Raw genomic sequence first — 57671 nt, forward strand, 5'->3', positions numbered from 1 at the left:
ATTTGCCGATTCAGCGACGCTGAGGGGAACCCGCAGTTTGCGATTTACGAGGGTTCACGGATCTGTCCCCTCTCGACGCTGACCGATACTCCGGTGACCCAAGCGGAAGTATTGGCCGGAGGTGCAAAATGGCTCGCGGAACTGCCCAAACCGACCGAGTCCCAGTGGCAACCGGTGCCCGACAAACTGCTGCCTCCGATTGACACCCCCGAAAAGTTGATTTGCATCGGCTTGAATTACCGTGACCACGCAATTGAAACGGGATCTGAAATCCCCTCGGAACCAGTCGTGTTCAGCAAGTTCAACACAGCACTGGTGGGGCATGGCGACGAAATTCGCTTGCCGCGTGTTTCAAACGAAGTCGATTACGAAGCGGAATTGGTGGTCGTGATCGGAAAAACGGCCAAGCATGTTTCCCAAGAGGACGCGATGAATTACGTCTACGGGTACACGTGCGGCCACGATGTCTCGGCTCGCGATTGGCAAAAAGGACGCCCCGCCGGCCAATGGTTGCTCGGCAAAAGCTTTGACACGTTCGCCCCCGTGGGGCCCTGCATCGTCACCACAGGTGAATTGGCGGACTCAAGCGACGTGCGAGTGAAAATGCATCTCAATGGCGAGGTGGTTCAAAACAGTACCACCGCTCAGCTGATTTTTAATATCGGCGAATTGATCGCACATCTGACGAAAATCATGACGCTCCACCCCGGCGACCTGATTTTCACAGGCACTCCGCCCGGCGTGGGTGCCGCCCGGAAGCCGCCTGTGTTCTTGAAACCTGGCGATGTCTGCAAAGTGGAAATTGATGGCATCGGCACGTTGAGCAATCCCTGTGTCGCGGAATAAACCAGACGGTGATTCGAGGGGAATGCTAGATCTATAAAAGCTAGCAACCACGATCCGTCTTCTTTCGCTAATCCTCAAGGTCGACCTGACCGATACAATCCCATAAGCGGTGATGGTGGATGCGCGATTCGAGTGATTGCGTGGTAGAGCAGTGTGACTCGTCGCAGTCGCTGTGATCCTGACACCCACCGCCAGACGATTCGCAATTCGCGTCATTTCGGCAAGGGAGGTAAGCAAACGTGGTTGAGCAGGGTACCGCTGCACTGCCGTCGCCACATCGAGGCGGGGCAATGGATGATCCCACGCCAAGTGAAGGCCCCTTCGTCCGCTGGGTGATGGAATGGGGATCGGCAGTGGTCGATGGCGTGACGACAGTGGGTGACATCGCCATCTTCGCATGGAAGATGTTTGTTTGGTTGTTCACCCGAATGCCTCGTCGCGGCACAATTTTGCCGAATTTTTATCAAGTCGGCGTGCTCAGTTTGCCCGTCGTCGCGTTGACTGGCACATTCATCGGCATGGTGTTAGCCGTCAACAGCTATTACCAATTTCATGCCTTCGGGCTCGAAAACCGGCTGGGGGTCGTCATCAACACCTCGTTGGTCCGCGAGCTTGGTCCGGTCCTTGCCGCCACGATGCTAGCAGGCCGTGTGGGCAGCGCCATGGCAGCGGTCTTGGGGACGATGCGGGTGACCGAACAAATCGATGCACTCACCACGATGGGTGCCGATCCGATTCATTACTTGGTTGTGCCCCGATTCTTGGCCTGCATTTTGCTAATTCCTGCGCTGACGATCATGGCCGATTTCATGGGCATTGTCGGTGGCTATTTTTACAGCGTCGTGATCCTCGGAATTGATCACGCCGCCTACCTGAACCATTCGCGTGAAGGCGTACGCGGCTTTGATCTGTTCAACGGCATCTTCAAGAGTTTCTTCTTTGGCGGCGTGATTGCGATTGTCAGTTGTTACCGAGGCTTTAACTGCCAAGCGGGTGCCGAAGGGGTTGGCAAAGCAGCCACCGCGGCGTTTGTTTACTCGTTTGTGTTGATCTTGGCGATCGACTTGGCGCTCAACATTTTCTTGGATGCGTTGTACTTCAAACTCTATCCCGAAGGAGCGTCGATCCTGTGACCTCCGATAACGATTACGAATACGAACTTGATCCCGAACCGAACGCGGGCGATACCTCCGAGTCATTGATCGAGGTCGACGATCTGAGCGTGGTGTTTGAAAAGCAAACGATTTTGCAAGACATCAACGTCTCGATCTTGCGTGGCCAAACGATTGCAGTGATTGGCGAAAGCGGCTGTGGCAAAACGGTCTTCATGAAAACGTTGGTCGGTTTGATCCAACCGACACAGGGCTCGATCTCGTTTGACGGTCGCCGTTTCGATGAAATGGGGATGGCCGAGCTGACGCAAACTCGCAAGCGGTTCGGATTTGTTTTTCAGAACGCAGCGTTGTTCGACAGCATGTCGATCTTCGAGAACGTGGCGTTTCCGTTGCGGCAGAACGAAGTCGTGGCGGAAACCGAAGTCCGCGACCGCGTGATGCAGCATCTGATGGAAGTCGGATTGCCAAATGAAGTCGCGCGGAAGTATCCGGCCGAATTGTCCGGTGGGATGCGAAAACGGGTCGGACTCGCGCGAGCATTGATATTGGAACCGGAATTGGTCGTGTACGACGAACCGACCACGGGACTCGATCCGATCATGAGCGACGTGATCAACGAATTGATCCTCGAAACGCGGCGGCGGTATCCGGTGACCAGCATCGTGGTCACGCACGACATGCACACCGCTCGCAAAGTCTCGGACCGCGTGCTGATGTTTTATCCTCGACGCCGACTCGGGCCTGGTGAGTCGCAAGTGTTATTTGACGGATCGCCCAGTGATCTTGAACACGCTGACGATCGACGCGTTCGACAATTTGTTCGTGGCGAAGCGGGTGAACGGTTGAAGGAGATGTCGCTGCAAAGCGAAGGCTAAGAAAATATCATGGACGATAATAAACTACGGTTTGGCGTTGGGGTGTTGGTCGTTTCGTCGATCGGCATCGGCATCATTTTGACATTCTTGTTCGGTGCGTTCCCCAACGTCCTGAATCAAGACTACACGTTGTTGGTCGAGTTCCCTTCGGCCGAAGGGGTCAGCCCGAACACCGCCGTGCTGCGCGATGGCGTGCGGATTGGCCGCGTCGATGAGATATCGCTACTTCCCGAAGGCGGTGTCTTGGTGTCGTTGGCAATGGACAGCTCCAAACCGATCGACCGCCACTACATTCCCACGATCGGAAATAGCTCGCTTGTGACGGGCGATGCCGCGATTGAATTCGTGCGAGCGACGGAGCAGGAGCTAGAAAAAGCGTTAGGGGGCAAGATGGAATTAGTGAACACTCGCTTCGCCCATGAAGACTACTTGGACTACGGCAAAAAATCAAAAAACCCACTCAACACACTCTACAGCATGGAAGGTCAGATGTTGGAGACGATGGAATCGATCCGCAAAGCGGGCGATTCGATTGCCTTGGCGGGCGACAACGTCAACCAGCTTGCCGTCGAAGTCAAAAACACGGTGGGCGGGGCCGACCAAAACATGGATCGTTTGGCTCAAGAAGCGGTCGAGACGCTCGAAGAATTCCAAGGAGCGATTCGAGATGTGCGAAAAACCGTGGGCAACCCTCTAATCCAAGATGGACTCGAACGATCGATGGCCCAGCTGCCTGAACTGCTGATGAATGCTCAAAAAACACTCGATAGCACTCGAGAAACCTTCGAAAGTTTCCGCCGCGTCGGCGACCGATTCGAACGCGTCGGTGCAACGGCGGAAGAAACGATTGCGACGGCGCAGCGATCGGTGGCTAGCTTTGATCGCACAATGATGAATGTCGAAAAATTCACGCAGCCGCTCGGGGAACGTAGTGGCGAATTGATTGAGCAAGTGTTGCGAACGCTTGCGAGTGCCGACGTAGCACTCGCGGAACTCGAGACGCTGGGCCGCGCGGTCAACAACAGCGACGGATCCTTTAAACGATTCCTCGAAGACGACGAAATCTATTGGCAGGTTCGCCGCACGATTGAGAACATCGAACAGGCTTCTGCACGTATTCGCCCAATCATGGATGACGTTCGCATCTTTAGCGACAAAATTGCACGTGACCCTCGCGAGCTTGGTGTCCGTGGCGCACTGTCCAAACGCCCCTCCGGTGCAGGGTTTAAATAAGCGGGTGTGAAACGATCCGTCACCTCTCCCGGCGCAGCTGGGAGAGGTGACAGCAGGCTGCTGTGAATATAACGTTCGAGGAACACCGGGTGGCTTACGCTGCACCGCCAAAAAAGATGCACACCATTGCGCCACGAGAACCCCTATCTGGACTTGTGTTGGCGGGGCAACTTCAATTTGCAGGGCAGGGTGGGGCAGGGGAGCGTTATCGCTTTAACGCTTCGCTCAAAAACTTGTGTAGCGCCGCGGCTGGCTGGTAGCCCGTGCGATGCCCCACAATCTTGCCTTCGGGAACGCCGATCAGCGTGGTGGGATACGCCGCCACGTCGATACGTCCCAGTGTCGCTTCGTTCTCTTGAGGCGTCAACAGAATTGCGACGAAGTCTTGCGAGACACGTTGTTCGACCGTTTCATTGCTCCACGTATCACGTTTCATCGCGTCACAATAAACGCAGTGATCGGTCGAGATATAGATCACCATCGGTACATTGCGTCGACGTGCTTCTTGCCAACCCGAACGCAGCGTTCGGTGCCATGTCACGCGAGGTTTTGCCGCGTGGCTTAAAGGGGCCACCTCGGTATAGGTCGGCATCTCGGCAACGACGTTACCGGCATGCCCACAGACTGTCATGATTGCAACCAATGCAACTGCTAAACCCATCATAGGCTTGGTACAAACCATGATTCGTTTCATGGCGTTTTCTCCGAAAAGAAATGGGAAGATTCTGAAAAGCAACCTCTATTAGGCGAGGCAGACTAAATACCCCAATCCTCAAAGGCAACACTCATCCCCCAATAGAGCGTCAAAAACGGCCCAAATTCACCAGCTCAGCGAACGCCAAAGCTGGTTGCCCCCAGCAAAAACCGAGAAATTTTGCTTTTCGCAAGCTTGTTCCTCAATCGGCTGCCTTGGAAGCCCCGGGCAAAGCGGCAGCGGCTCGCGTTTTCGATGTGTCTGCAGGCGGGAGCCCAATGCCATCTACTTTCACACTAACCGGGTGGTTTTGTAACGGTGCGGCGTGAGCACTCAATCGGACGTTAGAAATCCGTAGAAACACTCTCGCGCGAGGCACGTGTGCCGAGAGCTCCCCATAAACCGTAGGGACTTTTCGATCCCGCCGGGACCGCGCTATTGGTTCCCGCACTCAGTGCGTTGCAGTAGACGCAGGGCGAGTTTGAATTGCCCGCCTCGATCGAATCGGTAATGAACTTTACCGCACCATCGGCCATCAAAATGTGCACACCGCCTTGATGCCGACTGCTTGCCGGCGCGATCCCGTAGGTGTCGGATTGCCCGACCAGACAGACCTCGGAATTAGGCGAGAGGATCGTATTGAATTGCGATTGCAACGTATGGAAATCGGCCCATCGGAACCCACGCTGAGAAACCGCTCCATACACCTTCGCACCGCTCGTCCAAAACTGCGGCCGAGCGGTATCGATATAGCCAAGATCAAAACATCGCTTGGGATTATTAGCCACTTTCAAAAAGCCACCCTTGGCATTCGAGAATCCTACGGATCGATTATCGCGATCACCCAAGCCCGTCATGATTTCGCCCACCGCGATCGTATTGGACAAACCATCAATGAAGTCACGGAACTTGATACTCTTGCGTGGCACAAACGCACCACGCAAACCACAGCGAGCACGTTTCTTGGCGGTCGGGTCACGGTTGTACAACCAACGCGTTCCACTCCAAACCGTGACCCCATGTTCGGCATCATAGAAACCGTCGCCGGTACAGGCGGCATAATTCGTTCGCCCCAACGCGGGCACCCCACGGCCTGGATCGCTAGGGCAGCGAAACGTTGAAATCTCGGTTGCCCAAGGGGGATAATTGCCGTTCCAAGGGCGAGGACCAAAGGCAGGCCAAATGTCGCCATCGGACTCCAACATCGGCTCGCTCAACTGTTCCCACAACGCCTGCTGTTCGACAAACGGCAACAGCCCCACCAAATAGGTCAGCTCGATTCGTGTAAACGCGGAACCATCTTTTTTGTCGGCAAGCGACGTGCTGTTGGTATTTTCGTTGGTGGGCCCCACTCCGTGAATCGGCAGCTGATGGTGGGCGGAATGATAGTTGTGCAGCCCCAGCCCAATTTGCTTGACATTGTTACTGCAACTCATCCGCCGCGCCGCTTCGCGAGCCGCTTGGACCGCAGGCAATAACAATCCAACTAACACGCCGATGATAGCGATTACGACCAGCAGTTCGACCAAAGTAAAGGCGAGTGAAACGCGAGAAGAGACTCGTGTCGTCATGGCGGATCTTTCAATACGATCCCGCTCAATTCCAACCTCGCGATGCTTTTCAATCTCGCGATGCTTGACCGACCATGCTGCCTGTTCGAATGCGTCGGAACAGTCAAAGCCGATCGGGCAAAAGGAGTGTTGCAACAAGCCGCAACGTCGTGGTGGTTTCCTTACTCTTCTCGTTCTGCCTCGGACGCCGATTCTTCTTCAGCCGCCTGAGCCATGATCTCGTCGTAAGAATACTCGTCACTTTCTTTGACCAAGCTTTCACGCGGTTCCCCACAGCCTGTCACGAGACAGAGCGTGACGGGAATCGCCAGCAAGAAAAGCCCGATACGAAGGACCGCTAATGAAGCCCCATGATCTGGCTTAACGAAAGAAGCGTGCGAGAGTGAAACACGTCGCAGAAGACTCATCCGCTGCCCCCGGGGTTGCAAGCTGAGTGAGTAGGGTGATTAGAAACTAGAACAAGTAGTCCCCTTGTTCTAACGCGATCGACGCTGCATTACCAGTTTTTAGTCGCCAAGTTTTCAACAAAACCATGCTGCGGAGTTACGATAAACGAAGTTCGATTCGCAGTGAATCTCGCTAACGATCCTTTTTAAGCAGCGTTCCCAACCATGGTCGACCAGTTTCTTCGAGCGGGAACCCGTCGCGGCGAACATGCAGTGTAGCGAGCGTGGCGACATTCGCCTGCACGATTAAACACGAGGAACGCTAAACACGAGGCACGCTAAACACGAGGCACGCTAACGGCTTGGTAAGCCGCGTGACAATGCGCTACGACAAAACCTAGATTCCCAACGCTTGAGTGACCAAGGTTTGGATCGGCGAAATCTCGGACTTCGTTACGTAGAGACGGTCACCGGTTTTAAGCGCGTAGTCCGATTCGGGCAGGACCACCGTGTGACTTTCGTTCATGCGAACTTCCATACGGATACCTCCGATGGCTTGCGGCGAACTGCGATACAGAACCGCGTTGACCGATCCGAGTTTCTGCAACACCCCGGTCTGTTTTAGTAGATCGCTCACAAAGACCGATCGGCCACTCGATTCGGGCGGCAATGGCAGCACACGAACGGGTTCATCCTTGTCGACCGCAACTTGCAGGACGATGGAGTTTTCCGCCTGAGCTTGGCGAACTTTCTGATACACCACTGCGTCCATCGTCTCGTCGAGCCCACGATGGCCTCCTGCGACTCCGGAGGCGACGTAATTCGTCCCCGGCTCGGCTGGATTGAATCCTGGCAAATTGAAGGCGGAACATCCCACGCTCGATCCAACCACCAAAACGGAAAGAACGAGAGCCGAGGCCAGACTTGCCGAAGAAGGGAAGACCAAGCCCACGCAGCGGTCGCCTTTGAGGGATGGGCACATGTGATGTCTCGATAAATGGATGGTCGGTGTTAAACTTTGCCGGTTAGGTCAGATAAACCATCCAATCGACATTTCGGGGCCAAATCATCACTAAAAACCGAAAAGTCATAAAATTCGCTGAAGAACCGGTCAAGAAATGCTGTTTCCTGCTTCACGTGGGAAGCATCGATCGCTATAGTGCCGGGCTTCCCAGAACTTGAAATTTTGCTTTTTACCACGCTAAGTGGCGGAGAAGATCGATGGCACGGCAATGTGAAACGTGCGGTAAGAGCGTCCAAATGGGCAACCGAATCGAAACACGTGGTAAGGCCAAATACCTTGGTGGTGTTGGTACGAAGATCACCGGATGTACACGCCGGAAATTCGTCCCTAACCTCCAGAAAGTGCATGTCACCATGCCTAATGGCCAAAACAAGACAATGCGAATTTGCGTTCAATGCATCCGCAGTGGCGCAGTCCGCAAGACGGTGAAAACCAAACCGTTTGACGTTAGTGGCGCCAAGAAATAGTGCGTTATTAGCGTGTGACGGGCGTTTAAACCCAATCACGAGGAAAAATCGATGGCCCTCTCTGCGGATGATGTTCGGCGACTAGCGATGCTGGCTCGTCTTGAGCTTTCCGACGATGAAGTCAATGCGATCGGCCCCCAGATCACCAAGATCCTGGGGTTCGTTGAGCAATTGTCTGAACTCGACACCGAGGACATCGAACCGATGACAACGGCGCTGGACGTCGACAATCGCTGGCGCGCCGACGAATTGCAGCCAAGCTTGACCAATGATCAAGCCCTGCAAAACGCTCCGGCACGTGACGATGACTGCTTTCTTGTTCCTCCCGTTCTTGGCACTGCCGGAGCGAAGAGCTAGGAATGCTGGCCTTGGCTGATCCGGTTCAACACGGATTTGAGAGCCTAGTGCCGCCATTGGTCGCAATCTTCCTTGCAATTGCGACGCGTCGAGTTGTCCTCCCCCTCGCAGCGGGTGTGTTTGCCGGTGCGGTGCTGCTTGCGCGCGCCGACCCAGAAAAATCGCTCCTCGATTCGTTTTTCATCTTTGCCGGCGCGATCGACGCCAGCCTTCGCAACTTTGATCATCTGCAAACGCTCGCCTTCACGCTTTTACTCGGTGCGATGGTAGGAGTGATGGAAATCGGCGGAGGGATCGAGGCGCTGATCGCGAAGCTTTCTCGCTGGATTCGCTCGCGACGAAGCGCCCAAGCGATGATTTCTGTCAGCGGATTGGCCATCTTTTTTGACGACTACGCCAACACGCTACTGATTGGCGGAACGATGCGTTCCACGGCCGACCGCTTCGGACTCTCACGCTCGAAATTGGCCTACCTTGTCGACAGCACGGCGGCTCCCGTCGCAGGCCTTTCCCTAGTCAGCACCTGGGCGGCAATCGAAATCAGCTACATGAGCGAGGGACTCGCTGACGCAGGGGTCACCGCCCCGTCCGCGGGGTTCGCGTTATTTATCCAGTCGATTCCGTATCGTTTCTATCCGATCCTGGCGATCGTGATGGTGTTTTTGGTCTCGATCACGGGACGCGATTTTGGAGCGATGAAACGAGCCGAAGAAGCGTCAATAGACCGCTCGCCCCACAACCCAACCGCGGATCGGGAAACAACAACACTCCCTCGTCCGCCACTCCTTTGGCTCGCGGCGGTCTTACCGATCGTGGCGTGCATCACGGCGCTAGTAGCGACGTTGGTGGTGACGGGCTGGCAACCCGGCGCCAGCGCCGCGTCGGCCAGCGTGTTGCAGGATACGATTGAAATTCTCGGCAACGGGAAATCGTATCTTGCCCTGATCATCGGCGGTGCGGTGGGACTTGCTACCGCCTGGCTGACCCATGCAAAGTTTGGCAAATGCGAACTCGAGACCCTCGTCATGGGAACCCTGCGAGGCGCCTGGCAAATGATGCCGGCGATGATCATCCTCTGGCTCGCCTGGGCACTGAGCGGAATGACCGGCGAGGATGCACTGCAAACCGGCGACTACCTATCAAGTCTGCTTTCCGATCGACTCGACCCGCGTGCCCTTCCCACAGTGGTGTTTGCCCTCGCTGGCTTTGTCGCCTTTTCAACCGGCACCAGCTGGGGCACGATGGCTATCCTGACCCCGCTCTCTGTCACACTGTCACTCGACCTTGATCCAAGCGGTGGCCCTGGCGGCGCGATCTGTCTGGCAACCACCGGGTCGGTCTTGGCGGGTGCGATTTTCGGCGACCACTGCTCTCCGATCTCCGATACCACCGTCCTGTCGAGCCGAGCTTGCGGATGTGATCACCTGCAACACGTCCGCACGCAGATGCCTTACGCACTGGTGGTCGCAGTGGCCTGTGTCCTCCTTGGATCGATCCCCGCAGTGTTGGGGGTTTCGCCCTGGATCTGCCTGATCATGGGGACGATCACCCTGACGCTGATCGTGCGTTTTCTTGGCAAGCATCCAACGACGTGAATGATTTCCCAGTAATTACCTTCGCCAGAAGGTAGTGATTCGCATTTGCGCGTCAACAATCCACGCTCTGGCGAGCGTCGCTACGAAACGCAAATACTGTAATTTGCAGCCTAAAAATCGCTCACGGCGTAAGCCACCCCGATAGCAGAACGAGTTTTTAACGCCTCGTCAGCTTCGTTCTCAAGGCAGCAAGAAACGCTACGGCGCTCGATTGTGAGGCAAACCGCCGAAAGTCTTGGCGACTTTCGCGACGTCCTTCCATTGACTGAGAGGGATGACAGGCTGGAAGCCTAGCCCAGATTGATTTTGAACTTCCTACAGTGCGATTGTAAAAACGAGGGGCGTTCACAGACCGGATGAGTCATTTTTGCCGCATTTCAGCAAAATTCTCATAACGGCATCAGTCTTGCATTGAACGAGAGAAAAAGAATAACAATCAAGCGTCAACGATGATGCTAACTCTGGACAAGGTACACGGATGCTTCGACACACATTATTGATGCTCGTCCCAGTGGCGATCACCGCCACTCAACCAGCGAGTGTCGAGGGGCAAGGCTTTTCACGCCAAAGCCAAGTCACTGCATCCATCGATACGCCGCAAACTCGTCTTCGTCCGATTGGCTCCGCCAGTGCGGTCGATCGCTATCGGTCCAGCGACCCCAGCACTTCGTTTCGTGAAACTGCGTATCAAGCAAGCGGAAACGCGTTCCAATCGTCGCGAGTTTCACACAACGCGACGAGCAACTCGGACTACGAACGCTCTCAAATTCGCCAAGCAATGATGCAGCAATCGGTGACCGCTCCGCAATTGCCCCCGGATGCTGCGCCAGGCGGTGCGGGGATGGGACTGCCGCCCAACAGCTTTGCTGTCCCCTCTACGGCGCCAAGTAGCAGCGGTCCAAGCAACAGTGCTCCGCCGACGAGCTTTACGCCGCCACCCAACACTCAGCCCGCGGCACCGCCGCTGCCGCCATCGTCGCCTCCCGTTGCGGCATCTCCATTCAATCAGGGCGGAGCTAGTTCAGGGGGTGGTGCGATGGCCCCGAGAACCACGTTGCCCGCCAGCCCGAATGCATTTTCGCCAGCGCCGCCCCCACTGGCCTCGGGGTCCAGCGGACAAAACTCGCTTCCCTACTCGCCGACAAGCAGCAGTGACCTGACGCCGCTTGCCCAGCCTGAATTGCAAACCGAGTTTGCGACGATGGGCAATTCGCCATGCGTTACCGCTCCGAGCACCTACACCGCTGCCTGCGCATCGCCGTATATGCCAGTCAGCTACTACGCATCGGACCCCTGTGCGGTACCGGCGACGCTGCCACCTACCTACGCCCCCGCCCCTACTTTCGCCCCCGCCCCGGCCGTGGCGGTCGCTCCACCTGCGGTCTACGGTACCCCCATCACTCCCGGCACCGCGGCGCCGATCGGTTCGCTGTTCACGCTTGGCCAGGAACGAAACCTCGTCCAAGTTGGGCAAGGATTGTGGGGCCAACCGGTCGCTTACGTACCCGGCCAAGGGGTACGAAACTGGATCCGCTACTTCTTTCCCTGATCAGACAAGCGAGCGTTTTGTCCAGATTAGAAATCGGGGTTTGACCGTAGCGGAAGTCGTCAAGACTTTCGATGTCATCTAAATTGGCACTTTACGGGTGTTTTTTGTAGCGGAGCGGCGCAAGCCGCCCAGTCTAGATCGAACGTTTTTTCACGCCGCAACCGGACGGCTCGCGGCGCACCGCTACCAAAGTAGATGCCATTGGCTAGCCGCCCCCAATTTCACGCGGAGGCCGATGCAACTAGACTGATGGTGCGCTGCATGTTCTTAACACGCAGCTTACGAAGCAGCTAGACAGCAGTCTTTTAGTAAATTGGCCGTTTTGGCGCTAGCCCCGGTTCCGGCGTTGAACCGGGACTAGCGCCCAAGCGGCTAACGGGACTTCACCCAACGATGCCTGCTTACTACGTAGCGATCGGCCCTTTGGCAACGGCCTTTGCCAAAGGGTGTCATCCCGTCTTGTAGCCAATCCAGCGAGTCATGAATTCCAGCGAGAAAATTACCGAGATCTTTGCTGCTGTTTTCCAGGACCTCAACGACGAACGGCCTGCGGAACAGCAACTGGAATTTGATGCCAGCACGCCGCTGGTGGGTTCACGAAGCTCACTCGATTCGATCGAGATGGTCACGCTGCTGGTGAATTTGGAAACCTCACTCTCCGAATCGTTCGGGCGTCCGATTCGCTTGTCCGACGAGAAGGCGATGTCCGAAACTCGCAGCCCCTTCAAAAACATCGCCAGCCTCGTGACGTTTGCGACCAAGGTAGTCGACACATCGACCGATGAGTAACGCTGTGCCCGAGCGGAACGAACGCATCCTGCTGATCACCGGAACCAGCCGAGGTATCGGACGTCATCTCGCCGAACGATTCCTGTCCGCGGGCGAGACCGTGATTGGCTGCAGTCGCAGTGCCGCCACTCCCGATGGACTGAGTCCCGAATCGCTCCGTCGCTACTCGCACCACTGCTTGGATGTGTCCGACGAAACGGCAGTACGCCAATTATTCCACGAAATTAAACAGCGGCACGGACGGTTAGATGTCTTGATCAACAACGCGGGTATCGCGTCGATGAACCACAGCCTGCTAACACCGATTGAAACCGTGCGATCGGTTTTTGAAACCAACGTGATCGGGACCTTCCTGTTTTGCCAAGAAGCCGCCAAACTAATGCTCGCCAATCGCACTGGCCGCATCATCAACATGGCGAGTATCGCGACACCGCTAAAACTCGAAGGTGAGTCTGCCTACGCGGCATCAAAAGCCGCAGTGGTCAGTCTGACCGAAATCCTCTCTCGCGAATTTGCCAAGTCTGGAATCACGGTCAACGCCGTGGGCCCATCGCCGATCGCGACGGATTTGATCGGTGGTATCCCCGCGAAGAAATTAGAACAACTGGTTGACCGCCAAGCAATCAAGCGACTCGGAACCGCTGAGGATGTTTATAACGTCATCGACTTTTTCATCCGACCGGAAAGCGATTTCGTTACCGGACAAGTCATCTACTTGGGCGGCGTTTAGTCCGCCACCGAACTGATGCCGACACGTTTTCTACAAGACCGATTTCGCGACGTCACGCAGCATGACGCGATTGTCTGGCAAGCACGAACGTTCTCGTATCGCTGGCTGCTTGATGCAATCCAGCAGTGGGAAGTTCGGCTCGATGAACATGAAATTCACGCGGGCAGCGTGACCACACTGCTTGCCGACCTTTCACCACAAAGCGTTGCCGCCCTCGTCGCTCTGACCCAACGCGGTGCGATCATCGTTCCGATGACTGGATCGATGCGAAAGAATCAACCAGTCTACGAAGCGATCGCGCAGTGCGAGATTGCAATCGAAATCTCCGGCGACGACGAGACCATCTCGATCAGCCACACGCAAAACGACTCTCCCGCGACACATGAACTGTATGCGAAGTTAAGAGCTGCCGCTCACCCAGGACTTGTGCTGTTTTCTTCCGGATCCACCGGCACGCCCAAAGCTGCGGTCCACGACTTCACTCGACTGCTCGACAAATTCCGCCCATCGCGGCCAGCAATGCGAACGCTTGCCTTTTTGCTTTTTGATCACATTGGTGGCCTCAACACGATCTTGCACACGCTGGCCACGGGCGGATGCATCGTCGTGCCATCGGACCGGTCGCCCGAATCGGTACTCGCCGCGATCCAAAACTTCGCCGTGCAGCTGCTACCCACGTCACCCACATTTCTAAAACTGTTGCTGATCAGCGGTGCTTGGGAAGACTATGACCTGCAATCGCTGCAAATGATCACTTACGGCACCGAACCGATGTCGGCGAACATCCTCGCAGCACTGAACGAAAAACTTCCGCACGTCACATTCAAGCAAACCTATGGACTGTCAGAAGTCGGCATCTTGAGATCCAAGTCCAAAGACTCGTCGTCATTGTGGATGCAACTCGGCGGCGATGGTGTCCAGACACGCGTGGTGGACAACATCTTGCAAATCAAATCGCACTCAACGATGCTCGGTTACCTGAACGCTGCATCCCCGTTCAGCGAAGATGGTTGGTTTATCACCGGCGACGTGGTCCAGGTCGATGGCGAGTACTTTAAAGTGCTCGGACGAGGTGGCGAGATTATCAACGTCGGCGGTGAGAAAGTTTATCCAGCCGAAGTCGAAGCGGTGATCGAAACGATGCCCCAGGTCCACACCGCGGCCGTCTATGGCGAAGCCAATGCGATCATGGGGATGATCGTCTGCGCTCGCGTAAGACTGATTCCAGGAGTCGAGCTGTCGGCAAAAGAAGTGACACAAGCAGTCCGCCAACACTGCCGAAACCATTTGTCACCCAAACAAGTCCCGATTCGAGTGACGATCGACTCGCAATTATCGCATGACGAACGCTTCAAAAAGCAACGCACCCCACGACCATAACCGTGTCGTTCCAATGCGAACCGTTCTCAATGGCGTTTGCAAAGCCATGATTTTACTTTCCCTACGGAGTAAAAGGTCCGGATGAGGGGAGGTTCAGTTCGTTTGCTCGTACACCTAAGCAGCTAGTCAGGAGTCTTTCCGTGTATTAGCCGCTTTGGCGCTAGCCACGGTTCCGACATTCAACCGGGGCTAGCGCCCAAACGGCTAACGGGATTTCACCCAATGATTCCTGCTTAGCCCTCGAGTTCTTCCCAACGCTCGAACGCAGTAGAAAGCTGCTGTTCCAGTTCAGCTAGTTCGTTGCTGACCTTTGCAATCTCGGCTCCACCTTTTTGGTAGAACGCGGGATCCGACATTCGATCGTGAAGTTTTGCAATCTCGACTTCAAGTTTTTCGATCCGGGCGGGCAACTTTTCGAGCTCGTGCTTGTCTTTGAACGACAATTTTTTAGACGCGGGCTTGGCTGGTTTCGCGGCGACCGGCTCCTTCTTCGTCTCGCTCTTTGCGGAATCAGCAAGCTGCTTCTCGCTTTCGCGGCGACGCTCGACGGCTGCTTGCCAGTCGTCATAACCACCGACGTACTCGTTCACGCCATCGTCTTCGAACACAATCGTGCTGGTCACGACGTTGTTCAAGAACGTTCGATCGTGGCTGACCATTAACACGGTCCCAGCAAACTCGACAAGCTGTTCCTCGAGCATCTCGAGTGTTTCCGAATCCAGGTCATTCGTCGGTTCGTCCAAGACGATGACGTTAGCGGGCTGGGTCATCAATCGAGCTAACAGGGCACGATTGCGTTCCCCTCCCGACAAAAACTTGATCTGGGTACGAGCACGCTCGGGGGTAAACAGAAAGTCTTGCAAGTAGCCGACGATATGTTTGGTTTTGTCGCCGATCTGAATCTGATTCCCACCGTCACCGACACATTCCTGCACCGTCTTTTCAGGATCAAGCGTGTCACGCAATTGATCGAAATAGGCAATTTTCAGATTGGTTCCTAATCGCACGTTGCCTTGCTGGGGATCGAGTTGGCCGAGCAGCAGTTTTAGGAGCGTTGTTTTGCCAGCTCCGTTGCGACCGATAATCCCCAGCTTGTCACCACGCATGATCGTCGTCGAAAAATCGCTCAAGATGGTTTTGTCTTCATACGAAAACGAAACATCCTTCAGCTGTGCCACCAGTGCCCCGCTGCGCTGGGCCTCTTGCAGATTCAGCTTCGCCTTGCCTTCACTGCTGCGTCGCTCGCTTCGATTTTCTCGCATGGCCTTCAGCGCACGCACGCGACCTTCGTTTCGCGTGCGACGCGCCTTGATGCCCTGGCGAATCCAAACTTCTTCCTCGGCCAGTTTTTTATCGAACAATGCGTTTTGTTTTTCTTCCGCCGCCAGTGCCTGTTCTTTTCGCTGCAGGAAGGTTTGGTAGTCGCAGGACCAATCGAACAGCCGCCCGCGGTCAATCTCCCAAATTCGCGTGGCTAGGTTTTGCAGGAACGAGCGATCGTGCGTGACGAAAATTAGCGTCTTTTCCCAGCGGCTCAGAAAGTTTTCGAGCCATAGAATCGAGGCGATATCCAAATGGTTCGTCGGCTCGTCCAGCAGCAACACGTCGGGACTCCGCGAGATGGCGCGTGCTAGCAACACACGACGCTTCAGGCCGCTGGACAGAGTCTGGAAGTCGGCGTCCGGATCTAACTGCATGCGTGAGAGCGTGGAATCCGCGGCATGCTCGATCTTCCACGCCTCTTCGTAGTCTGGATCGTCATCGTGGGCTTCGCTTTCGCCCAGCACGATCGACTTGATGGTTCCTTTCCAATCGCGGGGCACCTCTTGGGACAGCCTTGCCACGCGAGCGCCCGAACGGAGCGTAACCGAGCCACTGTCGGGCACGACGTCGCCGGTCAGGATCCGCATTAGCGTGGTTTTCCCAGCGCCGTTTCGTCCCAGAAGTCCAATACGTTGCCCCATCTCGATCTTGGCCGAAACCGAATCAAGCAGTGAAGGGCCGCGAAAGCCAATAGTCAGGTTATCAATCGATATAAGCGTCATGCCAAGAGTGGAACGAACGCGAGCGAAATCGTCCAGAGGAAGTCAATTCAAGATTTTTTGCGGCCGCAAACACCACGGTCGACAGCAAGCCCCCCAGCAGTATCGCTTTCTCGCCAAATTCAGCCCTCCGCTTTCCGTATCAAAGCGGCACCGCCCATCCATCCCTAGGGAAACAGAGATCTCAATATACAACTCCGTGTACAATGTGGACGGGACAATGCGGACGCTGCCCGAGCGGAGATTTCGGGTGAAGATCCTTGATCCGATTGCTTTTCAACACTCGATTAGCCCAACCCCTCATCAACAATCATGCAGTAGACTCGCGTTCAAGTTTCCGCGGGTTAGTCGAAATGAATATTTATTTGGCTTGAATAGCGAGACTTATGAGCAAACAAGACGATGTCCCGGCGGGGTCTCCGGGTGAACGACGATCCGCAGCGAAGCACGGATCACGGGAGAGTTCACTCAGGCCGAAACGGATCTGATCTCGCCTTGATTCGAAGGGGAACGGATTCGAAGGGGAGTGGCCAAAAGTCTTGGCGACTTTCGCTACTTGACCTGGGGTTCGGCTGCATGTGCGGTGGCCGGGGCGAGGGTGGGGGCCAAGCTTTCGACCGGCGCCAAGAACTGACTTGAATCGCGGCCGAGTCGCTCGAACACGCCGAGGGTTTCATTGAAGTCCAACTCGGTGGCGAACACGCGTGACTCGGGAACCAACACGACCGAACCAATCCAAGTATCGGGGGCTCCGGGGAAGTAGACGACCACTAAACCGCCCGGCAAGCGGTCCGCTTCCATCGCAATGCGGTAACCTTCGGGACAACAGACCAGTACCGGTGACAAACTTGGCCCGTCGCTGTCATGTTTCAAATTCCCCGCCAACAAGTCTTTGTAGATCGCATATTTTGGAAATACGGTGATCAATTGCTTCTCGACGGTGGATGAAAATTTCTTGCCGATCGCTCGCCTTGCGATCACGCCCGCCGCAAAACACATCATGATCAAAATCGCCACCGCCGCCGAAAACAGGATCGCAATACTGAACGGCTGATTTCCAGGAATCCACTGCTGCAGCGGCACCGCGACCGCAGAAACGATCCCGTAGACCTGACCTAAAAGGCCACCGATCACCGCCAAGGGCAATAAGAAAAAGATCCCCCCAATTGCCGTGGATCGCAGGAAGCCGACCGATTCATTGATTTTCTTTCGCATTCTGTCTCTCTGTCTTTCCGCAAAAAAAGGGGATGTCGCACGCTCGCGTCATGCTGTCGCGGCAAGTCCCCCCGTCCGAACCATGCACAGCATACCGCACCCAGGTTACTGATTGCGGTGCGGCAGTCTCGCTGAGCCATTTTTAGGGCCGCGAGATTCTAGGGGCCCCAAACGCGGCGGGATCAGGCGGTAAAAAAAACGTCGGGACGTCGATTCAATTTCGGAGGTAGCGGAACTCGCGTCTGAGTTTCGGTCATCCCAGAAAACGAAAGTATTGACGACTTCCGCTACGGCCCCCCCTAATTCTTGGCTGTGACAAAGCACTAGCACCTTTTCCCTCGGGCTTTTAAATTACTCGGCTCGTTCCGCGTGAACCTCACTCGCACGACAAGGGTCACATCGATGACCGCCGCTGCTCACCGCCACACGCTTGCCCTCAAAAACCGACTCGCCCGCTATGTCACATCGACTCAAAACTGGTATTCCCGAACTCGACGAACTGCTCGGCGGTGGATTGATCCCAGGCACGCTGACCGTTGTGATGGGAGCTTCGGGGATTGGCAAAACTCAGTTGGGAGTTGGTTTTGCGAACGCGGGAATCGAACAAGAGGGCCAGTCGGGTATCCTGTTCGATTTGACTTCGCGTGGCGATTCTCAAAATCACACGGATTATGCCGAGCGACTCTTTGATTGGCGGTTGAGCGAGTTTGAGGCGAATGGCCGATGGGACGCCGCCAATATCTGGGACGCCGCCCACTCGCGACGCGATTACATGCACATCTTCCAGCACTCGGGACGTCGTGTCACCGCCAGCGATCTCGATTCGGACAGTTGGCGTGAATGGAAATACGAGCAGTCCAAGAAATTGGATCAAGCCATCGCATTTTTCTACGGCAACTTTGCTCACGGCGTCCGCCGCTGTGTGATCGACGGAGTGGAACCGACCGACAAGGCCGCCGACTCGATCCAGTTCGAAATGTTTGAATACATCTATCACCAAATCTTGAGAAAAGAGCACGATTGGGTCGCCCGCGACCTATTCCGCGTGGCATTCCGCAAGAATGAGGAAGCGATTCAGGCTCACGCCTACGACCATCGTGACATCGGATGCACGCTGCTGTACACCAGTCACGAAGTGATGCTGGATGATTTGTTAGTGCGTCCGATTCAAAGCGGCGATGTGCTGTCCAACGCCAACACAATCATCTTGATGGGCAAAACTCGTGACGGAAACAAGATGGGACGCGCTTTGCATGTTGCGAAACATCGCGGTAGTGCCTGTGACGAATCAATCGTGCCTTACACGATTACCGAAGCGGGCTTGAAGCTGATGCGATAATCACCCTCGCTATTTCCCCTCGCTATTTATTTGTCACGTCTTTGCGGAACTGAGTGGGGGTTTGCTTGGTTTCGCGTTTGAACGCCACGGTCAAGTATTCGGTATGCTCAAATCCGGTCCGTGTCGCGATTTGGCGAAGTGTCATATCGGTTTCGGCAAGCAGTTTTTTGACTCGCGTGATCCGTTGCCGCAAGATCTCTTCGTGCGGAGTTCGGCCGATCACGTTTCGGAAACGCGTTTCAAGCACACGACGCGAAATATTTACATGCCGAACGATATCGTTGACATTGATACCGGCAAACGCATGCTGACGAATGAACTGCAGCGCCGCAGCAACATCGGTATCATCGATGGCAAGAATGTCGGTGGATTGACGTGTTTCAACCCCCAGCGGTTCGATCAATAATCCTTCCTTAGACACCTCCTCTCCCTTCATCATCTGGTCGAGTAACCGCGCCGCTTCGAATCCGGTTTTACGCGAATTAGGTACGACGCTGGAAAGGGGCGGATCCGCCAGACTGCAAAGTAATTCGTCGTTATCGACTCCCAACACCGCGATCTCTTCGGGCACCGCAATTTCGAGTTCGCGGCAAACATCCAGAACCAGCTGCGCCTTGATGTCATAGGAGGCAAGCAAACCAATCGGTCGCGGTAGATTTTTGAGCCACTGGGCAATCCGTTTGCGTTCATTTTCAAGCGATGACGGATTCATCTCGTTCACTGCCGTCTCATAGAAGTGAAAATCACATCCCGCCTTTTCCACCTCGTCGCGAAAATAATTTCGCCGCCATTTTGCCCAATTGAAATCTGCATCGCCACAGAAACCGAGATGCTTGAACCCACGCTGCAGCAGATGCTCTGCGGCAAGCGTTGCGATGACGGCGTCATTGGTTTCCACCCATGGAACGCCGGGATAGTGACGCGCCGCGCTGACGTCCACAACCGGTATCCCAGTCTTCTGGATCGACTCGGCGATCTCTTTGGTTTCAATCCGAGCAATGATCCCATCCCCCTTCCAACGCCGAATCCATTCCGGCGGCGGGGCAGCCCGCTCTTGTTCGGGCAAATAAATCGACCAAGCATCATGCGAATGAATGTAGTCGACGATTCCCGACAACAATCCTCGCGCATACGCGTTGGAGGTTTCAATCAAGAGCGCGACGGAACGACGTCGAATCATCGCAAAAACTCTACTAAAGGCATCAAGAAAAAGGGAGCGAGCTAGATATTATACGAGGATCTGTCTAACAAAACCGCAAAAAAACGCCGTGAAATATCTCAGCCTTTTCGCGTAGCATCTCATCGACGCAAGCTCACCGCTGACCGACAATGCAGGAACAAATCAGCTTGGGTGCCTCGGCGGCTCAGACCATCGTTGCCTCGGCTTGCAGGCACGCTCCCCCGTTTTCCAGTGATTTTCATTAGTCCTCCTCAATCGACGGCCCGCCCACTCCGCTGGCTGCCAGTCCCTTAAACTTAACCCCTAATCACACTACAAAATCCTTCACAGAGAGAACCGATCGTGTCAGAAACCTCAAAGAAATTGCGTTTAGGGATGGTGGGACTTGGTTTTGGAGCCGAGTTTATCCCTATTTATCAAGCTCACCCAAACGCGGAAGTGGTCGCGATTTGCCGCCGCGACCAAGCGGGACTCGATGAGTGTGGCAACCAATTCGAAATCAGCGGTCGCTACACGTCGTTCGATGATCTGCTTGCCGACCCCGATGTGGATGCGGTCCATATCAACTCGCCAATTCCCGATCACGCTTGGATGTCCTTACAGGCGCTCGACGCGGGCAAGCATGTGATGTGCACGGTACCGATGGCAACCACCATCGAAGACTGCCAAAAAATCGTGCAGAAGGTACAGGATACCGGACTGCACTACATGATGGCTGAAACGGTGGTCTATAGCCGCGAATATCTGTTCATCAAACAACTCTACGAAAGTGGCGAGCTGGGCAAGATCCAGTACCTAGCCGCCTCACATCCGCAAGACATGGATGGCTGGCCTGCGTACTGGGAAAAAATGATTCCGATGCACTACGCAACGCACGTCGTCAGCCCCTGTTTGGGTCTTGTCGGCGGGTTGGCCGAATACGTCAGCTGTTTTGGATCGGGCACTGTCCGCGAGGACATTGCTAAGAAATCGGGTAATCCGTTCGCCGTGGAAACATGTCACATCAAAATCCAAGATACCGATCTGACCGCCCATATCTGGCGATTCTTGTATGACGTCGCTCGTCAGTATCGCGAGAGCTTTGATGTGTACGGAACGGAGAAAAGTTTTGAATGGACGCTCGTTGAAAACGAACCTCACGTGATCCATACGGCGAAGAAGCCAGAGCACGAGATTGCCGAGAAGGTCGACGTTCCCGACTTTGCCCACCGACTGCCCGAGCCGATTCGTCGTTTCACGTTGCCCCAAGAAATCCACGACGCCGATCACTTGTCGTTCCTACAAGGCGGCGGCCACGGTGGATCGCATCCTCACCTCGTCCACGAGTTCGTCAGCAGTGTGCTCGAGAATCGACGTCCGCTTCCCGACGCGGTGACCAGCGCCAACTGGACCTGCGTTGGCATCTGTGCTCACGAATCGGCAATGAACGGTGGCAAAGTGGTTCATCTGCCTGAATTCACATTGTCACGCGAACAGTCGACATGCTTGACGGATTAATGCGCCCGTCCCCGCATCTCCGTCCTCGCATCTTAGTCCCCGATATCTCGATCGTTCCGCGGGCCCTGTTATTGGCTTATTGGCCTGTTTCAGGCCCTGGTATTAGCCCGTTTCTGGCGACCTCGGTCGCCCCCGCTCTCCCTCCCCCCCTTTTTTTGCGTCTCCCACGACTATGAAACACTCGTTTTCCGTCTCCGCACTGCTGTTACTTGTGATCGCATCGATCATTTCAGGATCCGCAAGTGCGGCAGATCCATTAAAAGTCCTGTTTCTCGGCGACCAAGGGCACCATCAACCCAAACCACGGTTTGATGAGCTTGCCCCTGTGTTGAAGGCACGGGGAATTGAGATGACCTACAGCGAAGATTTGGCAATGCTGAATCCACAATCGCTCGGGCAATATGATGCGGTGGCGCTGTACGCGAACATCGACCATATTGAAAAATCGCAAGCCGATGCGTTGTTGCAATACGTCACGCAAGGCGGCGGTTTTGTACCGCTGCACTGTGCCACGTATTGCTTTCGCAACGACGACCGGATCGTAGCGTTGATGGGAGCCCAGTTTCAGCGTCATGGCACCGGCGTGTTCCGCACCGACATCGCCAACGCCGAGCATCCACTGATGCAAGGATTTGATGGATTTGAAAGTTGGGACGAAACTTACGTGCATCACATGCACAACGAGAAAAACCGCACGGTGCTCGAGTATCGTGTCGACGCCGAAGGCCGCGAACCATGGACATGGATTCGCAGCGAAGGCGAGGGGCGTGTTTTCTACACCGCCTGGGGGCATGATTCTCGGACTTGGACCAATCCTGGCTTTCAAAACCTCGTTGAACGCGGCATCCGCTGGGCAGCCAAAGGGGATCCGCAACAAGCTGGCGATTTCCTACAAGACCAAGCGTTTCCGGTTCCCGAGATGACGAAGATTGCGGCAGACGTCAAACCGTTTGAATACCAAGATGTCGGTAGCGAAATCCCGAACTACACTCCCTCGGACAAATGGGGAGTGCAGGGGAAACCGATGAACATGATGCAAAAACCACTCGAACCCGCTGAGTCGATGAAGCATCTCGTCGTCCCCAAGGGATTTCATGTCGAACTGTTTGCATCGGAGCCGGAATTGAAGGGCAAGCCGATCTGTATGGCATGGGACGAGCGAGGCCGATTGTGGGTCGCGGAGACCTACGACTACCCCAACGAATTGCAACCGACTGGCAAGGGACGTGATCGCATTCGCATCTGTGAAGACACCGACGGCGATTGGAAAGCGGACAAGTTCACCGTGTTTGCCGAAGAACTGAGTATCCCGACCAGCATCACATTCCATGACGGCGGGGCGATCGTTCAAAACGCTACCGAGACACTGTACTTAAAAGACACCGACGGTGACGACAAAGCCGACGTACGCAAGGTGTTGATCAAGAACTGGACCCTCGGCGACACCCACGGTGGCGTCAGCAATTTCCAGTATGGATTGGACAACTGGATTTGGGCGATGCAGGGTTACAACCAATCCAAACCCGTTGCCGACGGAAAGCCCCAACAGGCATTTCGAATGGGCTTCTTTCGTATGCGTCCCGATGGATCCGAGGTGGAATTCATCCGCTCGACCAATAACAACACCTGGGGACTCGGCATCAGCGAAGAAGGATTGATCTTTGGCTCGACCGCCAACGGAAACCCCAGTGTCTTCATGCCGATCGCCAACCGCTATTACGAGCGAGTCCGCGGATGGACGCCGTCGTTAACTCTTTCATCGATCGCGGACAGCAACGATTTTCATCCGATCACGGACAAGGTTCGCCAAGTCGATCATCACGGCGGCTACACCGCCGCCGCAGGCCACTCGCTGTACACCGCTCGCGAATACCCTCAGGAATATTGGAATCGTGTTGCCTTTGTGAACGGACCTACGGGACACTTGACCGGTGCGTTTGTGCTGAAGCACGATGGCAGCGGATTCACGTCGACCAGTCCGTTTAACTTGCTCGCCAGCGACGATGAATGGACCGCTCCGATCATGGCTGAAATTGGTCCCGATGGACAAGTTTGGATCATTGATTGGTACAACTACATTGTCCAGCACAATCCGACGCCGCAAGGTTTTGAAACAGGCAAGGGAGCGGCTTACGAGACGAAGCTTCGTGACAAGAAACACGGACGCATCTATCGCGTGGTGTTCGATGGTTCCGATGCAAAACCGAGTCCCGATCTGTCCAAGGCGACACCAAGCGAATTAGTGGCTGCGCTGACTCATCCGACGATGTTGACCCGCAAACACGCTCAGCGTTTGTTGGTGGAACGGGGCAAAACGGATGTGACGGAAGAATTAATCGCGTTGATTCAGGACGAGTCCACCGACGCGATTGGGCTGAACGTCGGTGCAATCCATGCATTGTGGACGCTAAAGGGACTCGGTGAACTAGACGCGGATGATACCGCGGCAAGTTCGGCGGTGTTCGCGGCGCTGCATCATCCCTCGGCTGGCGTCCGTCACAATGCGGTCAAGGTGTTGCCATCGTCGACCGCGTCGGTCGATGCGTTGTTGGCCGCCGGCGTTCATCGTGATCCCAATGCCAACACTAAACTGGCTGCGATCTTGGCGTTGTCCGACTTGCCGGCAAGCACCGCCAGTGGCGAGGCCGTTGCCCAAATCCTGTCAGAGCCGGCCAACTTGGCGGATCGCTGGATTCCCGATGCCGCCACCAGTGCCGCGGCGCAAAACAGCATCGGTTTCTTGCAAGCGGTTGCCAAAAACCAAACCTCCAATCCCGCAACGAAGCTGCTCGAAATCACGCAGCGTGTTGCCGAACACTACGCTCGAGGCGATCGAGCAGGCGAGATGGAAACGTTAACTGCAAGTTTGCAAAACGCAAATCCAGCCGTCATTGACGCTGTGTTCGCTGGGATCAGCAATGGATGGCAAGGTGATCAAAAGATCGAGATGACTGCCGAACTCGAATCCAACCTGGAATCGCTTCTGGACCAGGGATCCCCGGGAACTCGAGGCGTATTGGTTCGCTTGGCCACCCAATGGGGCAGCAAAAAGTTCGAGAAGTACAGCAAAGAGATCACCGATGCGTTTGTCGAAACGCTCAGCGACGAAGACACCCCTGACGCGAAACGAATCGACGCCGCTCGTAAATTAGTCGAGTTTAATCCCGCCGATGAAGAAACGGTCACGTCACTGTTGGATCAATTGAACCCGAGAACGCCTCCGGCACTTGCCGACGGCATTCTCGATGCACTTGAGCAAAGCAGTTCGGAATCGCTGGGTCCTCAATTGATTGATCGACTTGCCACGATGACGCCATCGGTTCGGCTGGCAAGCTTGACACTTTTACTGAAACGTCCCGGATCGACAAAATCACTGTTGGAAGCAGCAAAGAATGGCGACGCCTCGCTAAACGACCTTGCTTTGGACCAAAAGCAATCGCTCGCATCGCACCCCAACAAATCGATTCGCGAAGAAGCCAAGAAACTGCTTGAAAGTGGTGGATCGCTGCCCAACGCCGACCGACAAAAGGTGCTCGAAGAGCTGTCGTTCGTTGCCCACACAAAAGGCGACGCAGTCAAAGGTAAAGAGGTTTTCAAAGTTCACTGCGGAAAATGCCATGTTCACAGTGGCGAAGGTTCGCCCGTCGGCCCTGACTTGACCGGCATGGCCGTTCATCCGAAAGAGGAGTTACTGACGCATATTCTTGATCCAAGCCGAAACGTCGAAGGTAACTTTCGTGTTTACACGGTGCTGACGCTCGACGGTCTTGTCCTGAATGGGATGTTGGCGTCAGAATCGAAGACCGCGATCGAATTATTTGACACCGAAGGCAAAAAGCACGCGGTGTTGCGTGAAGACATTGAAGAGCTTGTGGCGTCACAAAAATCGATTATGCCCGAGGGATTCGAAAAGTCGATTAACCCCAAAGAGCTCACCGATTTGCTCGAGTTCCTGACCCAACGTGGCAAACACGTCGCAATGGATCTGAGCAAGGTCATGTCGGCCGCAAGTGACCGTGGGATGTTTATCAATCCCGACGGAGAAATCGAGCGGCTTGTCTTTAGTGATTGGGCCCCCAAGACGTTCAAAGGCGTCCCGTTCCAATTGATCGATCCTCGCAATGGCAGCGTGCCCAACGTGGTCGTGCTGAACAGCAACCACAGTCCGATCGTTTCGAAAATGCCAAAGTCTGTGACATTGCCTCTGAATGGACCGGCCAAAGCGATCCATCTGCTCAGCGGTGTTTCCGGTTGGGGTTTCCCCTATAGCGACGCAAAAACGGTCAGCATGATGGTGCGAATTCACTACGCCGACGGCGAAAGCGAAGATCACGAACTGCTTAACGGAGTTCATTTCGCTGATTACATCCGACGCGTGGATGTACCGGAGTCCGAATTTGCCTTTGATTTGTCAGGACGTCAAATTCGTTATCTCGCGGTCTACCCCAAACGCGCCGAACCGATCTCGACGATCGAATTGGTCAAAGGCCCCGATCGGTCGGCTCCTGTGGTGATGGCGATGACGGTCGAGTCACCGTAATCGGCGAAAATAGAAATCGGTTTTCGAAGTGACAACACGCCTGGTGAGACCTTGGTCTTGCGAGGCGTGTTTTATCCGCGGGTCAATTGATTGGGCAGGTTCGAATCCAATTCAACGCTAGTTACATCAAGGGCTATCGGTCTTGGTTGCTACGGAGTGGATTGCCGCCGCGACACTGGGTGCGACGGTTTGATCGAGTGGGTTGGGCAGAATCATTTCGGCAGTCGGTTCATGTACACAGGCAGCCAACGCATGAGCGGCAGCGATCTTCATTTCTTCGCTGATTCGCTTGCTGCGGCTATCCAAGGCGCCGCGAAAGATCCCGGGAAAGGCTAGCACGTTGTTCACTTGATTCGGAAAATCACTGCGTCCGGTACCCACGATCGCAGCCCCGGCGGCGATCGCATCGGCGGGCATGATCTCGGGAATGGGATTGGCCATCGCGAGGATGATCGGCTGCGCGGACATCGATTGGATGTGACTTGGTTTTAGAAGGTTGCCTTTGCTGACTCCAATAAAGACGTCGGCATCGTCCATTACATCCGCGAGATTGCCGTGTCGATTTTCGCGATTCGTATAAGCCAACAGCTGTGTTTTCTCGGGTGACAATCCCTCGCGGTCCCGATGAATCGCGCCGCGTGAATCACAGACGACGACGTCAAGAACCGCTCGGCAGACGCTAGGATCATGCCCCACACAGCGCAGCAGTCGGGCGATCGCCGTTCCCGCAGCACCGGCGCCATTGATCACCACTCGCATGTCGGTCAGTTTGCGATCAATCACTTTCGCGGCATTGATCAACGCGGCTAACAGCACGATCGCCGTACCATGTTGATCATCGTGGAAAACGGGAATGCCCAAGTCTTGCAATTGTTTTTCGACTTCAAAGCACTTGGGGGCCGCGATGTCTTCGAGATTGATGCCACCGAAAACCGGAGCAATCCGGCGCACCGTATCAATGATCTCTTGAGTATCTTGGGTATCCAGGCAAATGGGCCAAGCATCGATCCCTGCGAACTCGCGAAACAGCAGTGCTTTGCCCTCCATCACCGGGATGGCCGCATGGGCACCGATGTTCCCCAGCCCCAACACTGCTGACCCGTCACTGACGATCGCGACGGAGTTATTTTTGATGGTCAAATCCCATGCTCGGGCAGGATCTTTCGCGATCACCTCACAGGGCCGTGCAACCCCCGGAGTATATGCAATCGACAAATCGTCGGCCGTTTTCACCGGCATCCGCGAATGCATTCCGATCTTGCCACGCAGTTGCTCGTGGACAATCAAACTTCGCGTAAAGAAATCAGTCATCAGGATTTCCTGAGTAAATGGAGGAATAACCCAAAACAGACCAATAGCGAGAAAGACCGACGTTAATTGGCACTGAACGAAGTCGTCGTGTTAGCGTGTTCGGTTGTCCTCAACATATCAAACTGAATTCATGCAGGTTGTACTCGCTTTCGCTGAATAAACTTCATCGTAAAACGAACGCCCAACGGAAAAACACCAAGCAGCACAAAAGCGCTGCCAATCTGCCAGAGCTGACTTGACGTAAATACCGCAGCAATGCCTTTATCCGCCAGTGTCTGCAGATCGGGAACACTCGATCCTGCGTAGACGTAAACGGCGGTCCCCGCCAGCATTCCGAGTTGGCTGACCCACCAAAACGTACGAGTGCGAATCGGCGTCAACCCCATCACGGCATTGATCACAAAAAACGGGACTGCAGGGATCAGCCGCAACGTGAACAAAAAGAAAGGCCCTTCCTGTTCGAGCGATTCATTAAAACTTTTCAGCCGCTCGCCAAATCGATTCTGGATCGCGTCGCGAAACAAGAATCGGCTCAACAGAAACGCCATCGTGGCGCCGGCGGTCGATGCGAAACTGACCAGGACCAATCCACGAACCAAACCAAAGTACCAACCATAAACCAGCGTCAACACCGCCGCCCCGGGAATCGACAACCCGGTGGCGAGTACATAAACCCCAAACGCGACACCATAGACCAATACGGGATGATCGGCTTGGAACGTACGCAGCTGAGCTTCTTGTTGGGCGAGCGACTCAAGATTCAGCAAATGACCAAACTGGATGTAGCCGATGATGGCCACGGCGACGACAAGCAAAAACAGTCCCGCTTTCTTGGCCATGTCTGGTTTCGCAGGGTTTTCGGTTTGGTGAATTTCGGCAGCCATGGTTTGACCTTCGGGTAGTGACCACGATTATATCGTTTGAATGTGCGACTTGGTTTCGCTAACAATGAGACGATCTCGTGCAAGTATCCTTACAAAAAGGCTACAAAAACCGAAGTACTTTGCCATGTCTGGCGCGACGGCCCTAGAGTTTCTCAGCGGCTGGGAAGTCCAATGCCGTGTCATTGACGTGGTTAAACAGGTTTGAATAGGTCGCCAATCCGATGTACCCCACCGCCTCGGCAATTTGACCGTCGCTATATCCGGCCGTCCGCACTTCGTTCAGTTCGTCATCTGAGACAAAACCTTTGCTCGCGATCACACGTCGGACAAACTCGAGCAACGCTGCACGCTTTTTATCCTCCGAAAAAAAGCGACGAGCTGCCAACGTTTCCTCATTCGTGAGTCCGATTTTCTTGGCGACCATCGTATGAGCCGAAACGCAGTATTCGCAGCCATTCTCTTCACTGACGGCCAGATAAATAACCTCTCGGTCCTCCGGCGCCAACTCGCCCTCGGCCAACGCTGCGGACATCGAAAGATACCCCTTCAACGCGGCTGAGCTATTTCCCATACCTTGAAAAATGTTTACGACTTTGCCCATTTGGGACGTCAGGTTGCCGTAAATATCCTTTACCGCGCCGGAAGCTTGATCGGGAGTGACTTGGTTGAGACGAGGCATTTTTAGAGTCCTGTTCTAGTGGTTGGTTAATAACGTTGATGCGATAAAGGCTTTTTAGCAAACCGACATAAAGCATCTGCCATAAAGCATCTGCGTTGAGTGTCTAGTTTGCTTGGAACCAATTCGCGACAAGCGTTGCAATGGCGAAACATGCCACCGAACCGCCAAACGAGCGAGAGCGAGCGAAAAAACGGGATTTGCTGATTCGAATCGAACGTTTTGAAGTGTGTCGCGGACAGAGCGGCGGGCAGGCCGATTCCGTCTGCCGCAACTTCAATGGTCGAGCATCGTGATCCCTTGCGATTCCGCGATTGACCACCGCATATTGGGTGTCAAATCGTCGTAGGAATCCACATTGCCGCTTGGCCAACGGATGGTCACGGAGCAATTCGAGGGCTTCGAATCCCTCAAGCCGAAACGAAGGAGACGTTCGTTGCTGCAAAGATAGCCATCACCCGAGGTGAGCGGCTTTTTCCAGACGTCGTTGCCACAACGAAGCTCGACCGTGGCTCCAATCGCGTCCCGCGAACTCGACGTTCCCACCAATTGAAATTCGATCCACGACCGTCCTGCTGTCGATTGATTCATCAGCAAGGCAACCGGCTCGGTTTGATGCGTTACGAACAGATCAGTCATCCCATCTCGATCGGCATCCACCGTCCATAACGCGCGACCGACGTGCAACGAATTCATATACGCTCCTTGCATGATTGGGGACACCAATTCGAATCGCCCTTTTGCGTTTTGCTCATAAAGTTGGAAGGGTTGTTCATAGTCGGCACGAACACCACTCGGCGACAAAATCTGAACGTGCCCGTTGGTGACGACAATCTCAAGTCGTCCATCGTTGTCAAAATCCACCATCTGCGTTCCGAATGCCACCAGCGGAAACGAGCTCGATGCGAGTCCGAAACGATTGGTATCGTCGACCCACAATTGATGGCCACGATCCCGATGCAGCAGATTAGACTCATCTGCAAAATTCGTCACGAACAAATCAAATCGCCCATCACGATCCACGTCACCCACAGCGATCCCCATGGATCCCTGTGCAGCACCTCGAGCATCGCCGGCCAAACCGCGCGTCATTGCAAAATCACGTAGCCGATCATCGGCATCGGCAACTAATGCCGTCGACCAGTAATGGTTGTTGGTCATATCATTGGCAACCAACAGATCGATTCCCGCGTCATCATCCAACGCACCGGCAACGATCCCTAAACCACGACCGATGATGTCGGGTTCCGCTGCGATGTGTTCCGATTGCGGTTGAAAATATCCGGCAGCGTCACCAATCCGAAACACATCAGAGTCTGCCGGAAATGCCATCGGCGAACAGGAGGGTGCGGCATCCAATTGCTTTGCAAAGCAGCGATGGGTCGTCAATTGCTCGCCTTTGCAATAATTCAGATACACCAAATCCGCCAACCCATCCGTATTGAGATCGACGATCGCGCCGCTTGTGGACCACGCGGCCTCGGTGCTTGTTCCGAGCCAGCGACTGGTTCCCTCTTCAAAGGTTCCATCGCCTTGATTCAGGTACAGTGCGTTGCGGCCAAAGTTGAGAACAAGGATGTCAGGAAAACCATCTTCATTGACATCCCCCACGGCAACCCCTTGTCCAAATCCGGTGTCGCCGGTGCCAGCTAACAAGGTGGTTTCGCGGAACACACCACCAAGATTCCGAAACAAAGCGTTGCTTTTAGAATCGGCGATCCGGGGCGTCCCCCCCGCCGCCGCAAAGTAAACATCGCTCCAGCCATCCAGATCGTAGTCCAACGTACCTCCGCCACAACCGAGCGTGTGGTGCAACATAAATCCGGGCTGATCGAGATGTTCGTGAGTGTAGCCAAAAAACTTGACTCCACGCTCGGTTGCCTGATCGATGAGTTTCAATTGGGAAGTGGATTGGGCATGCCTGCTCGGCTCGGTGGCACTTGTGACCAGCGTGGTGTGATCTTTCAGACTCGCGTCGCGTTCGACTGCCGGCAGTGCCAAATGGCTGAAATCAAGCGTTAGTTCGGGATGCCCTTGTAACACTTGCCATGGCATGTCGCGGCGAAGCGTGGCGACGACGGAATTGCGATACTCGGCTGCCGATTCGATCGGATCTCGCGTCAATGTTAATGCCATTGCGGCCCACGCTTCGCATTCCCAGAGACGGCCAAGCTGTTGAAGCGTTTGGGCGATTCCGATTGCCAAACGCTGTGAATCGGCTTGTGCGGATAAAAACTCGCGTCGCTGTTGGTCGAGACGGTTGAGTAACCGGGCCCGTGTTTGGATACCGCTACTTGCCGCGATCAACTCAGGCGTGAACCGCTGTTCAACCAGTCGCTGTAAACTCGTTTGCAGTTTCAACCAACACTCGCTGTGGTCTGCATCTCGGAGTGTTCCTTCCCAGTAGCACCGCGTTGCAACTTCATCGAGCATTTGATCATGGGCCCAGTCTCCCAATGCGATCCAGTAGCGGACATCCGAGTCAACGTCCTCAGGCGTTTGGGTCGCCAGCCGCATCACCGCATCAAAATCGCCAGATCGCGCAACGGTCGAAATCGCCAGCGCATGAGCGGGAACAAAGTCGACGTGACGAGCAATAATGCGAGCGAGCAGCTCAACGGCGGCTTCGTCACGACGTTGATCAAAGTGGCGTTTCGCTTTCGCTAGCAGCGGTCGCAAATCCTCGGGATTCCGATCGACTAACAACTGCAGCGAATCTTCTTCGAGCGTTCGCGGTCCGTTTGCAGCGAGATCTAGCAACAATTTGAGATCAAATTTGCGTTGTTGCACCAACACACGTCGATGGGGATCCGCTAAATCGGCCCGCTCGGCCATCGCATAGAAATCAACAAGTTGACGGCGAAAAACGTGATGCTCGGGACGTCGTTCCGTGGTGTTTTCAAGTAGTTCGATTCCGGCATAAAGCCGTCCCCGTGAAAGCAGTGCCACCACCGTCTGTTGGACGTGGTTATCGTCGGCATAGGACTCGACCGCGCAGGCCGCCAACATCAGTTCGGTCGACAACGGCAGATCGCCGTTATGGTAGGCAACCTTAGCTGCCATGAATAAGACGTCGGGATCATCAGGTCGTTCGATCAAAGCGGCGCTGGACCACTGTGACGCATCGGCCCATTTGCTTTCAGCTACCGCTTGCGAAAAACGGGTGTACGCGGATGCAGCCGCAACCGGATCGACGCCTGGCGTGTCCGCATCTGGCAGTGGCGTGCCCCCGCAGCCCCCGAACAGTGAACACAAAACCAGAAGCACCAGCCGACCGCAACGTCGCATCTTGACGTGATGAATCCCGACAGTCTGAGAATGAAGCAAGACGTTTTAGTTTTTGGGCAAAGGCTTACTTTGATCGTAATTCCCCTGCGCAAATCCTTTCTCCATCATGCGTTGTTCTTCTTCGATTGCGGCGCGGACTTTGGCGATTTCCTCTTCGTTGGCACCTTCTAGGACGCTGGCTGCCCTGGGTTCGCCACATCCAAGATTGAAGCAGAACGTACAGGACAACAGGGCAAGGCATGCAAGTCGTTTCATTGTTAGCTTTCGAGTTAATGGGGTAAAATGATCGATCATTAAAAAGAAAGGCTTCGGGCACTCGGTACACGAAGCCTGGTTGTTCGGACTTGTCAGAATCGAACCTGCGGTTAGGGAGATCCGATTCGAATCCATCTTTATTGCCGTTTAGAATTCGGCCGAAATCGTTTCCTTGGCGGCGCGACTGCCAAGTGATCCCCACAACCCATAAGGACTCTGCGCTCCCGGTTGATTCTTGTTGGTCGCGTTGCCCCACTGATGAACCATGGGAGCGGTTGAATTGCCGGATTCAATCGAGTCGGTGATGAACTTCACCGCTCCATCGGCCATCAACACGTGAACGCCACCTTGGTGACGACTCGATGGCGGCAACACGATCAAATCAACACCGCGGTCATAACCACAAACCTCTTTGTTGGGTGGCAAAATCGTGGTCACCATCGTGTACAGCGGCAATCGGCTGAACCACTGATAACCACGACCATTGGATGATCCATCGGTCGGCGTCGAGGAAGCCCAGAACTGAGGTCGCTGAGCATCCACCAAACCACCCGCACCACAATCCGAGGGATTGTCACGCGGACCAGGATAGGTCCAACTTGGACGATCGTAAGAAATCGTTCGCTTGTCTTTATCGCCGAGGTCGGTCGCGATTTCCCCCATCGCAATCGTGTTTGACAAACCATCGAGAATGTCACGAAACTTCATTTGCTTGTAACAAGCAAACACACCACGATCGGCCGCACGCTGCTCTTCGGCTTGAGCCGAGTTGAGAGGTTTCCAAGGATTGTCACTGCGATTGCCAAAGTTGATCCAGCGTCCCGAATCGCCACCACACATGGCATAGTTTGTCCGTCCCGCGGCGGGCAATCCCGTTCCCGGATCACTTGGACAACGAAGCGTCGGCATTTCAGTGCTGTAAGGCAGGTAATCGAGCCAGTTTTGTGGACTTGGGCCCATCGCTGGGAAATCAATCGTGCCGTCTTTGTTGTAATCGTTGGGGTTACTGATCACCTCCCAAATCGCTTGCTGCTCGATGAACGGTGTCAGTCCCACCAAGGCCGACAATTGGTTCTGACTCGCATTCTTGGTGTTGGACCACCAGTACGAATTGCTGAGGGTTGTATCCTCGGTACCACTTCCCTGAATCGGAAGCGCGTTGTAGGCGCTGTGATAGTTGTGCATACCGAGACCAAGTTGCTTGAAATTGTTACTGCAACTCATTCGGCGAGCCGCTTCACGGGCCGCTTGAACGGCGGGCAGTAACAAACCTACGAGCACGCCAATGATGGCGATCACCACGAGCAACTCGACTAGGGTAAACCCGTCACGCTGTGGTAAAGAACGATTCTTTTGCATCAAAAAACCTTCAAGATAAGAAAAAGGACGGACCATCGCCGATTCGTCATTTCGAGCCGGCCGATGAAGAAACTCGCTCACTTTGTTTCGTGACCCTCACCGCGGTCGACGCGACGCTGATCCCGTTGACACCGATCTTGATGACCAGTTCAAACAACCCCGAGGTCGTTCTTCGCTTCGTGCTCTGGAGATGGAGAAGCCTTGAATTAGATGAAGCAGGAGCACGTCTTTGCGAAGCACCTCAAAATCGACTTTTCAGAACCATGGCAACCAGGTTACCCATGACCTAAATTCACCAAAAAAGCAAACGAGCCCCTCAAGCAAAAACAAATGAAAGTTGCTGTTTAAGTTGACTGCAAGTTGCTCTCTGACTCTGCGAATCCTATTAACCAGTGGCGACTACGTCAAATTAAAGGGGATTTACGGCGGTTTCTCAGACGCAAAATCCTTTCGGAATCCAGAATCCCTGTTCTCGTTTTTCCGCACTCCTGAGGACCTATGAATTTTGAACACGACCGAACAACTACAAGCAGCGTCCGATTCACAACAAAATGGCACCAGGTTCCTGGTCGAAAAACGGTCAAGATTTTTTTTTAGAAATCATGACTTTTTTGGTTTACAACGATGAAAAACGGAGGCATTCGGGATCTAACCCAACGCTACATCCAAAATCATCATCAGAGTGAATCCCAGCATCAGACAAACGGTTGCCAAGTCATCATTGCCTTGTTGCTGCGTTTCGGGGATCAACTCTTCGACCACCACGTAAACCATCGCCCCGGCAGCGAAACTGAGGGCAAATGGCAACACCGGAGCAGCGAACATCACCACGGCGGCTCCGATGACGGCGGCCACGGGTTCGACCAGCGCGGATGCTTGTCCAATCATCCAGGCCTTGATGCGGCTGAGCCCTTCGCCGCGTAGCGGAACGGCAACTGCGATCCCTTCGGGAACGTTTTGCAATCCGATACCAATGGCCAATGCGGTGGCACTGCCCAGGCTGGCCGTTTCCAGACCGCTGGCGGCACTGCCCAGCGCCACGCCGACCGCCAATCCCTCAGGAATGTTATGCAGCGTAATGGCGATGATCAGCAGCACGCTGCGTTGCCACGCGGTACGCGGTCCTTCGGCGGATTCGGTCGGCAGCCCACGATGCAGATGGGGCAGCAGGCGGTCGAGCCCCCACAAAAAAACACCTCCGACGATAAAACCGACTGCGGCCGGAAACCAGCTAGGCCAGCCCTGTTCGTCCGCCACTTCGATCGATGGCGCCAGCAGACTCCAATAACTTGCCGCCAGCATCACTCCGCCTGCAAACCCAAGCATTGCGTCGAGCAGTTTTCGATTGACTCGAACCAAGCCAAACACCAGCGCAGCGCCCAGCGCGGTCAGCCCCCAGGTAAACAGACCGGCAGCGAGTGCTTGCCAGACCGGATCCAATTCTTTTAGCCATGTGATCATTTTGCTGCGGTAATGCAGATGATGTGCCGCTGGCACGCGGGTTGCCGTGAAGTTTGGGCATGGAAAAATGGATCACTGAATTTTTGGAACAGTTTGGCGCGGCAGGAGTAGGTCTCCTGATGTTGGCTGAAAATATCTTTCCGCCGATGCCGTCGGAAATCGTTATGCCGTGGGCAGGGTACTCGGTAAGCCAGGGAAATGTGTCATTTATTGCCGTCGTCACGGCTGGCAGCATCGGTTCGTTTCTGGGGGCGTTGGCTTGGTATCTACTGGCGCGTTGGATTGGCAAGGAGCGGCTGGCCCGTTGGATCGACGGCCACGGTGCTTGGTTAACGATCACCCGTCGCGACTTGGATCAAGTCGATCAATGGTTTGAAAAATGGGGCAGTGTCGCGGTATTGGTATGTCGGATGATTCCTGGGATTCGTACCTTGATCAGCGTTCCGGCTGGTTTTGCAGCGATGCCGATTGGCCGATTTTCGGTATTCACGGCGATCGGCACTGTGTTATGGACCGCGCTGCTTGCTGGCATCGGATGGTGGCTCGGCGACCATTACAAAGATCTCGCAGCCCCGTTGAGCTGGGTCAGCATGGCAGTGATCGCGGGGCTGTTTGCGTGGTGGATTTGGCGAGTGCTGCGGCAGCGGTCGGCTCGGACGACAACCACTTGATGGTTTCAGAACCTTGGCGTGACCGTTCGGGGCGACCCCCATGGCACATGCTGTTTGATTCCGCCGCCAGAACTCCCTCTCGCGTTACCGTTTGCTTATGCCATTCGGTTTGCTTACGCCATTCCGTTTGAAAATCGACATGGCTTAAAAATCGACGCTGCCTCGTTGACGCAGTGTGGGAAATCGGCAATCGGTTGCCATAACAAAATTCACTTATTTGCATTCCCAACTGAGTTGAATTCGATGCTTGATTTGCAGTCCCAGTCACTAACGATCCATTTCGGCATTTTTGCTGTCGCAGCGTTATTTGTGTGGTTTGCGGGAACCAAGCTCAGCAAGTACGTCGACCTGTTTGCAGACCGGACGGGACTGGGAAAAGCGTTTGCAGGCGTCTTACTGCTTGGCGGCGCCACCAGCTTGCCAGAGTTGGCAACGACGTTGACGGCATCTTACTCCGGAGCGGCCGAATTAGCGGGAAACAATCTGCTCGGAGGCGTGGTGATGCAGGTTGCCGTTTTGGCTTTGATTGACGCATTCGTATTGCGTGGTCGCCCGCTCACTCTCTTTTCGCCGCAATCGTCATTGATCATGGTCGGCGTAATGCTGATCGCATTGATAGCTCTCGCATCGGCGGCCGTCTCGAGCGGCGAGCTTTACTCAGTTGCTGGCGTTGGAGTGTGGCCGATCCTATTGTTTGCAGCATACATTTCATCATTGTGGGTAATCTATCGTTATGAGGGAAAACCACGATGGGAACCGCGTGGAGAGATTGCCGAGCCACCCGAATCGGCCCGTGATATCAAGGATGCACATCAACGCCAATACCAAGACGTCTCGACACGCGGCTTGGTCGGCTACTTTTTCATCGCCTCTGCCGTTGTCTTGATCGGAGGCTACTTTGTCGCGGTATCGGGCGAAATGATCGCTGAGCAGACAGGGATCGGACAAAGCTTTGTTGGTGCTACGTTGGTCGCCCTGGTGACGAGTTTGCCCGAGCTGAGTACGACTTATTCTGCGGTCCGCTTTGGTGCCTACAGCATGGCGGCAGCAAATATTCTAGGCACCAACAGCCTCGAGATCGCGTTGTTCTTGCCTGCGGAATTGGCTTATCGCGAAGGCAACCTGTTTGACGCCCTGCAGCCGTCCGCAGCCTTTCTGGCGGCGTTGGGGATCGTCGTCACCAGTTTGTATTTGTGGGGAATTCTAGAGCGACGCGACAAGACCGTGTTTGGGATGGGAGTCGATTCGTTTGCAGTATTGGCGACGTATGCCGCCGGATTGGCTGTGTTCTACACGATGTAGCGGACTCACCACGTGGTTAACGGACCACGCGGGCCTCAATTCGTTGGCATGAGAGTTGCGTCGCTTTGTTGAAGAAGTTGTCTTAATAAGGAACTGATTGACCTTCATTTCAGAGAAAAAACATGTCTAGCGAACGCCCATGCGTGATTGTCACCGGCAGCTCTGGATTGCTTGGCAACCTCACATGCCGTCGACTCGCCGAAACTGGCTACGAAGTTTTTGGTTTCGATCGCGTCGGATTGCCCGAGCCACCCAAAGCACTTGAGCATGTACATGACATCGAGTGCGACATTACTAATTACTCTTCGGTTCAAGGCGCGATGGAAAAAGTCCGCCGCAAAACCGACGGCAAACTTGCCAGCATCGTGCACATGGCCGCCTACTATGATTTCTCGGGCGAAGACAGTGAGCTTTACAACACCGTGACCATCAACGGCACGGATCGACTATTAAACGCACTCGAAGATTTCGAGTACGAACAGTTTATTTTTACAAGCACGATGTTGGTACACGCTCCTTGCGAAGTGGGTGAGCGAATCCGCGAGGACGATCCGCTGAAAGCCAAGTGGCCGTACCCGCAAAGCAAAATTGAAACGGAACGGCTGATCCGCGAAGGGCACCCTAATGTGCCATCGGTGTTCTTGCGAGTCGCCGGTGTCTACACCGACTATGGACGTCAACCGACCATCGTCCAGCAAATCAAACGGATCTACGAAAAAGATTTTCAAGGCCATTTTTTCCCGGGCGATACTGATGCGGGACAGGCCGCGGTTCATCTAGAAGACACCGTCGATGCGATCGTCCGCACGGTAGAGCGGCGTGATGCGATCGCTCCAAAAACCGCGATTTTAATTGGCGAAGAAGAGACGCTGTCGTACCAAACGCTGCAAAACTTGATTGGCAAGCAACTGCATGGCAAAGAATGGTCGACGATGCGAATTCCCAAACCGGTGGCGAAAGTCGGAGCCGCAGTAAGCGACACGCTGCAGGGCGGTGACGCGTTTATCAAACCGTTCATGGTCGCGATGGCAGACGACCATTATGCCCTGGACATCTCGCGTGCCAAAGAGTTGTTGGGCTGGGAACCGAAACATTCGTTGTCGACGACATTGCCCAAAATGACCGATGCATTAAAAGCGGACCCTGAAAAATGGTACCGCCAAAACGGACTCGAGCAATGAGCATTGATGTAATGCAGCGCACTACCGACCTCACCCGACAGGAATAAAGGATGCTTCATTCGCCGACGACCACTGACCGCGCAGACGTCGATCCGTTGAACCGGCCGGTACCGCCATACAAACACAATCCGTCGGCGTGGAGCCAGCGGATTCCGATTTGCTTGTTGGCGTTTGTTGCCGCACTGATTTCGGCGCATCTATCGTTGTTTCAGTGGGGATTGATCGAAAGTTCGTGGGACCCGGTGTTCGGCGATAGTAGTAACCGCGTGCTTAAATCGGATACCGCGATGTCAATGTATCGCATCTTGGGGATTCATGATGCGGCGCTCGGCGTACTGGCGTATCTCGGCGACGCCGTCCTTGGGTTTGCTGGATCCCCACGTCGCTGGCAATACCGTCCCTGGCTCGTGATTTTGTTTGGAATTGACGTGATCCCACTGGGCATCGTCAGCGTCGTGTTGGTCGTGCTTCAAGCATTGGTGATCGGTCAGTGGTGTTTCCTGTGCTTGGTGACGGCCGGTATCTCACTGATCTTGGTGTACTGGGCTTGGGATGAAGTCCGCGTTTCACTCGCGTATCTAAAAATTGTCTGGCAAGACCATCACGACGTGAAGTTGTTCTGGAAAGCGTTCTGGGGTTCTCGCACTGAGCAACTTGATCAGGCGGGTGAAAAACTTCTCTCACGCGAGGTGGCATAATGTGGGGACGCGTCATCGAAATCATGACCGCGGTGTGGCTTGCCGCCAGCCCGTTCGTCTTTCAGTCTCCGGTTGATCCTGTGATTTTATGGGTCGATTTTGGCATCGCTCTTTTGATCAGCACTCTAGCCGGATTGTCGTACTGGCGACCAACACGACACGCCCATCTGTTGATCCTGGTGGTTGCGACGGGCTTGATTGTGTGGGGACGTTTTTTCGTTGTTCCTCCGCCCCCAGTTCACCAGAACCACATTGTCGTCGGCCTCTTTCTATTGATGATCGCGTTAATCCCCAACGAAGCCTCCAAACCGCCGTTGGTGTGGCGGAGCAACCCTTCGGAATCAGCTACCTAAGATTTCCCGAGAAGCCGAGAAATCCGGAGCCGCTGCTTGAGCATTACGACTCGCTGACCATTTTCACCGAGCCCGAAACGCAATTGTGACGGGTGCGTCGAATGCGGCTGAGCACGCAGTAAACGGGGGCGGTCGTCCGCTGGACCGGATCCGCGATTCGTTTGTTCGACACGTCGTCGTTGCAGCGAAGCCGGCGAATTTTGCGATGCTCCTCACTCAGTTTCGCATTGCAATCGGCTCAGATCCGGACACCGCTGATCGGCACTCGGCTGAAACAACCCGAATTGGTCTATGGCAACCTGCTGTTCCTGATGCAAGGCAACTACTTTTACCGCCGCTTGTTCACGTCTCACAATCCAGGCGTGATCGAGTTCTTACCCGCTTGCTCTGATAAATTGCCAAAGGGTTTAATCGTTTAGCGTGCTCACCTGGTGCGAAAATTGTTTCGAGGCGGTCAGAACGAACGAAACAAGTTCACCGGTACGGCCTCTGCGTGTAAGCGATGACAACGTGCAAGTTCAGCGTCACCACCCCTCTCCGGAAATCTCGCTATAGGCTCGATTTCCGACCCTCCCTTGCTTTGCCGGGAGGGTGAAGTAAGTGGTTACTGCACGTTTTTATCCGATTGGGATTGTGATTCGAGCACTGCGGCCAAGCGTTTTCGCACCGCCGCGGTTTCGGCGGTGTCGTTCTCGGCGGTGATCGGATGCTGCTCTAAAACGTCCGCCTCGACATCAAAAAGCTGGCCCGTTTGGTACAAATGCCAGCGTCGATCGCGGGCCGAGACATGGCGAGTGAAATGATCTTTGTCCCATCCCGGACGAGGATCGTAAAACGAATAGATCCACTGGCGACGCGGCGATGTGGTCCCTTCACCCACCAGTTCCGGATAAAAGCTGATCCCATCCAAAGCGTGGTCCGATGGCAATGGATGCCCGGCCGCTTGCATCATCGTCGGAATAAAATCAGTCGAATCAACCAGAGCATCGGAAACGCCCGGCTGAACCTTTCCTGGCCAAGTCACGATTAGCGGCACATGAGTTCCTGCATCGGTTGGTAATCCCTTGCCTCCGGCGACAGGCCCATTTTTTGTTTGCGACGTGATCGAAAGATGCGTGCCGTTGTCGCTATAGAACAGAATCAAGGTGTTCTCACGCAAACCAAGGTCGTCAATCTTCTGTACGATCTTGCCAACACACTTGTCCATATACTCGACCATGTCTTTGAAATAGCGTGGGTCTTCGTCGAGTCGCTTCGCGGGGTCACTCCAATCGGCACTGTCGGGCGTCGGATTCATTGGCCAATGGGGAAGTGCCATTGGATAATAGACAAAAAACGGATTCGCTTTTTCACGTTCCATGAATGTATTGATGTAGTCCACCCACCGGTCTGGCCCGTATTGTCCCTCGGCCTTCTTTAGCGTGCCGTCTTCGAGCCAAGTTGGGTTAGCGTATCGTGAACCTTTGTCTTCGGTATGCAGCGAATGATACAGCGCGTATGAATCAAATCCGGAATCTTTGGGATGCATGCCGATGCCGCGGCGAGTTTCCGCACCGGGATAGTCCGGTGGATCATAACTTTGCAGCTGCCACTTGCCTGCGATACAAGTCTTGTAGCCGACGTCCTGTAAATAATGACCAAACGTTTTCTCAGCGGGATCCATGATCCCAAAGCAAATCCAATTGCGATCGTTGTGCATCCCCGTCATCAACTGCATACGAGTATTCGCACAAAGCGGCTGCGCATGAGCGTGCGAAAACCGCAGTCCTTCGGCGGCAAGCTGATCCAGGTTTGGCATGGCGTAGCTGAGTCCGCCATAGCAGCCGAGCCCCTCGATACCGAGATCGTCGGCCATGATCAACACAATGTTCGGCTGGCGTTCGTCCGCGGCGATCGGTTCTGACGAGCCAGCAAATGCGGCAATCGTCGCGACCGCGACGGCCAATGCCAGTGCGGGGCTTTTCCATATCGTCATCATCGGCTTTTGTGGGGTGGTCGTTACGGTCACTTCGTTCTCACTTTGATTTTCATGGCGGCGTGGCGAGGGGCTCACGCCATCGACTTTCGCACTAAACAGGTGGTGTTTGTAGCGGAGCGGCGTGGGGCGCCCGGTAAATACCGAACGTTTTACTCGCTGCAACCAGGCGGCTCGCGCCGCACCGCTACAAATATGATGGACACACCGCGTCTTTGCTAATGTCATCTGCCGCGGAAATGTCAACGGAAAATCCCAATCTGTAATCTTACCACTTCACCCACTACGACTAGGGATTGGTCAAATGCTGCAAAGGCTCATCCACTAAACTAGAATACGTTGCTCGCTTTGCCGTTTGCGACAGCCTGAATTGGCTTCCGCAGCATGTGGGGTTCTTGACGCACTGAATGTTTGGCGTCTACGCGGTTGGACACGCAGAACCAGCAGCCCCCCCCTCTCCCGAAATCGCAAAATACTTGCTTCCATGAACCGTCACCGTCTCTTTGTTCTGACCCTAATTTGCGTGTTCACGGTTTCGCCCTGTGATGCCCAGTCCGATCTCAATGCGGATACTCGGGCAAACGTTCACCAAGTCAACGAAGTGAAAACCTTGACCACTTTCGACCTCCTATCGCCGCCGATGACCGAGGGTTCCCCGGGGGCGGGAAAACGCGTGCGGCAAGTCGCGACCGAGTACAAGGGAACTCAGGTGCATCATTCGCTTTATTTGCCATTGGACTGGAAACCGGGCGGCAAGTTTCCAGTGATCGTCGAGTACACCGGAAACAAATGGCCTGCTTGCAACTCGACCGGCGAGATCGGCGATGCCAATTTAGGTTACGGCATCAGCGGCGGCCGAGGTTTTATCTGGGTTTGCCTGCCGTATATTGAAACAGGACGACAAACCAATGCCGTCACTTGGTGGGGTGACAAACAAGCGACCGTCGATTACTGCAAAATCAATCTTCCTCGCATCTGTGCCGAATTCGGAGGCGATCCCGAAAACGTCATCCTCTGCGGTTTCTCTCGTGGGGCGATCGCGACCAGCTATATCGGACTCGCCGATGACGAGATCGCTTCGCTTTGGAAAGGCTTCTTGACGCACGACCACTTTGACGGCGAAAAAACGTGGGGCTACCCCGACAGCGATCGAGCATCGGCCTTAAAACGCCTGGCCCGGCTCGACGGTCGGCCAGTGCTGGTTTGCGGAACCCAAGCCAGCAAAACCCAGGATGCATTCTTGAAGGATCATCTCGAATTGGCCCGCTTTACCTTTATCGATATTCCCACCAGCCACATCTTTGCGATCCCCGAAGGCAATGTCGTGCACCCGCACACCGACCTGTGGATGCACAAGGAAAGCGTCTACCGCAGGCAAGTCCGCGACTGGGTTGAAAATGTGCTTGATCAATAACCGAACCGCAGCAGTCGATTATGCTGGACCGACGACGATTTTATGGTAGTGGATCTTGCTAAAGATCCTTTCGCGTTTAAAGCCAGGGAGCTTTAGCAAGCTCCACTACATTAGAAACGACAAACGACGCGTTTGCTGCCATTTTATTTACTGAACTTATCCCCCCCTTTTCCAAACACAAGTCTGGCATCCCTGATGAAATCGTTTTCCATTCTTCGATTGTTGTATCCCGTTGTCGTTGGTATCTGTCTTTGCTCGTCGTTGTGGGCCGCGGATTCTAGGAATCGGCCGAATTTGGTGCTGATCATTGCGGACGACATGAATTGGGACGATTGTGGTGCGTACGGGCACCCTGCAATCCGCACGCCGCATATCGACCAACTTGCCAAACAGGGACTCCGGTTCGAGCATGCGTACCTGACGACAAATTCATGTAGCCCTTCGCGATCGAGCATCTTGACGGGCAAGTATCCGCACAACACGGGTGCCGAGCAATTGCATTGGCCGTTGCCGCCGGAGAGCAAGACGTTGGCTGCGGCTCTGAAACAATCGGGCTACTACACGGCGGCGGCGGGCAAATGGCATTTGGGCGACGCGGTGCGTGACCATTTTGACCGCATCTACGAAGCGTCCACCGCGGGCTTTGTGTTGCCATCGGGCAACGAGGGCGAGCCGGCAAAGATGATCGCGGCCCAGCCGAGCGGCTGCGAAGATTGGGAGCAAGCGATTGACGACCGTCCGCGTGACAAACCGTTCTTTCTGTGGTTGGCGGCACTCGATCCGCACCGTGAATACAGCGAAGGTGCCTTGGATCCGCCGCACCGTCATGCTGATGTGATTGTTCCGCCGCATTTGCCCGACACCACGGATGTGCGAGAAGACTTGCGACTTTATTACGACGAAATCGGGCGACTTGATACGTACGTCGGCAAAGTCATGAGGAAACTGAAACAACAAAACGTTGCCGAAAACACGCTAATTCTGTTTATCAGCGATAACGGGCGTCCGTTTCCACGCGACAAAACAACTCTCTACGACGGCGGCATTCGCACTCCGTGGATCGTCCGCTGGCCTGAGACGGTTCGCGCCGGTGTGACCACGAACTCGCTGGTCAGTGCTATTGATATCGCTCCCACGTTTCTGGAGCTTGCAAAGATCGACAAGCACACGACCGACGCGATGCAGCTCGAAGGACACAGCTTTGCACCGGTTCTGAGTGACCCGATGACCGAGACCCGCCAATATGCGTTTGCCGAAGACCACTGGCACGACTACGAGGATCACGCTCGCTGTGTCATGGACCAACATTTCAAACTGATTCGCAACGACTATGTCGACTTGGCTGCAACGCCTTCGGCGGATGCCGGACGCGGACTCACTTGGCAAGCAATGCTGCGACTACAGAAAGAAGGCAAGCTAACGAAGGAACAACAAAGTTGTTTTGTTTCGCCTCGTCCGCAGTGGGAATTGTATGACCTGATGCGTGACCCTGGCGAATTGAGCAACGTCATCGACGATCCTGCCTACCAATCGGTTCGCAACCAATTGACGCAGGCCTTGGCAACTTGGACCGCAGAGACGTCCGACTATTTACCGTCGCAGCGAACTCCAGACGAATTTGATCGCGTCACGGGGGAACCCGACCACAGCGTTCGCGTCCGTCCTCGTCCATCGAAAAAAGAGATGTTTGGCACCAACGGCAAGTACTAAGCAGAGAGTGTCGCCGTCCGGGGTTAATACCCCCGGCAGGAATTGTGCCGCCCTCTGGGCTATAACATCAACTGTCAATCCCAGCAGCGATCAACGACGATACCAACAGCCGCATTCAGCTTCGTCCCCTTAAATCCACGGCAGGCTCCATGATCAAGATGACGACCGCGTTTGCTCTTCTGTTGGCCGTTCTACCGTGCACGAAGGTGACTGCGGCCGATGCGGTGACCACGACAAGCCCCCAACAACCCAATATCGTCTTGCTGTTTGTCGACGATTATGGTTGGGCCGACATGGGATGTCGCAACCCTGTATTTGAAACGCCGAACATCGACCAACTGGTTCACGAAGGAATCGATTTTCGCCAAGCCTACATCGCATGTCCGACATGCAGCCCCAGTCGCGGCACGTTGTTAACGGGAAAACATCCGGTGCGACTCGATTTGGTGCGTCATATCCCCACCGGCCCCAAACACGCCGATTTTGACAAGTTCGGACGCACCGAAACGGAGTTCAATTTCTGGGAAAGCGATCCGGCCCAATTTCCTTGTCGCAATTGGTTGCCGCTCGAGGAAACGACTTATGCCGAAGCACTTGGCGAACTCGGCTATTACAACAAATTCATCGGAAAGTGGCACCTCGGCCACGAGGAATACCATCCGGTCAAACAGGGATTCGACAATCAGATCGGCACCTCGAACTGGGGACATCCAAAGTCGTACCATCCGCCTTACTTTGTCAACTCGGATGTTTTTGCCGACGAACAGGAACGCTATCTGACGGACAAATTGACCGACGAATCGGTTCAGTTCATTAACAGCTATGACAAAGCCAAACCGTTCATGTTATCGCTGTGGTATTACACCGTGCATGGACCTCACGACGGACGCGAAGACCTTGTCAGACACTTTCAAGCGAAAGGATTAACAGGCCCCTACGCACATTATGCCGCGATGGTCAAAGCACTTGATGAATCGGTGGGACGCGTCCGCGATGCCATCAAAGCCAAGGGAATCGAAAACGACACGATCGTGATCTTGTTGTCGGACCAGGGCGGTGCGTTTGACAACCCGCCGTTCCATGGGGGCAAGAAAGTCGACACGCTGTACGAGGGTGGTGCACGCGTGCCGTTTGTCTTCCACTGGCCGGGCGTTACCAAGCCGGGCTCGGAAAACAACAGCATCGTTCAATCGACCGACCTGTTCCCGACGCTCCTGGAAATCGCAGGCGGTGATCCGTCCAACTACAAAGACCTCGATGGTGTGTCGCTGGTCTCGACGATCCAAAACAACAGCACGCTCGCGCGAGACGAACCGATCTTTGGCTACCGCGCCTACGAAGACTTGTACGCCTCGGTGCGACTGGGCGACTGGAAACTGCTCGCCTACCGCAGCGGGACGGTGAAGCTCTACAACATCGCCGATGACATTGGTGAACAACACAATTTGTCACAACCCCATCCCGAGAAAACGGAAGAGTTCGTGCAAAAACTCGCCGCGTGGGAGCGAAAGATGAACGTGCAGAAGTATTCGGGAATACAATGACCAGTGTCGTTGACTGCTCCGCGATCAGCGACACTGGTTACTCGAACGAATGACAATGAAGGCGGCAAGATAAAATGACAATGAACAATCCAGTGCGAACGCTAGGGATGTTTGCGTTTATGCTTCTCGCATGTGCACAAGCGCACGCCGTCGAAACAAAAACCGAACGTCCGCCCAACGTGATTTTGATCATGGCCGATGACGTCAGCTGGGAGTGCTTTGGCTGCTACGGAGCCGAAGACTACTCGACGCCTAACATCGACGCACTGGCGTCCGAAGGCGTGCGATTTACAAACTGTTATTCGACTCCGATTTGCACCCCGTCACGTGTGAAGTTGATGACGGGTAAATACAACTTTCGCAACTATACCCATTTCGGCTATCTGGATCCGAAAGAGAAAACGTTTGCGCAAATGATGCGGTCCGCTGGCTACAAGACGGCGGTCGCGGGTAAGTGGCAACTCAACGGCTTGTATCACGGTGCCCCTGGAAGTGATGACAATCAGCGACCGGTGCAGGCTGGGTTTGATGAATATTGCTTATGGCAATTGACTGCCGCGAAGGGGGGAAAGCAGGGTGGCGAGCGTTTTTGGAGTCCGCCGCTGGAGCAAAATGGCAAATTTCTGACGAAGCAGGATAATCACGAGCAATACGGCCCGGACATCATGTCGGACTTTCTCTGCGACTTTATCCAGCGGAACCAAGATCAGCCGTTCTTTGTTTATTATCCCACGGTGTTAGTGCACAATCCGTTCGTCCCCACTCCGGATACGATCGGAGATTCGCCACGGACGCATGATACGAACAAGGCTCCGAAAAACGCGGACGCACAAAAGGCCAACTTTGTCGCAATGGTCCACTACTTGGACAAGATCGTTGGCAAGCTTGTCAAGCAAGTCGAAGCGGCCGGGCAGCTCGACAATACGCTGTTCCTGTTCACGGCCGATAACGGCACCAACCGATCGATTACCTCGCGTTGGAACGGACAAGCGATCCGCGGCGGCAAAGGTGGCACCAAAGATATGGGAACCCACGTCCCGTTGGTGGCCTACTGGAAAGGGCATACACCGGAGGGCTTGGTGCTGGATGACCTCGTCGACTTTACCGATTTCTACGCCACGCTGGCCGAAGCCGCGGGCGTCCAACTCGGCAGCGACGATCCGGTCGATGGCCGCAGCTTTCTGCCACAATTACAGGGCAAAGCCGGCAATCCACGCGACTGGGTGCTCTGCCATTACCAGCCGTACTGGGGCAATTTCCCCGGCTCACAATACGTTCGCAACGAAACGTACAAACTGTATCGTGACGGCAGCTTTTATCGTGTGCCCACGGACTTGTTAGAAGCGAATAACTTGGCTGCGGAGTCGCTCGATTCGCAGGCGGCATCCGCCAAAGAAGAGCTCAGCGACGTGCTTCAGTCCGCGCCTCCCGCTCCGCCGGAAAAGGGCGGCCCCCAAGCGAAGCAGCGGCCGATCTATCCCGACTGGAAAAACATCGTGGATCCCAACGACTAAACCAAGGCAAGCCCTTGTCTTAATTTAATTCGAACGCCCTTCCATTGCAGACATAACACCCATCATGAAACTGCTCCCGCTCCTTCCTCTCCTGCTGTTAGTGACCGCCACGCTCTACGGCGACGAACAAACCAATTCGCGACGTGCTGATTCGCGTCCCAACATTGTTTGGATCATTCCTGATGATATGTCCGCGAACTTTTCGTGCTATGGCGAAACGGCGATCGAAACTCCCAACGTCGATCGGCTTGCCCAGCGCGGCGTCAAGTTTACCAACGCCTATGTTACCGCTCCGGTGTGTTCGACTTGTCGATCCGCGTTTATCACTGGGATGTATCAAACCAGTATTGGGGCACATCATCATCGCAGTGGACGCGGGACTGAAAAAATCGAGTTACCTCGAAACGTCACACTGGTTCCCAAACTTTTTCAAGACGCGGGTTACCACACCTCGATTACCGGTTGGCCGCTGAACGGCAAACTGGGCAAGACCGATTACAATTTCCAGTGGGACGAATCGGTCTACGACAGCAACGATTGGCAGGACCGTAAACCGGGGCAACCTTTCTTTGCACAAATCCAAACCGCGGGCGGCAAGCTTCGTGGCAAGGACGCAGCCGGATGGGACAAGATCGCTCGGCAAGCCGAAAAAGAATTTGGCAACAGTACGGGCATTGATGCTGTCACTTTGCCGCCGTACTACCCCGATCATCCTGATATCTTGCGTGACTGGGCCGCCTATCTGGATTCGGTTCGCTTGACCGATGCGATGGTGGGTGAAGTGCTCGATCGACTCCGGCGCGAAGGCGTGCTCGAGAACACCTTAGTGCTGTTCATGACCGATCATGGCATCAGCCACGCTCGCGGTAAACAATTTTTGTACGACGAAGGACTGCACGTGCCGTTGGTGATCGCAGGTCCTGGCGTGAATCCGGAGACGGTCCGCGATGACGTGGTCGAGCATATCGATATCGCGGCTCTCTCGCTGGCGGCGGCGGGAATTGACATCCCAAATTCCATGCAGGCCAAGGATATTTTGGCAAGCGAGTATGAACCGCGTGAAGCAGTTTTCGCCGCTCGCGACCGCTGTGACGAAACGGTCGACCACATGCGATCGGTACGAACCAAAGAATTCAAATACATCCGCAACTTTCTACCCAACCGTCCCTATTTACAGCCTTGTGCGTACAAGGATGCCAAGGCGATCTTGATCGCAATGCGTGAATACCACGCCGCGGGCAAGTTAAACGAAGTGCAAGAATTGATATTTCGCGAAGTACGACCAAGCGAAGAACTTTACGACCTGAAAAACGATCCTCACGAGATTCACAATTTGTCAGGCGACCCGGCGTACGCGGAACAGCTGAGTGAACTTCGCAATCGTCTGGATCGCTGGATGGAAGAGACTGGCGATCAAGGGCGGCAACCCGAGTCGGTCAAAATGTACGACAGTGACATGAAGGTCTACACCGACCGGCTGGCGTTGCCCAAATTTGATCCCGCACATTTGAAGGAAGTTCAAGACAATATTGCACTCATGAAAAAATGGGCCGCCGAAGGCAAGTAAGCTGCTGGGTCAGATTCATCCGATGGATTTGATTTCACAGCCACCAATTCCGCATCTCAATTGCGAGCACGATTTGATGAAACACGATTATCGAAGACAAACCGGCACTGGATGCTCACCGCGGCCGGCGACGGCAGCTCCAGGCTTGTTTAGAAAGGTTGCCTTGTTAGCCCTCGTGATGGGCGGGCTGATTGCGGGGCTGCAATCGGTGTCCGCAGAGCAGCAAGCAACTAGCGAGCGGCCCAATATCCTTTGGATTTTCTCCGAAGACCTGTCACCGTTCATGGGATGCTACGACGACCCGATCAATGCGGGGCATACGCCAGCGATTGATCAAATGGCTGCCGATGGAGTGTTGTTCACGCGAGCCTATGTGCCGGCGCCCGTTTGTTCGGCGTGCCGCTCGGCCATGATCACCGGCGTGATGCAAACCACAACGGGAACGCACCAACATCGCTCCGGACGGACCACCGATGGACAAATCGTTCCGCCGGATACTCAGATTCATCTTCCTGAAGGAATAAAGACGATCCCCGAATTGATGCGTGCCGCGGGCTATTTTACTTTCAACAGCGGTAAAGACGACTACAATTTCCACTACGATCGTCGCGCCATGTACAGCGTTGGCAACAAAGACGACTACAAAGCCGGCATGAACGGATGGCAGGGAAACAAAGCCCGTCATGCCCTGTCGATCACTGAAGATACCTGGAACGCTCGCGAGAACAAATCTCAACCGTGGTTCGGTCAAATCGAAATCAAGGGGGGCAAAGCGAACGCTAAACATACTCGCAAAGGCGAGCTGCTGGCGGACGATGATGTTCCGCTACCACCGTATTTCCCGGACACCCCGGCGCTTCGCAAGTCATGGACGACGCATTACAACGCCGCTCGCGGTGCTGATGCTCGGGTCGAAGCGATCCTGGATCAACTGCAGGCCGACGGGGAAATGGAAAACACGATTGTGTTCTTCTTCTCAGATCACGGCAGCAACCATTCGCTGCGTCACAAACAGTTCTGCTATGAAGGCGGCGTCCATATCCCGCTTGTGATCAAAGGCAAACACCCGGCGCTGAACGCCGGTACGGTCCGCGGCGAAATTATCACGGCGCTGGACATTCCGGCGACCACGCTGGCGATGGCGGGTGTCCCGCTGCCCGATTATCTTGACGGCCAGGATCTGTTTAGCAGCGAATACAAACCGGTCAAATATGTGATTTCGGCTCGTGATCGTTGCGATTACACGATCGACCGCATTCGTACAGTCCGTTCGGATCAATTGCGTTACATTCGCAATTTCTATCCCGAACGGCCGATGTTGCAGGCGCAATATCGCGACAACAAAAAGGACGTTCTTGATCTGAAACGGCTGCATCACGCGGGCCAACTAAGTGATTATCAAGAACAACATTGGTTCGGCATCCGTCCATCGGAGGAACTGTACGACATGGCCAACGATCCGCATCAAATGAATAATCTGGCCGATGATCCTCAGTTCGTCGACGCTCTTCGCGAACACCGTGACGTGCTCAACAAATGGATCGACGAGACAAACGATCAAGGCCAATATCCTGAATCGGTCGTCCAGCTGAAAGCGACCTACGAATTGTGGAAAGACAAACCGGTATTCAAGAACGCCGACATCAATCCAGAATACGATCAATTTCGTAAGTAGACCCGTACTACTTTTTTCATGACCTAATCCCGTCGTTCGTTTTGTTCGATTGCGACGCTCGCTTCGCTAGCGATGGGGCCCCTGCGTCTGCAATGATTTGGCGTCGAGTCGCGATTCGTTGGATCGTGAAATACTGAATCTGCAGTGGCATTAGATCCCGGTTTTGGTGCCAAGCGGCCTTATCCTGTGAACACAGGATACGAAACAGTTGCCTCAACAAGTAACCTTTTTGGGGTTACGGTTGCGCGAGATGCCGCAAACTGAGGTAGAGATTGCGCAGCCGTAGCAATTCGAACCGACTCGAAACGCCTCCCCAAGAGCTGATTGAATGACCTTAAAAAACACAATTTGCTGTCTGTTGACGGTATTCACACTCATGCATGCTTCGTCTGCGAAATCGCAAGAGATGGATAAGATGTGGGGCGAGTCGATCGTCAAACTTCGCGCCGATGATGCAGAGCGAGGACAACTTTTTGCGGATGGCAATTACGCGATGTTTATCCACTGGGGGATCTACTCGCAATTGGCCAACGAAGTTGATGGGAAAACCTATTACGGTATCGGCGAATGGATTATGAATCCACGCATGGCGGGGATTCCGATCCCGCGATATCGCGAATTGGCGAAAACATTCAATCCGGTCAAGTTCGATGCGATGGCAATCGCTCAGCTCGCCAAAGATGCGGGAATGAAATACATCATCATCACCGCCAAACATCACGATGGCTTTGCGATGTACCACTCCAAAGCCAATAAGTTCAATATTGGCGATGCATCGCCGATCAAGTTGGACCCGATGAAAGAATTGGCTGAGGCATGCCAAAAACAGGGCCTCGGTTTTGGCTTTTATTACTCACACAACCAAGATTGGACATTCCCCGGCGGCGGCAACGGTCCCAAGCAAGATTCGCAAGGAAACCCCGCCACCTTTGACGATTACTTTGAAAAGAAATGTTTACCACAAGTCAAAGAGATCACCAGCGAGTACGGCCCGATCGTCTTGGTCTGGTTCGATACGCCTGGAAACATGCCAAAGAAATACGTCCAAGAATTGGTCGATGTCGTACGAAAAAATCAACCCAAGGCGTTGGTCTCGGGTCGTGCCGGTCACAACCTGGGTGATTACCAATCTTTGGGCGACATGGAAGTGCCTCATCGCAACGTCGAAGGGCTTTGGGAAGCAGTCGACACGACCAATGATTCGTGGGGCTATGCTTGGTACGACGAGAACTGGAAAACGCCCGAAGAAATCCTGCATCGGCTGATTGCATGTGTGGCTCGCGGTGGAACGTACATGTTGAACATCGGCCCACGCGGCGATGGGTCGGTCCCCGAGCGTGCGGCGGCCTCGCTGCGAAGTTCCGGTGATTGGATCAAGCGTCATCCTCAGGTGGTGTACGCGACCGAAGCCTCACCATGGCAACATGCGCTGCCGTGGGGCGACGTCACTGTGAAGGACAACCGAATGTTTTTGTCGGTGTTCAAGTGGCCCGCAAGTGGCAAGTTGTATTTGCCAGGGCTACAAACCGAAATCCGCTCGGCCAAATTGCTCGATGGCGATAACGCGAATCCGGTTGAATTCGAATCGGTCGGCACCTGGACTCGCTTTTCGCTTCCCCAATGTGCTCCGGACGACCTCGTCTCGGTGATCGAAGTCGATTTGGCGGGCGCCCCTGAGGCCGATCCGACATGGGGCCTCGATCCCGAAGTCGCAACGGAGATCCTCGCCGAGTTCGCCTCGGTATCCGGCGCCACCCAGAACTACAAACGCTGGATGGAAAAATTCGGCGAGTGGAAACATGTGATCGAGGTCACCGATTGGCCAACCGGCGACGAGGAAACCCCAGGCAAAGCAAGCTGGGAAATCGATGTGGTCGTCCCAGGGGATTATCAAGTCGCCTTGAGCTATGCTGGCGAAGGACGATTGGTTTGGGGCGTCGCGATCGAAGGCGGCCAGTCGATCCAGAACCAGCAAAATGCATCACACGTCTACCAAAGTTTTCCGATCGGTTGGCTCAACTTTCCAAAGGCTGGCCGCTACACCGTCTCGGCATCGTGCCTTGACGGCGACGTGAAAACTGGAAGTTTGAAGTCAATCACCTTCACTCCGATTCACCAATAGTGAGTCACTCGTTGCCCGCTCGTAGTGCGACTCAGGCCTAACAAAACAGAGGCCTCATAAGACGCACGCGTAATGGAAATGTTGGCCTGCCAGAAGTTTGGGATCGTCCACTGCGGACGTCCCGCAGCATTGCGGTCACGTTCCCTTCTGCGAATTTCGGTCTTCCCCTTTTGAGATCCGGTCTTCTTCTGCGAGATCCACGAGGCCGCTCCAACACGACGACGTGTCGCAAAACGTTATTGCCGCGTCGCAAAATATTACTACCCCCAAAGGGATGGACTCTATGATTATTCCGTCTTGGGGAAATTCATGCCTCGTTGATGCTGATTAGCGTCAAGCAAAGCGCCCAATTGTTATTGATTTTCATAACTTTTCTTTGGGGTAGCACAATGTCTTTCACACGAAAGAAATCCGGGTTCACACTCGTCGAACTGCTGGTGGTCATCGCGATCATTGGCGTCTTAGTTGGACTTCTGTTGCCGGCGGTCCAGGCGGCTCGGGAAGCGGCACGGCGGATGAGTTGCAGCAACAACTTCAAGCAGATCGGGCTGGCGATCCACAATTATCATGCGGCTTACAACCAGGTGCCGACACACGGTACCGGAACCCAGCCCGGCACCGCTTCGAACTATTTCAACCCATCGACGCTTGGAAACCGAATTCGCTTAAGCATGCTGGTGCCCTCGCTGCCGTTTCTCGAGCAGCAAGCGATGTGGGAGAAGATTTCCAACCCTAGCACCGAGCGAACCGACGGCGCGGTCCAATCGCCTGTTTGGCCGGCAATGGGTCCTACCCCAGATGACATTCAGTACATTCCATGGACGACGGAGATTCCTGGTTACCGTTGCCCCAGCGATCCTGGGTTTGGACTTCCCGCATTGGGCAGAACGAACTACGCCGCCTGTGTCGGAGACTCTTCATGGGAAATCTATTTCGGCCCCTGGAATAATCTGCGAACGATCAAGGACAACTCCGAAGACGCGCGGGCCGCGCACCGCGGTTTCTTCAAACCGATTGACGTGACACGCTTCGGTGACTGTTTGGATGGTTTGTCCAACACGATTGCCATGGGCGAAATCATCACGGATCTCGGAGACAATGACACTCGCGGCCAAGTGACCGAATCGGCCGCCAACAGCAGTGCTCCGGGCATTTCGCTGGCGAATATTCGCAATAATCCATCGCGATGCCAGCCCTTGGTCGATGCCACAAGGCCTCGTTTCTGGGACCCACAGTACTTCATGATCTCGCGTGCTCTCTTTGCACGAGGCTACCGGTGGGCGGACCAAGGCCCGCTGTTTTCCGGCTGCATGACGATTTTGTCTCCCAATCGCGAGATCTGTGGTCCCTTCAACACACTCGGAACAACGCTGGTTGCCACGATGTCCAGTCGTCATCAAGGCGGTTGTCACGTTTTGATGGGGGATGGGGCGGTGAAATTCGTCACCGATTCGATCGAAGCAGGCGATCCCAAAGCCGGAAATGTTTGGTTGGGAGGCACGGGGGCTCAAGCGCCAGGTTCGGCAAGTCCCTATGGACTGTGGGGGGCGTTGGGAACACGTGCCAGCCGCGAAGTCATCAACGCCGAGTTTTAAGCTGCAGCCAAACTCAGCGTCCATTTCGAATCCGTTTGATCCACAGAAAACTACCCAAAGTGCATCGATGAAAACCATTCCGTTGTTAATACTTGTTCTTTTAGGTGCGTTCGCTGCGGGTTGCAGTGAACAAGGGCCACGAACCGTGACCGCCGGTGTCGATCCGCAAGCGATCCGTGACTATGAAGCGGAGCTTGGCAAGGTGACGAAGCAAGACACCGATTCCAACATGGGCGCTAAAGAGAACATGGCCGAGAAGTGAGTCCCAAGGACTCGGATTGATTCTTCCGCCGATTTTTAATCCGCGTTGCCGAGAAAGACTCGGCAACGCGGTACACGATCTACAGAAACTGTACCGTTCGATTCCGTTCATTTCGCCAATCCGACATGAACATTCAAAAGAAACTAAATGTGATGAAGCTTGCCGCCACCACCCTGCTGATTATTCTCTCGACCGCGCAAACGATCCTCGCCGTTGATCTTTTTGTCAGTGTGTCTGGAAACGATACCCATCCAGGCACCAAGGACTTACCCGTCGCAACGTTGCAACAGGCAAAGACGCTCGCCTCGTCGTATGCTGGCAACGAAGCAGTCACCGTGCATGTGTCCGATGGCATTTACTATTTGCCCGAACCGCTTGTTTTCACCCCTGAAGACTCCGGTACGAAAGACATGCCCATTGTCTATCGAGCGGAACACGAAGGGGGTGCGGTGCTGAGCGGCGGAACGAAACTCGACTTGCAGTGGCAGCCGTTTCGCGATGGTATTTTCCAGGCGATGACGCCCGCGGGTCTGGCGATTGACCAGCTGTTTATCAACGGATCGAGCCAGCGGATGGCTCGTTATCCAAACTATGACGCCAACAAGCCGACCGATGCCTACCAGGGCTTCGCTGCGGATGCGTTTTCCAAAGAACGAGCGGCACGCTGGAAGAATCCCGCCGGTGGGTTCATCCACGCCATGCACCGCAGCCGATGGGGAGGCTATCACTATCGCATTACCGGTAAAGATGCGGACGGGGAAATCAGCTACGAAGGCGGCTGGCAGAACAACCGCCAAATGGGAATGCATAAAGAATTCCGAATGGTGGAAAACATCTTCGAAGAACTCGATGCCGCAGGCGAATGGTTTCACGACGCCGAAGCGAACACGCTCTATTACAAACCCGACTCGAACACCGATCTAAACACGGCAACCGTCGAGGTAGTTCGACTTCGACACTTAGTTGAATTCCAAGGTACCCTCGATGCGCCGGTAAAATCGATCGCTTTTCAAGGATTTGTGTTCCGTCACGCAGCGCGTACGTTCATGGACACCAAAGAACCGATGCTGCGAAGCGACTGGGCGATTTATCGTGGCGGCGCTGTGATGATCACGGGCAGCGAAGACATCCACATCCTCGATAGCGAGTTTGACCAAGTCGGCGGCAACGCGGTTTTTGTCAACCAATACAATCGCGGCACGCTGGTGAAGGGATGCCACATTCACGATTGTGGGGCCAGCGGCGTCTGTTTCGTTGGCGATCCGGCGGCAGTCCGAGATCCGCTGTTTGAATATGGTCAAAAAAATGATCTCACCAAGATCGACCGTACGCCGGGCCCCAAGACGGAAAACTATCCCGCCAATGGCACGGTCGAGGACTGTTTGATTCACGGAATTGGCCGAGTCGAACGTCAACCGGCAGGTGTCCAGATCGAGATGGCCATGGCGATTACCGTTCGCGACTGTTCGATTTACGACTGTGCCCGCGCCGGAATCAACGTCGGTGACGGGGCGTGGGGAGGCCATTTGATCGAACGCTGCGACGTTTTCGACACCGTGCTGGAGACCCACGACCACGGGTCGTTCAACTCGTGGGGCCGCGATCGCTATTGGCGACGTGACCACTTGGAAGCATCTCAGAAAGCGGTCGATGCGGATCCCAAATTGCCGTTTCTCGATGCGTTTAATACGACCGTAATCCGCAACAGCCGATGGCGGTGCGATCACGGCTGGGATATCGATTTGGACGACGGTTCAAGCAACTACGACATCTACGACAATCTGATGCTGCAGGGTGGCCTGAAACTTCGTGAAGGTTTTGGCCGGCGTGTTTGGAACAATATCACCGTCAATAACGGTTTCCATCCGCACGTCTGGTTCAACCACAGCCAAGACATGGTCTATTCGAACATTTTCATGGCAGCTCATCGCGGAGTAAGAACACCGACTGCGACGGCTAGGGGAAAGCGAATCGACAACAATCTATTCTTCTCGGCCGACCCTAAAATAAAAGACAAGTTTGTTCAATTTGGCTGGGACGTCCATTCGATCGTCGCCGACCCACTGTTTATCGATCCGGCGGGCGGCGACTTCCGTGTCGCGTCGGGGTCGCCCGCGTTTAAAATCGGCTTTGAAAATTTCCCGATGGATCAATTTGGCGTCAAGAAGCCATCGCTAAAGGCGATCGCCGAAACGCCAGTGATTCCCAAGCTTGAAATCCCTGGCCAAAATGCGCAGCCGAGTGACGCCGCAGAAACCACGATGGCAATGGAGGCGTATTGGCTGGGTGCGACCTTGCACGCATTACAAGGCGAAGAGTTTTCAGCCTATGGCGTCAGCAAACAAGACGGTGGCGTGGCTCTACTTGATGTCCCAGAGTATTCGTATGCTGGCTATGCCGGATTTCAAAAGAACGACTTGGTGCTTGCCA

At 54.6% G+C, this 57671-nt stretch carries 45 protein-coding genes (2 of these 45 only partly in view); 30 read left to right on the forward strand and 15 right to left on the reverse strand.

Features of this window, described 5'->3' with window-relative positions; all coding sequences use genetic code 11:
• The 4 genes from ABD971_RS18270 to ABD971_RS18285 all read left to right on the forward strand — a co-directional run.
• Positions 1-846 carry the 3' portion of a fumarylacetoacetate hydrolase family protein gene (locus ABD971_RS18270; protein WP_345324387.1) on the forward strand. The gene continues 6 nt to the left of window position 1, outside the view, so 846 of the gene's 852 nt are visible here — the last part of the coding sequence; its start codon lies off the left edge, out of view; the stop codon is at positions 844-846.
• 290 nt (positions 847-1136) lie between these two features.
• The gene (locus ABD971_RS18275; protein WP_339940701.1) at positions 1137-1979 is read left to right on the forward strand and encodes an MlaE family ABC transporter permease; all 843 of its coding nucleotides are present in this window, start codon (positions 1137-1139) and stop codon (positions 1977-1979) included.
• A gap of 65 nt (positions 1980-2044) precedes the next feature.
• Positions 2045-2836: an ABC transporter ATP-binding protein gene (locus ABD971_RS18280; RefSeq protein ID WP_339940903.1), complete on the forward strand. Its 792-nt coding sequence runs from the start codon at positions 2045-2047 to the stop codon at positions 2834-2836.
• A 9-nt stretch (positions 2837-2845) separates the two neighbouring features.
• Complete coding sequence (locus ABD971_RS18285; protein ID WP_339940703.1) at positions 2846-4069, forward strand: MlaD family protein; 1224 nt, start codon at positions 2846-2848, stop codon at positions 4067-4069.
• Positions 4070-4274: 205 nt separating this feature from the next.
• On the opposite strand, the gene ABD971_RS18290 is transcribed toward ABD971_RS18285, so the two are convergent.
• From ABD971_RS18290 to ABD971_RS18305, 4 genes are all read right to left on the reverse strand, one after another.
• Positions 4275-4763, reverse strand: a complete 489-nt coding sequence (locus ABD971_RS18290) for a thioredoxin family protein (protein WP_345324389.1) — start codon at positions 4761-4763, stop codon at positions 4275-4277.
• A gap of 344 nt (positions 4764-5107) precedes the next feature.
• The gene (locus tag ABD971_RS18295) at positions 5108-6334 is read right to left on the reverse strand and encodes a DUF1559 domain-containing protein (RefSeq protein WP_339940707.1); all 1227 of its coding nucleotides are present in this window, start codon (positions 6332-6334) and stop codon (positions 5108-5110) included.
• A gap of 161 nt (positions 6335-6495) precedes the next feature.
• Positions 6496-6741: a hypothetical protein gene (locus ABD971_RS18300; RefSeq protein WP_339940709.1), complete on the reverse strand. Its 246-nt coding sequence runs from the start codon at positions 6739-6741 to the stop codon at positions 6496-6498.
• A gap of 376 nt (positions 6742-7117) precedes the next feature.
• Entirely contained in the window at positions 7118-7702 is a 585-nt protein-coding gene (locus ABD971_RS18305; protein WP_345324392.1) for a hypothetical protein, read from the reverse strand.
• A 239-nt stretch (positions 7703-7941) separates the two neighbouring features.
• Here ABD971_RS18305 and rpmB point away from each other — a divergent pair, with 239 nt between their 5' ends.
• From rpmB to ABD971_RS18340, 7 genes are all read left to right on the forward strand, one after another.
• Complete coding sequence (rpmB, locus tag ABD971_RS18310; RefSeq protein WP_008689692.1) at positions 7942-8211, forward strand: 50S ribosomal protein L28; 270 nt, start codon at positions 7942-7944, stop codon at positions 8209-8211.
• A gap of 51 nt (positions 8212-8262) precedes the next feature.
• Positions 8263-8568, forward strand: a complete 306-nt coding sequence (gene gatC / locus ABD971_RS18315) for an Asp-tRNA(Asn)/Glu-tRNA(Gln) amidotransferase subunit GatC (protein WP_339940715.1) — start codon at positions 8263-8265, stop codon at positions 8566-8568.
• An 11-nt stretch (positions 8569-8579) separates the two neighbouring features.
• A complete protein-coding gene (locus tag ABD971_RS18320) occupies positions 8580-10163 on the forward strand; it encodes a Na+/H+ antiporter NhaC family protein (protein ID WP_345324395.1) in 1584 nt (527 codons plus the stop codon).
• A gap of 478 nt (positions 10164-10641) precedes the next feature.
• A complete protein-coding gene (locus ABD971_RS18325) occupies positions 10642-11712 on the forward strand; it encodes a hypothetical protein (protein WP_345324397.1) in 1071 nt (356 codons plus the stop codon).
• A 480-nt stretch (positions 11713-12192) separates the two neighbouring features.
• Complete coding sequence (locus ABD971_RS18330; RefSeq protein ID WP_339940721.1) at positions 12193-12501, forward strand: hypothetical protein; 309 nt, start codon at positions 12193-12195, stop codon at positions 12499-12501.
• Positions 12494-13231: an SDR family NAD(P)-dependent oxidoreductase gene (locus tag ABD971_RS18335; protein ID WP_345324399.1), complete on the forward strand. Its 738-nt coding sequence runs from the start codon at positions 12494-12496 to the stop codon at positions 13229-13231. Before ABD971_RS18330 ends, ABD971_RS18335 begins: the two co-directional genes overlap by 8 nt.
• Positions 13232-13246: 15 nt before the next feature.
• Complete coding sequence (locus tag ABD971_RS18340; protein WP_345324401.1) at positions 13247-14611, forward strand: ANL family adenylate-forming protein; 1365 nt, start codon at positions 13247-13249, stop codon at positions 14609-14611.
• Positions 14612-14844: 233 nt separating this feature from the next.
• On the opposite strand, the gene ABD971_RS18345 is transcribed toward ABD971_RS18340, so the two are convergent.
• The gene (locus ABD971_RS18345; RefSeq protein WP_345324403.1) at positions 14845-16656 is read right to left on the reverse strand and encodes an ATP-binding cassette domain-containing protein; all 1812 of its coding nucleotides are present in this window, start codon (positions 16654-16656) and stop codon (positions 14845-14847) included.
• 549 nt (positions 16657-17205) lie between these two features.
• Positions 17206-17868, reverse strand: coding sequence for a DUF502 domain-containing protein (locus tag ABD971_RS18350; RefSeq protein WP_339940747.1), 663 nt, complete (start codon positions 17866-17868; stop codon positions 17206-17208).
• Positions 17869-18325: 457 nt separating this feature from the next.
• On the opposite strand from ABD971_RS18350, the gene ABD971_RS18355 reads away from it, so the two are divergent.
• Positions 18326-19207, forward strand: coding sequence for an RAD55 family ATPase (locus ABD971_RS18355; protein ID WP_345324406.1), 882 nt, complete (start codon positions 18326-18328; stop codon positions 19205-19207).
• A 22-nt stretch (positions 19208-19229) separates the two neighbouring features.
• Here ABD971_RS18355 and ABD971_RS18360 read toward each other — a convergent pair whose 3' ends face one another.
• Positions 19230-20387, reverse strand: a complete 1158-nt coding sequence (locus ABD971_RS18360) for a XylR family transcriptional regulator (protein ID WP_339940751.1) — start codon at positions 20385-20387, stop codon at positions 19230-19232.
• Positions 20388-20762: 375 nt separating this feature from the next.
• On the opposite strand from ABD971_RS18360, the gene ABD971_RS18365 reads away from it, so the two are divergent.
• Positions 20763-21884, forward strand: a complete 1122-nt coding sequence (locus ABD971_RS18365) for a Gfo/Idh/MocA family protein (protein ID WP_345324521.1) — start codon at positions 20763-20765, stop codon at positions 21882-21884.
• 172 nt (positions 21885-22056) lie between these two features.
• Positions 22057-26424, forward strand: coding sequence for a PVC-type heme-binding CxxCH protein (locus tag ABD971_RS18370; RefSeq protein ID WP_345324409.1), 4368 nt, complete (start codon positions 22057-22059; stop codon positions 26422-26424).
• Between the two features lie 126 nt (positions 26425-26550).
• Here ABD971_RS18370 and ABD971_RS18375 read toward each other — a convergent pair whose 3' ends face one another.
• The 7 genes from ABD971_RS18375 to ABD971_RS18405 form a co-directional block, all read right to left on the reverse strand.
• Positions 26551-27735 (reverse strand): NAD(P)-dependent malic enzyme, encoded by a 1185-nt coding sequence (locus ABD971_RS18375; RefSeq protein WP_345324411.1) that lies wholly within the window; start codon positions 27733-27735, stop codon positions 26551-26553.
• Positions 27736-27863: 128 nt separating this feature from the next.
• On the reverse strand, positions 27864-28619 hold the full coding sequence (locus ABD971_RS18380) for a TVP38/TMEM64 family protein (RefSeq protein ID WP_345324412.1): 756 nt from the start codon (positions 28617-28619) through the stop codon (positions 27864-27866).
• A gap of 142 nt (positions 28620-28761) precedes the next feature.
• A complete protein-coding gene (locus ABD971_RS18385; RefSeq protein WP_339940765.1) occupies positions 28762-29298 on the reverse strand; it encodes a carboxymuconolactone decarboxylase family protein in 537 nt (178 codons plus the stop codon).
• A 273-nt stretch (positions 29299-29571) separates the two neighbouring features.
• The gene (locus tag ABD971_RS18390; RefSeq protein ID WP_345324415.1) at positions 29572-32622 is read right to left on the reverse strand and encodes a CRTAC1 family protein; all 3051 of its coding nucleotides are present in this window, start codon (positions 32620-32622) and stop codon (positions 29572-29574) included.
• Positions 32623-32628: 6 nt separating this feature from the next.
• Positions 32629-32838, reverse strand: a complete 210-nt coding sequence (locus ABD971_RS18395) for a hypothetical protein (RefSeq protein ID WP_339940769.1) — start codon at positions 32836-32838, stop codon at positions 32629-32631.
• A gap of 147 nt (positions 32839-32985) precedes the next feature.
• A complete protein-coding gene (locus ABD971_RS18400) occupies positions 32986-34197 on the reverse strand; it encodes a DUF1559 family PulG-like putative transporter (protein WP_345324417.1) in 1212 nt (403 codons plus the stop codon).
• Between the two features lie 648 nt (positions 34198-34845).
• A complete protein-coding gene (locus tag ABD971_RS18405) occupies positions 34846-35658 on the reverse strand; it encodes a ZIP family metal transporter (RefSeq protein ID WP_345324418.1) in 813 nt (270 codons plus the stop codon).
• Between the two features lie 119 nt (positions 35659-35777).
• On the opposite strand from ABD971_RS18405, the gene ABD971_RS18410 reads away from it, so the two are divergent.
• The 6 genes from ABD971_RS18410 (at position 35778) to ABD971_RS18435 (ending at position 40282) form a co-directional block, all read left to right on the forward strand.
• Positions 35778-36329, forward strand: coding sequence for a DedA family protein (locus ABD971_RS18410; RefSeq protein ID WP_425571331.1), 552 nt, complete (start codon positions 35778-35780; stop codon positions 36327-36329).
• A gap of 243 nt (positions 36330-36572) precedes the next feature.
• Entirely contained in the window at positions 36573-37631 is a 1059-nt protein-coding gene (locus ABD971_RS18415) for a sodium:calcium antiporter (protein ID WP_345324420.1), read from the forward strand.
• Positions 37632-37753: 122 nt separating this feature from the next.
• Positions 37754-38812, forward strand: coding sequence for an NAD-dependent epimerase/dehydratase family protein (locus tag ABD971_RS18420; protein ID WP_345324422.1), 1059 nt, complete (start codon positions 37754-37756; stop codon positions 38810-38812).
• 50 nt (positions 38813-38862) lie between these two features.
• Positions 38863-39510 (forward strand): vitamin K epoxide reductase family protein, encoded by a 648-nt coding sequence (locus tag ABD971_RS18425; protein ID WP_339940781.1) that lies wholly within the window; start codon positions 38863-38865, stop codon positions 39508-39510.
• Complete coding sequence (locus tag ABD971_RS18430) at positions 39510-39863, forward strand: SPW repeat domain-containing protein (RefSeq protein ID WP_345324425.1); 354 nt, start codon at positions 39510-39512, stop codon at positions 39861-39863. The genes ABD971_RS18425 and ABD971_RS18430 overlap by 1 nt, the downstream gene beginning before the upstream one ends.
• Positions 39864-40063: 200 nt before the next feature.
• Positions 40064-40282 carry a hypothetical protein gene (locus ABD971_RS18435; protein ID WP_345324427.1) on the forward strand — a complete coding sequence of 73 codons (219 nt, stop codon included), beginning with the start codon at positions 40064-40066 and terminating at the stop codon, positions 40280-40282.
• 185 nt (positions 40283-40467) lie between these two features.
• On the opposite strand, the gene ABD971_RS18440 is transcribed toward ABD971_RS18435, so the two are convergent.
• Positions 40468-42066, reverse strand: a complete 1599-nt coding sequence (locus tag ABD971_RS18440; protein ID WP_345324429.1) for a sulfatase family protein — start codon at positions 42064-42066, stop codon at positions 40468-40470.
• Between the two features lie 256 nt (positions 42067-42322).
• On the opposite strand from ABD971_RS18440, the gene ABD971_RS18445 reads away from it, so the two are divergent.
• The 10 genes from ABD971_RS18445 to ABD971_RS18490 form a co-directional block, all read left to right on the forward strand.
• Positions 42323-43252 carry a hypothetical protein gene (locus ABD971_RS18445; RefSeq protein ID WP_345324430.1) on the forward strand — a complete coding sequence of 310 codons (930 nt, stop codon included), beginning with the start codon at positions 42323-42325 and terminating at the stop codon, positions 43250-43252.
• A 195-nt stretch (positions 43253-43447) separates the two neighbouring features.
• Positions 43448-44962 carry a sulfatase family protein gene (locus tag ABD971_RS18450; protein ID WP_345324432.1) on the forward strand — a complete coding sequence of 505 codons (1515 nt, stop codon included), beginning with the start codon at positions 43448-43450 and terminating at the stop codon, positions 44960-44962.
• Between the two features lie 149 nt (positions 44963-45111).
• Complete coding sequence (locus ABD971_RS18455; RefSeq protein WP_345324434.1) at positions 45112-46506, forward strand: sulfatase; 1395 nt, start codon at positions 45112-45114, stop codon at positions 46504-46506.
• A 74-nt stretch (positions 46507-46580) separates the two neighbouring features.
• Positions 46581-48020, forward strand: a complete 1440-nt coding sequence (locus ABD971_RS18460; protein WP_345324436.1) for a sulfatase family protein — start codon at positions 46581-46583, stop codon at positions 48018-48020.
• Positions 48021-48084: 64 nt separating this feature from the next.
• Positions 48085-49587, forward strand: a complete 1503-nt coding sequence (locus tag ABD971_RS18465) for a sulfatase family protein (RefSeq protein WP_345324438.1) — start codon at positions 48085-48087, stop codon at positions 49585-49587.
• Positions 49588-49663: 76 nt separating this feature from the next.
• Positions 49664-51262 carry a sulfatase family protein gene (locus ABD971_RS18470; protein WP_345324440.1) on the forward strand — a complete coding sequence of 533 codons (1599 nt, stop codon included), beginning with the start codon at positions 49664-49666 and terminating at the stop codon, positions 51260-51262.
• A gap of 328 nt (positions 51263-51590) precedes the next feature.
• A complete protein-coding gene (locus tag ABD971_RS18475) occupies positions 51591-53384 on the forward strand; it encodes an alpha-L-fucosidase (protein ID WP_345324442.1) in 1794 nt (597 codons plus the stop codon).
• A gap of 389 nt (positions 53385-53773) precedes the next feature.
• Positions 53774-54979 carry a DUF1559 family PulG-like putative transporter gene (locus ABD971_RS18480; protein ID WP_345324444.1) on the forward strand — a complete coding sequence of 402 codons (1206 nt, stop codon included), beginning with the start codon at positions 53774-53776 and terminating at the stop codon, positions 54977-54979.
• 67 nt (positions 54980-55046) lie between these two features.
• On the forward strand, positions 55047-55241 hold the full coding sequence (locus ABD971_RS18485) for a hypothetical protein (protein WP_339940808.1): 195 nt from the start codon (positions 55047-55049) through the stop codon (positions 55239-55241).
• A gap of 125 nt (positions 55242-55366) precedes the next feature.
• Positions 55367-57671 carry the 5' portion of a right-handed parallel beta-helix repeat-containing protein gene (locus ABD971_RS18490; protein ID WP_345324447.1) on the forward strand. 647 nt of this gene lie beyond the right edge of the window, so 2305 of the gene's 2952 nt are visible here — the first part of the coding sequence; its start codon is at positions 55367-55369; the stop codon falls past the right edge of the window.

The organism is Novipirellula rosea, assembly GCF_039541335.1.
In the GTDB taxonomy this organism is placed as follows: domain Bacteria; phylum Planctomycetota; class Planctomycetia; order Pirellulales; family Pirellulaceae; genus Novipirellula; species Novipirellula rosea.

Excerpts from the sequence above, each read along its gene's own strand:
- ABD971_RS18275 (WP_339940701.1), top strand. The coding sequence starts at position 1,137 with ATGGATGATCCCACGCCAAGTGAAGGCCCCTTCGTCCGCTGGGTGATG.
- ABD971_RS18285 (WP_339940703.1), top strand. The coding sequence starts at position 2,846 with ATGGACGATAATAAACTACGGTTTGGCGTTGGGGTGTTGGTCGTTTCG.
- ABD971_RS18290 (WP_345324389.1), bottom strand. The coding sequence starts at position 4,763 with ATGAAACGAATCATGGTTTGTACCAAGCCTATGATGGGTTTAGCAGTT.
- ABD971_RS18295 (WP_339940707.1), bottom strand. The coding sequence starts at position 6,334 with ATGACGACACGAGTCTCTTCTCGCGTTTCACTCGCCTTTACTTTGGTC.
- ABD971_RS18300 (WP_339940709.1), bottom strand. The coding sequence starts at position 6,741 with ATGAGTCTTCTGCGACGTGTTTCACTCTCGCACGCTTCTTTCGTTAAG.
- ABD971_RS18305 (WP_345324392.1), bottom strand. The coding sequence starts at position 7,702 with ATGTGCCCATCCCTCAAAGGCGACCGCTGCGTGGGCTTGGTCTTCCCT.
- rpmB (WP_008689692.1), top strand. The coding sequence starts at position 7,942 with ATGGCACGGCAATGTGAAACGTGCGGTAAGAGCGTCCAAATGGGCAAC.
- gatC (WP_339940715.1), top strand. The coding sequence starts at position 8,263 with ATGGCCCTCTCTGCGGATGATGTTCGGCGACTAGCGATGCTGGCTCGT.
- ABD971_RS18325 (WP_345324397.1), top strand. The coding sequence starts at position 10,642 with ATGCTTCGACACACATTATTGATGCTCGTCCCAGTGGCGATCACCGCC.
- ABD971_RS18330 (WP_339940721.1), top strand. The coding sequence starts at position 12,193 with ATGAATTCCAGCGAGAAAATTACCGAGATCTTTGCTGCTGTTTTCCAG.
- ABD971_RS18335 (WP_345324399.1), top strand. The coding sequence starts at position 12,494 with ATGAGTAACGCTGTGCCCGAGCGGAACGAACGCATCCTGCTGATCACC.
- ABD971_RS18340 (WP_345324401.1), top strand. The coding sequence starts at position 13,247 with ATGCCGACACGTTTTCTACAAGACCGATTTCGCGACGTCACGCAGCAT.
- ABD971_RS18345 (WP_345324403.1), bottom strand. The coding sequence starts at position 16,656 with ATGACGCTTATATCGATTGATAACCTGACTATTGGCTTTCGCGGCCCT.
- ABD971_RS18350 (WP_339940747.1), bottom strand. The coding sequence starts at position 17,868 with ATGCGAAAGAAAATCAATGAATCGGTCGGCTTCCTGCGATCCACGGCA.
- ABD971_RS18355 (WP_345324406.1), top strand. The coding sequence starts at position 18,326 with ATGTCACATCGACTCAAAACTGGTATTCCCGAACTCGACGAACTGCTC.
- ABD971_RS18360 (WP_339940751.1), bottom strand. The coding sequence starts at position 20,387 with ATGATTCGACGTCGTTCCGTCGCGCTCTTGATTGAAACCTCCAACGCG.
- ABD971_RS18365 (WP_345324521.1), top strand. The coding sequence starts at position 20,763 with ATGGTGGGACTTGGTTTTGGAGCCGAGTTTATCCCTATTTATCAAGCT.
- ABD971_RS18370 (WP_345324409.1), top strand. The coding sequence starts at position 22,057 with ATGAAACACTCGTTTTCCGTCTCCGCACTGCTGTTACTTGTGATCGCA.
- ABD971_RS18375 (WP_345324411.1), bottom strand. The coding sequence starts at position 27,735 with ATGACTGATTTCTTTACGCGAAGTTTGATTGTCCACGAGCAACTGCGT.
- ABD971_RS18380 (WP_345324412.1), bottom strand. The coding sequence starts at position 28,619 with ATGGCTGCCGAAATTCACCAAACCGAAAACCCTGCGAAACCAGACATG.
- ABD971_RS18385 (WP_339940765.1), bottom strand. The coding sequence starts at position 29,298 with ATGCCTCGTCTCAACCAAGTCACTCCCGATCAAGCTTCCGGCGCGGTA.
- ABD971_RS18395 (WP_339940769.1), bottom strand. The coding sequence starts at position 32,838 with ATGAAACGACTTGCATGCCTTGCCCTGTTGTCCTGTACGTTCTGCTTC.
- ABD971_RS18400 (WP_345324417.1), bottom strand. The coding sequence starts at position 34,197 with ATGCAAAAGAATCGTTCTTTACCACAGCGTGACGGGTTTACCCTAGTC.
- ABD971_RS18405 (WP_345324418.1), bottom strand. The coding sequence starts at position 35,658 with ATGATCACATGGCTAAAAGAATTGGATCCGGTCTGGCAAGCACTCGCT.
- ABD971_RS18410 (WP_425571331.1), top strand. The coding sequence starts at position 35,778 with ATGTTGGCTGAAAATATCTTTCCGCCGATGCCGTCGGAAATCGTTATG.
- ABD971_RS18415 (WP_345324420.1), top strand. The coding sequence starts at position 36,573 with ATGCTTGATTTGCAGTCCCAGTCACTAACGATCCATTTCGGCATTTTT.
- ABD971_RS18420 (WP_345324422.1), top strand. The coding sequence starts at position 37,754 with ATGTCTAGCGAACGCCCATGCGTGATTGTCACCGGCAGCTCTGGATTG.
- ABD971_RS18425 (WP_339940781.1), top strand. The coding sequence starts at position 38,863 with ATGCTTCATTCGCCGACGACCACTGACCGCGCAGACGTCGATCCGTTG.
- ABD971_RS18430 (WP_345324425.1), top strand. The coding sequence starts at position 39,510 with ATGTGGGGACGCGTCATCGAAATCATGACCGCGGTGTGGCTTGCCGCC.
- ABD971_RS18440 (WP_345324429.1), bottom strand. The coding sequence starts at position 42,066 with ATGACATTAGCAAAGACGCGGTGTGTCCATCATATTTGTAGCGGTGCG.
- ABD971_RS18445 (WP_345324430.1), top strand. The coding sequence starts at position 42,323 with ATGAACCGTCACCGTCTCTTTGTTCTGACCCTAATTTGCGTGTTCACG.
- ABD971_RS18450 (WP_345324432.1), top strand. The coding sequence starts at position 43,448 with ATGAAATCGTTTTCCATTCTTCGATTGTTGTATCCCGTTGTCGTTGGT.
- ABD971_RS18455 (WP_345324434.1), top strand. The coding sequence starts at position 45,112 with ATGATCAAGATGACGACCGCGTTTGCTCTTCTGTTGGCCGTTCTACCG.
- ABD971_RS18460 (WP_345324436.1), top strand. The coding sequence starts at position 46,581 with ATGACAATGAACAATCCAGTGCGAACGCTAGGGATGTTTGCGTTTATG.
- ABD971_RS18465 (WP_345324438.1), top strand. The coding sequence starts at position 48,085 with ATGAAACTGCTCCCGCTCCTTCCTCTCCTGCTGTTAGTGACCGCCACG.
- ABD971_RS18470 (WP_345324440.1), top strand. The coding sequence starts at position 49,664 with ATGAAACACGATTATCGAAGACAAACCGGCACTGGATGCTCACCGCGG.
- ABD971_RS18475 (WP_345324442.1), top strand. The coding sequence starts at position 51,591 with ATGACCTTAAAAAACACAATTTGCTGTCTGTTGACGGTATTCACACTC.
- ABD971_RS18480 (WP_345324444.1), top strand. The coding sequence starts at position 53,774 with ATGTCTTTCACACGAAAGAAATCCGGGTTCACACTCGTCGAACTGCTG.
- ABD971_RS18485 (WP_339940808.1), top strand. The coding sequence starts at position 55,047 with ATGAAAACCATTCCGTTGTTAATACTTGTTCTTTTAGGTGCGTTCGCT.